The organism is Lysobacter capsici (assembly GCF_018732085.1).
In the GTDB taxonomy this organism is placed as follows: domain Bacteria; phylum Pseudomonadota; class Gammaproteobacteria; order Xanthomonadales; family Xanthomonadaceae; genus Lysobacter; species Lysobacter capsici_A.
In genome coordinates this window covers 2,924,686-2,982,356 of sequence record NZ_CP076103.1, presented here as the reverse complement: position 1 = coordinate 2,982,356, position 57,671 = coordinate 2,924,686, and the positions used below count along the sequence as shown (strand labels likewise).

Below are 57,671 nucleotides of genomic sequence, written 5' to 3'. Positions count from 1 at the left end.
CTGGGTCGGCCCGGTTTCCGCGTCGATGGTCAGGTCCTGCACCGGTTGCACGTACAAGGTCACGCCGGCCACCGCCGAGGCGCGTTCGCGCAACTGCTGCATGATCTGCTGCTGCGAACCGCTGCGCTCGGGCTTGAGGTTGATCAGCATGCGCCCGGCCGACAGCAGCGTGGTGTTGGCGCCGTCCACGCCGATGTAGGCGCTCAGCGACGCGACATCGGGATCGTCCAGCAACGCGCGCGCCACGTCCTGCTGCACCTGGGCCATGCCGGCGTAGGACACCTGATGGCTGTAGCGCACTTCGGCCTGCAACTGGCCGGTGTCCTGCATCGGGAACAGGCCCTTGGGAATCACGATGTACAGCAGCACGGTCAGCGCCAAAGTCGCCAGCGCCACGATCAAGGTCGCGCCCTGACGGTCGAGCACCCAGTCCAGGGCCACGCCGTAACGGTCGATCAGGCGCTGGAAGCGGTCCGGGCGTTCGGGCTCGCTCAATTCGTCATGCGCCTTGGGCTTGAGCCAGCGCGCCGCGAGCATCGGTGTAAGCGTCAGCGACACCACCGCCGAGATCACGATGGTGATCGCCAGGGTGATCGCGAATTCGCGGAACAGACGCCCGACCACGTCGCCCATGAACAACAGCGGGATCAGCACCGCGATCAGCGACACGGTCAGCGAGATGATGGTGAAGCCGATCTGGCGCGCGCCCTTGAGCGCGGCCTCGAACGGCGGCTCGCCCTCCTCGATGTAGCGCGAGATGTTCTCGATCATCACGATCGCATCGTCGACCACGAAACCGGTGGCGATGGTCAGCGCCATCAGGCTGAGATTGTCGAGACTGAAACCCAGCAGATACATCGCGCCGAACGTGCCGATCAGCGAGATCGGCACCGCCAGGCTGGCGATCACCGTCGCCGCGACGCTGCGCAGGAACACCAGGATCACCGCCACCACCAGCGCGATCGCCAGCAGCAATTCGAATTCGACATCGCGCACCGAGGCGCGGATGCCGGTGGTGCGGTCGCTGAGCACCTCGACCTTGAGACCGGCCGGCAAGCCCGCCTGCAGCTCCGGCAGTTTGGCCTTGATCGCATCGACGGTGGCGATCACGTTGGCGCCGGGCTGGCGCTGCACGTTGACGATGATCGCCGGGGTCAACCCGGACCAGGCGCCCAGGCGGACGTTCTCGGCGCTTTCGATCACGTTGGCGACATCGCGCAGGCGGATCGGCGCGCCGTCGCGATAGGCGACGATCAGTTGCTTGTATTGCTCGGCATCGGTGAGCTGGTCGTTGGCGTCGATGGTGTACGACCGGCTCGGCCCGTCGAAACTGCCCTTGGCGCCGCTGGCGTTGCCGTTGGCGATCACCGTGCGCAGGCTGTCGATGCCCAGTCCATACGACGCGAGCAACTGCGGATCGGCCTGGATGCGCACCGCCGGCCGGTTGCCGCCGCTGAGCGACACCAGGCCCACGCCGCCGACCTGGGAAATGCTTTGCGCCAGCCGCGTGTTGACCAAGTCCTGCACCTGGGTCAGCGCGATCGTGTCGGAGGTCACCGCCAGGGTCAGCACCGGCGCATCGGCCGGATTGACCTTGGCGTATACCGGCGGCGCCGGCAGATCGGCGGGCAGCAGATTGCCGCCTGCGTTGATCGCCGCCTGCACTTCCTGCTCGGCCACGTCCAGGGTTTCGTCGAGGTCGAACTGCAAGGCGATGACCGAAGCGCCAGCGGCGCTGGTCGAACTCATGCGTCGCAGCCCCGACATCTGCCCGAACTGGCGTTCCAGCGGCGCGGTCACGGTGTGCGCCATCACCTCGGGACTGGCGCCGGGGTACAGGGTCTGCACCTGGATGGTCGGGTAATCGACTTCGGGCAAGGCCGACAGCGGCAACAGCCGGAAACCGGCCAGGCCGGCCAGCACGATCGCCGCCATCAGCAGCGAGGTCGCGACCGGTCGCAGGATGAAGGGCCGCGAGGGATTCATTGCGCGCCGCTGCGGCCGCCGGCCTTGCGTTCGCCTCGCGGCTTGGCGGATGCGGCATCGCCCGCGCCGCCGCCCTTACCCGAGCCGGCCGCGGCATCCTCGGGCAAACGCACCGTGGCCCCATCGGTGAGTTGATCGCCGCCGGAAATCACCACCTTCTCGCCCGCGCGCAGACCCTGCGCGATCGACACCGAATCGCCCGAGGCCGGCCCGCGCTTGACCGTGCGCAGCGACGCCTTGCGGTCGGCGCCGACCACGTACACGAAATCGCCCTTCGGCCCGGTGCGCAGCGCCGCCGACGGCACCACGATCGCGTTGTTCAAGGTGTCGAGCAGCACGCGCACGTTGACGAACTGGCTCGGGAACAGGCGCGCGTCGGCATTGCCGAACCGCGCCTTGGCCTTGACCGTGCCGGTGGTCGGGTCGATCACATTGTCCAAGGTCAGGAACTGGCCCTGACCGAGCACCTGGGTGCGGGTGCGGTCGAGCACCGTCACCGCCGGCGCATCGCCCTGCGCGAGCCGCGCCTGGATGCGCGGTAGATCGTCCTGCGGCGCGGTGAATTCGACATCGATCGGCGTCACCGCGGCGATCACCGCGACCCCGGCCGCGTCGCCGGAGGTCACGTAATTGCCCAGGTCGACCACGCGCAGGCCCACGCGCCCGGCGATCGGCGCCTTGACCTGGCTGTAGTCGAGATTGAGTTTGGCGGTGCCGACCGCCGCCTCGTCGGTGGCAACCACGCCAGCCAGCTGGCGCACGGTGGCCGCCTGCGTATCGACATCCTGTCGCGCGATCGAGTCTTGCTTCAACAAGGTCTGATAACGCTGCAAAGTCAACTGCGCCACGCGCAACTGCGCCTGGTCGCGGACCAGGCTGCCCTGCGCCTGCTGCAGGGCCAGTTGGAACGGCCGCGGGTCGATGCTCAGCAGCACCTGTCCCTTGGCCACCGTCTGGCCTTCCTTGAACGCGATATCGACGATGTTGCCCGAGACCTGCGGCCGCACCGTCACCGTCGCCAACGGCGTGACCGTGCCGAGCGCTTCGAGCGTGATCGGGATCGAACCGGCCTGGGCGACGGCGATGCCGACCGTCGCGGTCGGCCGTCGGTTGCCGCGCTCCTCGCTCGCGCGCCCATGCACCAGCCACCACACCAGCGCGATCAGCACCAGCACGCCGAGAAGCGTCAGCAACAGGCCTTGGTGGCGTCGCCATCCCTCGCGACGGGGCGGCGCATCGGAGGAGTGAGCTTGCGGCGTCGTGCCCATAGGCCTGCCTGCATCCGCTTGATTCGTGAGATTCGGATAAAGCTAACGCGCGAAGCCCGATTGCGTTGTCCGCATTACAGAACCGTAATGGATGACCAATGTTCGGAAGGCCGTGTGAACGTGGTGTGGTGGCAGGCTTTGCCGGTTCGGCTGCGAACGCGTGCCGACGGCGCCGCACCGAGGTCTGTTGTGGGAGGGGCCTTCAGCCCCGACGCTTTCTTTTCAGGAAGCGAGCCTCTACCAGCCCTGATCGAAAAGCGTCGGGGCAGATAGCCCCTCCCACAAAAGCGGATCGCCCGATCAAGTCCGCGGCTGATCCAGCACGACCTCGCGACTGAGCGGATCGACCCGCACCTTCACCGTCGCGCCCGGTACGATCTGCGCCATCCGGACCGGGCTCAAGGCCACGACGATCTCGGCCGGAAACCCGTCCACGCCGTCGGCGGCGGCGACCTGCAACCGCAGGCGCACCAGCAGATAGATCGCGTCGATGCGTCCACCGGTATCGGCCGCGTCGAGCACCTGCGCGGTGGTCGCCACGCCCTCGCGCTGCAGGCGTTGCTCCAATGCAACATTGGAGACCTTGTCGATGACCCGCCGTTGCAACTTCAAGATCGCGAATGCCCCGGCCGGGATCGCGATCAGCGGCACGACGACGATCAACACAATCAGCACGATCAACAACACGGTCATGGTGCGGGGCGTCAACGCGAGTGGCCAGCAGGACGCCGAGCATACGCAAGCCAGGCCGCGACCGCCAAAACCGCGGATCGCCAAGCACCGAGCACCGACCGATGACGCTCAGTCCACAGCCACCGCCCGCATCGGATAGGCCCAGCCATGCGGCAGCGAATGTGCATCGATGAAACAAATCGACCCGCGAGCATTCCCGCCACGACCGGCATCGCACTAAACAAACGAGACCATCGACATTGCGATGTCGTAGCCAACGACCGGCGCATCCACGACGCCGAAACGCATGGCCGATGAAAATACAAGCGCCGACTTGCGCGCATTTTCAGAAACGGCAAGCGCGTTTCACATCTGCCATCACACATCGCGCATTCCCCTTGAAACAAGGGACATTGCGGCCATGGCGGCAAGCGCGTAATCGACCGCATTCACGCGACAATCACAATGGCGTTTCTGTGATGCAGCACGTCGGCTAATGCGATACGCATCGCTACTTCGACCAACAGGCAACCCGGATCGTTGACCCACCTGACAACAGGACGTAACACTGTGTTGGCAACGTGCAGCAATGCATCAACACGCACCAAAGCGGCTCGCTCACTAACTAGAAAAATAGCGCGCCGTCTCGCCACACCCGTCCGCACCGTCCGAATCCAGTGCGCGACAACCCTTCTCGTGACACGGAGCAAGTCGATTGAAGAACTCCAACGTACGACGCGTGGAATCCCGCTCAGGTCCGATTCCACCTGGTCTGATCCAGCCCGATCCGATCCCGCCGCGCTCTCCGCTCGCAGCGCCGGTTTCGCGGCCGCTGGCATGCATCGACGCACGCACTATCCGCACCGCGTCGCAACGCTGTCCAGGATGAGCCGCGGGCCACGGCGCGGCGCCGGCCGGATTCGCATCTAGGTCCCACGCTCCGCCCCACGCCCTGGATCCAACCAGTTGGCCAACGGTTTGCGCATGCGCACGCCGCGCGCGTCTTCGCGCCGATTCCATCATCGGCGCGTCGTGCCTGCGCGTCGATCGCGTCATAAGCGAGCGATCGCGAGAACCCGTGCAGCCGCGGGCCAATCCATGGTGTCGCGGCGACCGGGTTTTCCGGATGACGCGGATCGATGTCGCGCCCGAACCGCCGACGAGCCTGGCGACGCCCTTTCACCGATCGTGATCCCGACGCGTGTTGCAGACCTTGCACTCCACGTATTCGACCCGAACCGAGACAGCGCACCATGACTTCGCTCAATTTTCACGGTCGCAAGACCCTGCCCGTCCGGGGCCAGCCCTGGACCGAATTGCAGGTCGCCATGTCGGACCTGCGCGGCGGCGATCCCGACTGGCGCTATGGCCCGCCGTTGAACGTGTATTACGCCGGCGAGGACGTGCTCGACGTCGCCCGCCGCGCCTACGCCATGTTCATCTGCGAGGACGCGATGGCGCCGGCGGCGTTTCCCAGCCTGCGCAGGATGCAGGACGACATCGTCGCGATCTCGCTGTCGCTGCTCGGCGGCGGCAGCGACGCGGTCGGCACGATGACCTGCGGCGGCACCGAGAGCATCCTGCTCGCGGTGCGCAGCGCGCATCGCGCATTCCGCGCGTGCCATCCCGGGGTGCGGCGCCCGCACCTGCTGTTGCCGTCCAGCGCGCATCCGGCCTACGACAAGGCCGCCGACCTGATGGGCCTGGACGTGCTGCGGGTATCGATCGGCGGCGACTACCGCGCCTGCGTCGATGTGCTGGCGCAATGCGTGTGTCAGGAAACGATGATGATCGTCGCCTCGGCGCCGTCGCTGCCGTTCGGCACCATCGACCCGGTCGAGGACATCGCCAGGCTCGCGCGCGAACACGAGGTGTGGCTGCACGTGGACGCCTGCATCGGCGGCTTTCTCGCTCCCCACGTCGCCCAGCTCATGCCCGGCCTGCCGCGCTTCGACCTGAGCATTCCCGGCGTGCGCTCACTGTCGGCCGACCTGCACAAGTTCGGCTACGCGGCCAAGGGCGCGTCGGTGCTGTTGTATGCCGACGCGGAGGATCAGGAGTACCAGCACTTCGAATACTTCGACTGGCCCAAGGGCGTCTACCGCACCGACACCCTGGCCGGCACGCGCCCCGGTGGCGCGGTCGCCGCGGCCTGGGCGGTGCTGCATTACCTGGGCGAATCGGGCTATCGCGCGCTGGCCCAGCGGGTGATGCACATCCGCGATCGCTACATCGAAGGGATCGAACGTATCCCCGGACTGCATCTGCTCGGCGCCCCGCACCTGAGCGTGATCGCGTTCGGCTCCGACGAATACGACATCCACCTCATCGGCGACGCGATGCAGGCGCGCGGCTGGCATATCGGCCGCCTGTCCAATCCGGCCGCCTTGCACATGACCGTGACCCCGGGCCACGACCAAAGCGTGGAGGCTTACCTGGGCGACCTCGAACGCGCCGTCCACCAACGCGAACGCGGCGCGCTGCGGTCGCAATCGCGGACCATGGTCGCGTACTGAAACCTTGTCCATGGCGGATCATGCGATCCGGCCCGTCGGGCAGCAGCGCCTCTTTTCACGACAACCCGCAGGAACAGCACATGAGCAATCCCTTCGAAGACCCCAACGGCACTTTCCTGGTCCTGGTCAACGACGAAAACCAGCATTCGCTGTGGCCCGAATTCGCCGAGATCCCGGCCGGCTGGCGCAGCGTCCACGGCCCGGCCGTACGCCAGACTTGCCTGGAGTACATCGAGAAAAACTGGACGGATATGCGTCCTTTGAGCCTGATCAAGGCGATGGAGCAGCATGGCGGTTGATAAGCGGCGCGGTGAATGAACCCGCAGTGCGGCTGCGCAACGCGTGATCACTCACGATTGCTCGGGCTCGTCATTCCCGCGAACGCGGGCTCCGCTTTACTTCGGCGGAGTCGAACATCGAGCGACTTCACAGTCATGTCGTGGGGGAGCGAAGTTACGGCGAGGCTGCGTAATTCTTGATCGCGACGACCGCTGTGGCTCGTCATTCCCGCGCAGGCGGGAATCCAGAGACTTCAGAGCGACACCTCGGTGAAGCCCTGGATCCCCGCCTTCGCGGGGATGACGGCTTGGGAGTTCACCAATATAAAGTCAGACGGTAACGCGCCAATCAGCGCTCCCACCTACTCGTCATTCCCGCGAACGCGGGAATGACGGTGACTATTGACGATGCCATTTGATCCAGACGTCTAGCACCCTGGCAAAGGCAACAGCGTCCAACAACCGAATCGATGCGCCTTGTCGAAGATCGTGGCCGGAGCAATCGCGCACCCAACCTCAACTACGAATATTCAAAGCCCGATTGACCCCAAGCGCCGCCATCGTGCAAACCGCACCCGACAACAAGTACACGCCGACAAACCCCAGCCCGAAGTGTGCGCACAACCCCAGCGCCACCAGCGGCGCGAACGCGGCGCCGATCAACCAGGCCAGATCCGAGGTCAAGGCCGCGCCGGTGTAGCGGTACTTCGAACCGAAGTTCGCGGTCACCGAACCGGCGGCCTGGCCGTAGGACAGGCCCAGCAGCACGAAGCCGATCAGGATGAACACGTCCTGGCCCAGTTCGCCCGAGCCCAGCAGGGTCGGCGCGAAACCGCTGAACATCGCGATCGCCGCGGCCAGCGCGGCCAGCGTGCGCGGACGGCCGAAGCGGTCGGCGATCCAGCCCGACGCCACCACCGCGCCCGCGGCCAGGCAGGCACCGACGATCTGCACGACCAGGAACTGGCTCACCGACTGGTCCGAGTACAGCAGGATCCACGACAACGGAAAGATCGTCACGATGTGGAACAGCGCATAGCTGGCCAACGCGGCGAACGCGCCGATCACCACATGCCGGCCCTTGGCCTGGAACAGCTCCAGCACCGGCGTGGGTTCGAGTTCGTGCTCGCCCAGCTCGCGGGCGTACTCGTGAGTGACGACCAGGCGCAGGCGCGCGAACAGCGCGACCACGTTGATCGCGAACGCGGCGAAGAACGGATAACGCCAGCCCCAGTCGAGAAAGTCGGCGCGCGGCAGGCTGGTGTTGAGATAGGCGAACAGCGCGGCGGCGATGATGAAGCCGACCGGCGCACCGAGCTGGCCGAGCATCGCGTACCAGCCCCGGCGTTCCTTCGGCGCGTTGAGCGCGAGCAGCGACGGCAGGCCGTCCCAGGAGCCGCCGAGCGCGATGCCCTGGCCGATCCGGAACAGCGACAGCAGCACGATCGACAACGAACCGACCGTACCGAAACTCGGCAGGAACGCGATGCCCGCGGTGCAGGTGCCGAGCAGGAACAAGGCGATAGTGAGCTTGGTGCTGCGATCCCAGCGGCGCTGGATCCACATGAAGGTGACCGTGCCGATCGGCCGCGCGACGAACGCCAGCGAGAAGATCGCGAACGACCACAGCGTGCCTTCGAGCTTGCCCAGGAACGGGAAGAAGATCGACGGGAACACCAGCACCGAGGCGATGCCGTAGACGAAGAAGTCGAAGTACTCCGAGGCGCGGCCGATCACCACCCCGACCGCGATGTCGCCCGGCGCCACTTCGGCATGCGAACCGGTGTCGTGGACCGACACGGTCTGGGAGGAATCCGGGTTTGCGAGATTTGGCGTTTGCATCGTCGAGTCGGCTTGCGGTGCGTGGAGCGATTGGGCCTGACCGGTTTGCTGATGCAGGCGGATACGTTCAGCTATGACGGGAATCGGGAATCGGGAATCGGGAATCGGGAATCGGGAATCGGGAATCGGGAATCGGGAATCGGGAATCGGGAATCGGGAAGAGCGTAGCGCGCTATGTCTGCAAAGTACGTAAACAATCCGAAGCAATGCAGCTCTCAGACCCCCGCGACTCCTACCTACCGTCATTCCCGCGAACGCGGGAATCCAGGGCCTTTCGTACGAGAACACCTGAAGTCACTGGATTCCCGCCTTCGCGGGAATGACGTTCTGGAGATGACGCTTAAGTCTCTGGATGTTCGGCTCCGCCGAGGTAAAGCGGAGCCCGCGTTCGCGGGAATAACGTTCTGGAAGGCAATGCAGCATCGGGCGAATCATTCACCCACCCACCACACCACCCAACACCATCACGCCCATTCCCAGGAACGCCGCTAGCTTCCCACCACCCGCCCGGCGCTGCCATAGGACAAAACGTCCAATCGTCGTCACAGTCGCGCGGCACTACAGTGCGCCCATCGCCGCCCTGCCGCGGCTTCGCTCGTGCGATGCGCTGCCCGATGACCATGGTCAAATCCCTGTTAAGCCGCCTGCTTTCGCGTCGCCCGCCCTGTGCCGGCGTGCTCGGCGATGGCGCGACCTCCCGCGGCCTACGCTCAAGCGACACGCCGGCCGACAGGACGTTTCTAAACACGACGTTCCGTTCGCTGCTCGCCGTAGCTGCCCTCGCGCTCCTGGCCGGCTGCAACACCCTCGTGCTGAATCCGCCCGGCGACGTCGCGGCCCAGCAAGGCGACCTCATCGTGGTGTCGACCGTGCTGATGCTGCTGATCATCGTGCCGGTGATCGGGTTGACGCTGTTCTTCGCCTGGCGCTATCGCGCGTCCAACAAGAGCGCCACCTACAAGCCCGACTGGGACCACTCGACCCAGCTCGAGCTGCTGATCTGGGCCGCGCCGCTGCTGATCATCATCGTGCTCGGCGCGATCACCTGGGTCAGCACCCACACGCTCGATCCGTATCGCCCGCTGCACCGCGTCGCCGCCGGTCGCCCGGTTCCGGCCGACGTCAAGCCGCTGGTGGTTGAAGTGGTCGCGCTGGATTGGAAGTGGCTGTTCCTGTACCCGGAACAGAACATCGCCACGGTCAACGAACTGGCCGCGCCGATCGATCGGCCGATCCACTTCAAGATCACCGCCTCGACCGTGATGAACTCGTTCTACATCCCCGCCCTGGCCGGCCAGATCTACGCCATGCCGGGCATGGAAACCCAGTTGCACGCGGTGATGAATTCGCCGGGCAACTACGAAGGCTTCTCGGCGAACTACAGCGGCGCCGGCTTCTCCGGCATGCGCTTTCGTTTCCACGGCATGGACCAGGCCGGCTTCGACCAGTGGGTCGCGCAGAACCGCGCCAGCGGCAACACCCTGCAGCGCGCGGACTACCTCAAGCTCGAGATGCCCAGCGAAAAAGAACCGGTGCGCCGCTACGGCGCGGTCGCGCCGGGCCTGTACAAGGCGATCCTCAACCGCTGCGTCGACTCGTCGAAGATGTGCATGGACGAGATGATGATGATCGACGCCAGCGGCGGCCTGGGTCTGAACACCAACGCGCTGGCGCCACGACGCAAGGGCGACCTGCGCGGCGGCCCGGTGGTGACCTCGGCGATGTGCGTGACCGAACCGACCGCCACGCCGAACTGGGGCGTCGCTTCGCTGGCGCCGTGATCGCGGCGCATCGCATAGCCGAATTGATCGCAACGAATCGAATTCAAGCAAGGCGCGCAAACCGCGCGCCGAGTCCGCGAGCGGACTTCCGGAGTTGAAGATGTCTGACCAAGCCAACCTCACCCAGTCGATCTTCGGCCGGCTCAGCTGGGACGCGGTCCCGCTGCACGAGCCGATCCTGATCGCCACCTTCGCCATGGTCGTGCTCGGCGGTCTGGCCGTGCTCGCGCTGATCACCCGCTACAAGCTGTGGGGGTATCTGTGGAAGGAATGGTTCACCAGCATCGATCACAAGAAGATCGGCATCATGTACATGGTGCTGGGCTTGGTGATGCTGCTGCGCGGCTTCGCCGACGCGTTGATGATGCGCCTGCAGCAGGCGATGGCCTTCGGCGACAACGCCGGCTATCTGCCTCCGGAACACTACGATCAGATCTTCACCGCGCACGGCGTGATCATGATCTTTTTCGTCGCGATGCCCTTGGTCACCGGCTTCATGAATTACCTGGTGCCGCTGCAGATCGGCGCGCGCGACGTCGCCTTCCCCTTCCTCAACAACTTCAGCTTCTGGATGACCGCCTGCGGCGCCGGGCTGGTGATGCTGTCGCTGTTCGTCGGCGAGTTCGCCAAGACCGGCTGGCTGGCGTATCCGCCGCTGTCGGGCATCGCCTACAGTCCCGGGGTCGGGGTCGACTACTACATATGGGCGCTGCAGATAGCCGGCGTCGGCACCTTGCTATCGGGCATCAACCTGATCGCGACCATCGTCAAGATGCGCGCGCCCGGCATGACCATGATGCGCATGCCGGTGTTCACCTGGACCTCGCTGTGCACCAACGTGCTGATCGTCGCCGCGTTCCCGGTGCTGACCGCGGTGCTGCTGCTGTTGTCGCTGGACCGCTACGCCGGCACCAACTTCTTCACGAACGATCTCGGCGGCAACCCGATGATGTACGTGAACCTGATCTGGATCTGGGGCCACCCGGAGGTCTACATCCTGATCCTGCCGTGCTTCGGCATCTTCTCCGAGATCGTCTCGACCTTCAGCGGCAAGCGCCTGTTCGGCTACGCCTCGATGGTCTACGCGACCGTGGTCATCACCATCCTGTCGTACCTGGTGTGGCTGCACCACTTCTTCACCATGGGCTCGGGCGCCAGCGTCAACTCGTTCTTCGGCATCACCACGATGATCATCTCGATCCCGACCGGCGCGAAGATCTTCAACTGGCTGTTCACCATGTACCGCGGCCGCATCCGCTTCGAAGTGCCGATGCTGTGGACGATCGGCTTCATGGTCACCTTCACCATCGGCGGCATGACCGGCGTGCTGCTGGCGGTGCCGCCGGCCGACTTCGTCCTGCACAACAGCCTGTTCCTGATCGCCCACTTCCATAACGTGATCATCGGCGGCGTGCTGTTCGGCCTGTTCGCCGGCATCAACTTCTGGTGGCCCAAGGCCTTCGGCTTCAAGCTCGATGCGTTCTGGGGCAAGTGCTCGTTCTGGTTCTGGATCACCGGCTTCTTCTTTGCCTTCATGCCGCTGTACGTGCTCGGCCTGATGGGCGTGACCCGCCGCGTCAACCACTTCGAAGACCCGTCCTTGCAGATCTGGTTCATCATCGCCGCGTTCGGCGCGGTGCTGATCGCGCTGGGCATCGCCAGCATGCTGATCCAGTTCTATGTGAGCATCCGCCGCCGCCACGAGCTGCGCGACGAAACCGGCGATCCCTGGCAGGGCCGCACCCTGGAGTGGTCGACCTCTTCGCCGCCGCCGGACTACAACTTCGCCTTCACCCCGGTGGTCCACGACAACGACGCCTGGCACGACATGAAGCAACGCGGCTACCAGCGTCCGCAGTCGGGCTTCCTCGACGTGCACATGCCCAAGAACACCGCCGCCGGCCTGGTGATCGCATTGCTCAACACGGTCTGCGCGTTCGGCCTGATCTGGCAGATGTGGCTGTTCGCGGGCGTGGCCTTCGCCGCGATGCTGATCGCCGCGATCGTGCATACCTTCAACTACAAGCGCGACTACCACATCCCCGCGGCCGAAGTGACGGCCACCGAGGACAAGTACACGCAGCAACTGGCCGCCGCCCATGTCTGACGCACACGCCATCGCCACCCACACCGCCGACGGACGTCCGGTCTTCTTCGACGCCCAGGGCAAGCATCATCCGCACAACGGCACCCTGCTGGGGTTCTGGCTGTACCTGATGAGCGACTGCCTGGTGTTCGCCTGCCTGTTCGCGGTCTACGGCGTGCTCGGCCGCAGCTACGCGGCCGGCCCGTCGGGCGCGGATCTGTTCGATCTGCAACTGGTCGCTATCAACACCTCGATGCTGCTGTTGTCGTCGATCACCTATGGCTTCGCCATGATCTCGATGAAGCGGCGCAAGCTCGCCGCGGTGCAGGGCTGGCTGGCGATCACCGGCGTGTTCGGCCTGGCCTTCATCGGCCTGGAACTGTACGAATTCCACCATCTGATCGCCGAAGGCGCCGGCCCGCAGCGCAGCGCGTTCCTGTCCTCGTTCTTCGCCCTGGTCGGTACCCACGGCCTGCACGTGACCTTCGGCATCGTCTGGCTGGTCACCTTGATGGCGCAACTCGGAAAGCACGGCCTGACCGTGGAAAACCGCCGCCGCCTGATGTGCCTGTCGATGTTCTGGCATTTCCTCGACGTCGTGTGGATCGGCGTCTTCACCTTCGTCTACCTGATGGGAGTGCTGCCGTGAGCCACCCGGTCGCCCCGCAACACCACGACAACGATCACGCGCACGGCCACGACGGCGCGCACGACGACGGCGACGATTACCACGGCACCGTCGGCGGCTACGCGATCGGTTTCGTGCTCTCGTTGATCCTCACCGCGATCCCGTTCTGGCTGGTGATGGCCAAGGTGATCCCGAGTTCGGGCACGACCGCGTTCGTGGTCCTGGCCTTCGCGGTCGTGCAGATCGTCGTGCACATGATCTACTTCCTGCACATGAACACGAAGTCGGAAGGCGGCTGGAACATGCTCGCGCTGATCTTCACCCTGGTGCTGGTGGTGATCATGCTGGCCGGCTCGTTGTGGGTCATGCATCACCTCAACACCAACATGATGCCGATGCCGCACGATATGCGGAATATGCCCTGATTCGGGATTCGGGATTCGGGATTCGGGATTCGGGATTTGGGATTTGGGATTTGGGATTTGGGATTTGGGATTTGGGATTTGGGATTCGGGAATCGGGAATCGGGAATCGGGAATCGGGAATCGGAATTTTGCTCGTCATTCCCGCTCACGCGGGAATCCAGCGACTTTCGTGCGAGTACCGTCAAAGTCACTAGATTCCCGCGTTCGCGGGAATGACGAGCAAAGACGGCACGACAACGAAACCCTCGCCACCGCCCTTCACGAAACGACGAACAAGTCGGCATCACCCTGAAGTCGAGCAGCACCGAACGCCCTACCGGCGATTCCTGAAGAGGTCCCGAGCATGACCGCGACCACCAAGCCCCCGCGCAGCCCCTTCGCCCTGGCCGCCCTATTGTTGCTCTTCCTCGCCGCCTTCCTCGGCCTAATCGCCCTGGGCGTGTGGCAGATCCAGCGCCGCGCCTGGAAACTCGACCTGATCCAGCGCGTCGACGCGCGCGTCCACGCCCCGCCCGGCGCCGCGCCCGCTCCATCCGACTGGCCCACCGTCAGCGCCGATCGCGACGAATACAAGCACGTCCAGCTCGAAGGCCAGTACCTGCCGGTCGCGGCCACCCGCGTGCAGGCCGTCACCGAACTCGGCCCGGGCTTCTGGCTGCTGCAACCGTTCCAGACCGCCGGCGGCGAGATCGTCCTGATCAACCGCGGCTTCGCCCCGAACGAACGCAAGGCCGCCGAAGCCGACGAAGCGCCCGCCGACACCCGCGTTACCGGCCTGCTGCGCCTGAGCGAGCCCGGCGGCGGTTTCCTGCGCAAGAACGCGCCGGAGCAGAACCGCTGGTACTCGCGCGACGTGCAGGCGATCGCGGCCAGACTCGGCCTGAAACAGGTCGCGCCCTACTTCATCGACGCCGATCGCAGCGCGCCGCTGCCGAGCGACCCCACGGCCGAGCCGACTTGGCCGGTCGGCGGGCTGACGGTGATAAAGTTTCCCAACAGCCATTTGTCCTACGCATTGACCTGGTTCGCGCTGGCGCTGATGGTCGTGTTCGCGGCCTGGCGCGTGTATCTGGAAGAGCGCCGCCGGCGACGTAGCCACGGCGCCTAGAGTCGAACCGGAGCCGAAGCCCGAAACGATTCGATCCGATCGCCGTTACCGTCGTCGCCAACACCGCTGCGAATTACCTCGCCCCGCACCACCCCGCTACCGCTACCGGCCCACACACCATGCAGGACAGCCCCATCATCGGCCCCGCTCCTGGCGTGGCTCCGTTGACCGCCTCGCAGGACGGCACCGGGGTCAAGAACATGCACCAGCTGATCCAGTTGCGCTGGATCGCGGTGATCGGCCAGGTCGCGACCATCGTGTTCGTGCATTTCGGTTTCGGCATCCGCCTGCCGTTGATGCCGATGGCGGTCGTGCTGGCCTGCCTGGCCGCGTTCAACCTGGTCAGCATGCTGCGCTGGCGGCATCGCGAGGAAGTCACCAACGGCGCGTTGTTCCTGGCGCTGCTGGTCGACGTGCTGACCCTGACCGCGCAGTTGTACCTCAGCGGCGGCGCGGCCAATCCGTTCGTGTTCCTGTACCTGCTGCAGGTGGTGCTGGCGGCGGTGCTGCTGCGCTCGTGGGCGAGCTGGGCGGTGGTGTTCGTGACCAGCGCCTGCTTCATCGCCCTGACCACCTTCGCCGGCCCGGTGGTGATCCCGGCCGACCCGACCCGCGGCCTCGCCGATCCCTACGTGCAGGGCATGCTGCTGTGCTTCGTGCTCAACGCGACTTTGCTGGTGGTGTTCATCACCCGCATCGGCCGGATCCTGCGCGCGCGCGATGCGCGCCTGGCCGACCTGCGCCAACGCGCGGCCGAGGAAGAACACATCGTGCGCATGGGCCTGCTGGCGTCGGGCGCGGCCCATGAGCTGGGCACGCCGCTGGCGACCTTGTCGGTGATCCTCGGCGACTGGCGCCACATGCCGCCGTTCACCCAGCAGCCCGAGCTGCTGCAGGAACTCGACGAGATGCAGACCCAGCTGCACCGCTGCAAGAGCATCGTCACCGGCATCCTGCTGTCGGCCGGCGAGACCCGCGGCGAGGCGCCGGAAGAAACTACCGTGGCAGCCTTCCTGGACGACTTGGTCGAGGAATGGCGCAGCACCCGCCCGGTGCGCGGATTCGACTACCAGAACAGCTTCGGCGAGGATGCGGTCATCATTTCCGACTCCGGCCTCAAGCAGATGATCTGCAACGTGCTCGACAACGCGCTGGAAGCCTCGCCCGGCTGGGTCGGGCTGGAAGCCTGGCGCGACGAGGACAAGCTGGTGCTGCGGGTCAGCGACGCCGGCCCGGGCTTCGCCCCGGCGATGCTGTCGCATTTCGGCAAACCGTACCAGTCGAGCAAGGGCCGCCCGGGCGGCGGCCTGGGCCTGTTCCTGTCGCTCAACGTGGTCCGCCAGCTCGGCGGCAGCATCGCCGCGCGCAATCGCGAACCCAGCGGCGCGGTGGTGACCATGAGCCTGCCGCTGTCGTCGTTGAGCGTAAGCGAGAGCGAGCATGAATGAGCACGACACCGACCCGCCCCTCGACGACGACGCGCTCGACGGCGACGACGCGCGCCGCCTGCTGATCGTCGAGGACGACGCCGCGTTCGCGCGCACCCTGACCCGCTCGTTCGAACGCCGCGGCTACCTCGTGCACAACGCCAGCCATCTGGCCGACGTGGAGAAGCTGCTGGAAACCCACAGCCCCGGCTACGCGGTGGTCGACCTGAAACTGGCCGGCGGCGACTCCGGCCTGGCCTGCGTGCAGGCGCTGCACGAACACGATCCGGACATGCTGATCGTGGTGCTGACCGGTTACGCCAGCATCGCCACCGCGGTCGAGGCGATCAAGCTCGGCGCCTGCCATTACCTGGCCAAGCCGTCCAACACCGACGACATCGAAGCCGCGTTCGGCCGCGCCGCCGGCGACGCCACGGTCGAACTGACCGAGCGCCAGACCTCGATCAAGACCCTGGAATGGGAACGCATCCACGAGATGCTGGCCGCCACCGACTTCAACATCTCCGAGACCGCGCGCCGGCTCGGCATGCACCGGCGCACCCTGGCGCGCAAGCTCGGCAAGCATCGGGTCAAGTAGGCGCGCGGCGGATCGCTGCGCGCTCGTCGGACTGGATCGAAAAGCGCCGCGGCCGCGGCGAGGTTTCTTTCAGGCGGCGGACTGAGCCCCGGACGACCGAAGCACCGCATCTCGACGACCGAGCGCGGCAACCCGGGCCTCAGACGAACCCATGCTCCCGCGCCAGCCGCGTCAGTCCGATGTGGCTGCGCGCATCGAGTTTCTCCATCGCTCTCGCCCGCATCGCACTCACCATCGACCTGGGCATTTTCAACACCTTGGCGATGCCGCGCACATCGGTGCCGCGCAGGCGCATGTGGATCACCATCAGCTCGCGCGCGCTCAGGCGATCGAACGGCGAGCGCGCTACCAGGCTCGTCGACCCCGGCACCGCTTCGTCCAGATAGCGCCGCCCCCGCGCCACCTCGCGCACCGCCTCCAGCACCCGGCCCGGCGGCGACGACTTCGACACGAAACCCAGCGCGCCGGCCGCCAGCAACATCCGCGACACCGGCCCGCGCTCGCGCATCGACACCACCAGGACGCGGAAGGTCGGATCGATATCCAGCAACTTGCGCGTGACCGTCAATCCATCGCTGCTGCCCAGATCGAAATCGCTGACGACCACGTCCGGCGCCGAGAACGGAATCATCCGCAACGCCATGTCGACGTCGCTCGCCTCGCCGATCACCTTGACGTCGCCATCGCCTTCGATCATCAGGCGCAGCGCCATGCGCGCGAGCGAATGATCATCGACCATGAACACATGAATCATGCCGGCCAACCTTCCTTGTGATGTCGAGCATTAATCCGATTCGCGCCAGGCCGGTCAAGCGCAACTTCGCGCCCGGGTCGTCCGCTGCCCAGCTTGCAGCTGACTCATTCATTTTCACGGGCGGACCGGCGCCGAGAACCCACGGTGAGAATACGCCGCCAACTCGCCCAATTAAACCGGGGCGGTGGCGCCGGTTCCACTGTATGGACGGGCGCCCTGACGGGCGACGCGTCCCAGCTCGACGACCTCCTCCAACCCCCGCCCCGACGGCGACGCCGTCGACACGAAACCGCCGCAACCGCCGCAACCGCCGCCAGCAGCATCCGCGACCCGACCGGCGCCGGCGCATCGAGACGATCAGGACACGAAAGGCCGGATCGACCTCGAGCCACCTGCGCGTCGGCTCAGTGCTCGTGCCCGGGTCGAAATCGATGATCGCGATGTCCGCGTCGACAACACAATGATCCGCAGCGCCATGTTCGCGCCGCTCGCCTCGCCATGCACCTCGGCGTCACTGTCGCGCTCGATCATCGGGCGCAGCGCCACGCACGCGGGCGCGTCCTGTTCATGAGTTCGCCTCATCGTTACTACGAGCCGATGCACGCTCGCCATTGAAAGAAAAACGCGCGATTCGATCGCAACTCTCGGTTTCCAATCTCGACGAAAATTCAACATTTCACCGCGCACTCACCTTCGACAAAAACGCGACACGTGTACTGAATACGCATTCAACACACATTAATTGCATTCACTTGTGAGGGTTTGTCTACAACACCCACCAATTATCGAAAAAAATCAATACGGTGTTGATTTCGCTGATTCCATCTGGTTTCTATTGAGCAAAGCAGGAAGCCACACTCGCACGCACGAACCCGCAGGACCGCGGGTTTACTACCGAGGGGAACAGCATGAATGTCCAGCGACAACGCGCCGCATGTGGCGTCGATCGGCAACCCAATCACAAGATCAGGGGAGCGCGCCACATCCGGAGCATGGCGCCCTTGACGCTCGCAATGATCGGGATGTTTGCCGCCACCCGGGCTTGCGCCGGGCTGCCCGTCATAGACCCGGCCGCGATAGCGCAGCACTTTCAGAAAATCCTTGAAGATCGTGCCCAGTTCATCGAACAGGGAAAGCGCTGGATAGAGACCAAGAACCATATCGAACGCCAAATGATCAAACTGCAGCAGTTGCAGTTCGGTCGCTCGGTAATGGCCGACGACTTCCCGGACCGCCCCGTCGACTACGGCATGGAAGACCGCTGTCCAGGTCCCTCCGGCGGACTGCAGGCGCTCAAGGGCCGTTTCATTCCGCAAATGGACGGCAACATCGTCGAACAGCAGCTCAACCTGTGCCAACGAGCCGTACTTGCTGAAAACGCCAAGTACAACGACTCGGTGAAGATGCTCAGGACGCTGATCAAGCGCAATGAAGAGTTCGCCAAGATCGACGAGCAACGTAAGAACGAGGTCGGCGAAAACCCGGGCGCCCTGGAAGCCAACTCCAACGAAGCGCAACGCTTCGTGATCCGCACCAAGATGGACCTGGACTACTGGCAGGCCCGCATGCGCGCCTACGACGACTACATCCTGGCGCTGCAGAACGATCAGTCCCGGCTGGCCCGTCGGGCACTGGAAGGAAAGAAGAGTGGCAGCGGCATCGGCCGGGTGATCGGCACCGACTCGATCAAGAGCGCGTTTTCGTTCTGATCCCGGCGATCGCCAACTTCCAAGCTCGAAGGAACGACTCATGGATGCGCTGCTTTGCCTGCACGACTGGCTCACCCCGCATATCCAGGGCGTGGGCGACTTCGCCTTCTTCAAACTGATCAGCGAGTACTTCGACCACAAGATCGACCAGTTCGGCCTGCGCCTGATGGCGCGGATGATGAAATGGGTCGGCGCGATCTCGCTGACGCTGGTGACGCTGTGGGTGATGATCGCGGGCTACCGCATGGCCACCGGCCAATCGCGCGATTCGATGATGGCACTCGTCGTCAGCATGGCCAAGATCGCGGTCATCATCACCGTCGCCACCAGCATGTCCTGGGCCGGCACCAACCTGCACCGCTTCGTCACCGTCGATCTTGACCGCGAAATCCACTCGCTGTTTGTTGGCACAGCGCAGAGCAGCAGCGACGCGATCGACAAGAACCTCGCTTTCATGCAGGTCGCGCTGAGCGCGATCGACGCGGTGCAGGTGCCCGACAGGGACCCCGCCCTGCAGCGCAAGAAAGAGCAGGCCCTGCTGTTCGCCGGCATCGGCACCGCCAGCCCGCCGATGGCCGCCGGCGCGATGCAACTGCTGTTCAAATTCTCCATCGCCTTGTCGATCGGCCTGGCGCCGTTGTTCATCCTGTGCCTGGTCTTCGAACAGACCAAGGACCTGTTCCGACGATGGCTGCTGTACACCATCGGCACGCTGTTCTCGATGTCGCTGTTGAGCGTGGTCACCGGTTGGGTGATGGAGTTGATGGCGAAGATCGCGGTGTTGCTGTGGGTCAACAAGGCCTTGAACGGGATCCTGGGCAGCGCCGCCGAGGGAATGACCACGCAGGCGATGTTCCAGGGCGGCATCGGCCTGCTGATGACGGTGCTGATCGTGACCGCCCCGCCTCTGGCGGCAGCCTATTTTCAGGGGACGCTGGGGAACTTCATGTCGTATTCGGCGTTTGCTGGGAAGGACAAGGAATACGTTTGCTGGGAAGGACAAGAATACGGACCGGCGGCACTATACATACTACGCAAGAGTCGTGAATGGGCGGACAGCGGCTCACAATCGGGCTACAGCGGCCTCACAGCAACACCACACGCACTGTAGATGTGCGTCCCGGCGCCCCCCTGCGCGAGCAACACCACACGCACTGGAGATGTGCGGTCCGGCGCCCCGAGCCAACCCAACATGCATACCGACAGTGTCAAGGACAAGCCCCAAAAAGACAGAGAGAAATGACTCATGAAGCCATGTCACGCAACGGGACTGTTGCTTCTATTAACGGCCAATCTCGCCTCAGCGGAGGGCGCCTGCCCCCCTGGCCAATACCAAACGACGCCACCGGGTGTAGCGGGCCCAGTCGGCTGCGCACCAATTCCAGAACGAGAAAAAACAAGACAACAGTGGACCAATCAATGGGGCGCACTTGCCAACGACGGGCAGAAAACCTGGGGTATATCCGAGAGCATGCCAAGCAAGAAAATGGCAATTTCCGAAGCCATGGACGACTGTCTGACCAGAGGCGGAAAAAGCTGCAAGCTCAAGCTCGTATATTCTAATCAATGCGCAGCGATTGTAGGAACACAGAAAAATTCCGTCGTATCGCGCGCCGCAACTAAAGACAAAGCGATCAATTTCGCTGCCGATGACTGCCGCAGAAAGGCCGGCAATAATGTGTGCTGGACCTATTACTCAGGCTGCAGCCTACCGATAAAAACTGGCGAGTGAGAAGCCTGAAGCAACATAACGCCATCACCGCGTACTCGATGAAATAAAAAGGTCTACCACTGATGAAGAAACCCTCATGCGACTGTTGAGCGTAAAAACCACCCTCTGCTTGATCCTTGTCACGGGCTGCTCGGCACCCAGCCGCGCCGACAAGGCCGTATCCACCACAACCAATGCCGAATCCGTGCAGCAAAAATCAAGGGGCGCTAACGATTCGCGCGGACAGGAAAAACCGATCGCTGAGTCCATTACCGCTCCGCAAAACAAAGGAGATCAAAACGTGCTTCGTCCTTCCTACGACAAGTGTCTCGATGCAACCGGCGGCGTCACACCCGAAATTCAGGACTGCATCGCCGAAGAGTACGACTTCCAAGACGACCGCCTTAACAAGGTCTATCAATCGCTTCTTGCCAAGCTGCCCAAGGAAGATCAGGAAGCGCTCCGCGTCGAACAACGTAAATGGGTGTCCAAGCGCGACGCGGAATGCGAGATCGATAGCGGCGCGGGTCAAGGCCAACGATTGGAAGCCAATGACTGCCTGCTGGAGATGACCGCCAAGCGCGCCTCGGAGCTGGAACAACGATAGACCGCAACAATCGTGTCAGTGCTTTTGCAAGCCAATCAAATGATCTAGCCAGTGAATTGAAGGAACAAGGATATGGCCGACAACAACCAATGGACCCTGGGTGAAACCTCACGACGTTACGAAACCGGGGGCCGTGGAGCCGGTACGATTTCAACCGGCAGGGGCGACAACGGCGGTGTTTCCTACGGCTCTTACCAACTGTCCAGCCGAGCCGGAACGCTGCGCGAATACCTGAACCAGTCCGAGTACCGCGACCAGTTCGCGGGAATGGCCCCCAACAGCCCCGAGTTCAACGAAAAATGGCGTGAGTTGGCCAGAACGGAACCACAGTTCGCGCAGGATCAACATGACTTCATAAAGCGCTCGCACTACGATCCGCAAGTAGATCGCCTGAAAGATCGCGGCATCGACCTGAGCGATCGCGGTCCCGCGGTACACGATGCGCTATGGAGCACTTCCGTCCAGTTCAGGGCGCTGACACCGCGCATTTTCGAAAAGGGACTGCAGGAAAAATTCGGCGAGAACTATGACCTGACCAAGCTATCCGACAAAGACATCGTCGAGGCTGTCCAGGATTACAAGATCAATCACAACGAGCAGCTTTTCAGCAAATCACCAAGGCTATGGGATGCATTGGAAAATCGAGCACAGAACGAAAAGACCGATCTGGTTCGATTGGCGGAGCAAGACCGCACCCAGCAGCAAGGGCAGCCGGGCCAGAATGCTCCAGACAATACCGGACAGCAGCCTGCGAGAGCGCCGCACGGCACGGATAACGGCGCGAGCAGTGTCGAAATACGGCAACTGCAAGAACGCCTTAGTCATTTGGGCTATACCGACGCCCAAGGCCAGCCGTTGGAAGCAGACGGCAAACTCGGCCAGAAAACCGAAGAGGCCATCAAAGCCTTCCAACGCGACCATGATCTGAAAGTGGATGGCATCGCTGGCCCGCGCACGCTTGAGGCACTGAAAACGGCCGAGCCGTCCAAGCCCCATCAAGACGGAGCGGCGCCGCCCAGTACCGCTCAAGACCCCCTTCTGTCCGACCCCGGTCATCCCGATCATGCGATGTACAAGCAAGCGCTCAACGGTATTGAAAAGCTCGGCGCTGCGGCTGGCTTCAAGGATCAGGCCGAGCGCGAGCGCGCCGCAGCGGCGTTGACCTTCGAAGCGAAGGCCAGCGGCTTGAAGCAGATCGACAGCGTGGCGCAAAACACCACCGGCACGGGACTGTTCGCAGTCGAGGGCGCGCTGGACGATCCCGCCAACAAACGGGCTTACGTGGAAAAGGGCGTGGCGGTTCAACAACCTGTCGAAAAATCCAGCGAATTGCTGCGCCAAGGGCAGGAATTGCCGCAGCAGCCCGGTCCCGAACCGGTACCCGCCACACCGTCGCCCAGACCGCTGTCGGCTTGAAGCTGCCTGATCCGCATCTATGCGCGAATATGCGGCTGCATATCCAGAGCGAGGCAACTCAAAGCCCCGCGATGGCGAGCCGTGACGGCACCGCATGACGGACCTGGTGTCGAACCTGTCGAATCGAGCGGGTCGACCAAGCTGTCGATCCGTTCGACCAACGCTGCCCTACGGCTTGGCCACGCAGGTGGTGTTCCAGTACAGCTGCGGACGTTCAGCGCCTGAACTGATCGATGAATACGCTGGAAGTATCAGGGTCAGGCAGCCAATGGACCGCGAACCCCACGACACCTTCTGATGCCCTGCCGCCTGACAACCACCGTCAGCCCCAGAACTTGGCTAAGCTCGGCCTGTACCTGGAAGGGACACCCCATGAAACGCGTGACGCTGCTGCTGTGCCTGTTGCTGCCCACCGTCGCCCTGGCCGCCTGGAAGGGTCCCGACGGCCAGCCAATCGCGGACGGCGAGAGCCGCCGCAGTGTCGGCGACTTCGGTGCCAGCCTGGTGATCACGCCGGACGAGAAGAAGTTCCAGCGCGAGTGGGACACGCAGCCGGAGCCGCCGTCGTTGCGTACGACCGACAAGGTGCGCGTCGGTCAGTCGGTGTCGGCGATGGTGTTGTTCCATGGTTGCCGGGCCGACCAGGCCGGTCACTGCAACGTGGTGGCACGCTATTTTCTGCTGCGGCCCGGTGGTCAACGGGAGGCCGCCGGCGACGGCCCGGTGTGGACGCAGGCGCCGCTGCCCGAGGGGCGGATTCAACTGGGTCAAAGCAACCCGACGATGGCGTTCGACGGCAACGACGCCCCGGGCGAGTACACGCTGATCGCCGAGGTCGAGGACAAGGTCGCCGGGTACACGCTGAAACTGGCGCAAACGCTACACTTGTCCAAAGACGCGGGTCGCTAGCCGGATCGGCCCGCGCGTGCTGGATGGCCGCTGGCTGCCATCGCACCGATGTCGCAACGGCCGCATCTTCGGGGAATCCATCGTCAACGCCATCCATTACCGCGCCCGCCGTGGCCTCGTTCGGTCGCCTGCGATGCGGACCGCATGCTGAGCATCGTCGCCCGCCTCCTGCTGCTCGCCGGCGCCGCACTGCTGGCCGCCGGCTTCTACTACGACGGCGAACGGCCGGCGCCCGCCGCCTTGTCGCCGTCGGTGTTGCAGGACCCGCTGCAGACTCCGACCGCCCTGCCCGCCTTCCCGGCCCGTGCGGGCGGCGTCGACTACGAGATCACCCCGGTCGCCGAGTACGACATTTCCGGGCTGATCGTCAGCTGGCACGATTCGGAAACCTGGTGGGATCGCGAGCACGAGCAGAGCCGCGATTATCTGAACGTCGCCGACCTGTGCATGGTCTGGGGCGCCAACGCCGCCGACGGCGCTTATGAGTTGATGAGTTTTTCCAACGGCCAGTGGGTCTGCTACATCAGTTATACCGACACGACCAAGGTCGGTGCGCCGCATGTGCGCGCGATCTCCAACAACCACATCCTGACCGACAACGAGGACGTCGCCCGGCAGATCCGCAAGCTGCGGGTCGGCGATCAGGTGCGCCTGCGCGGGCAACTCGCCAGTTACACCCACCATTCGGGCTTCGATTTCCAGCGCGGCACCTCGACCAACCGCGAGGACCAGGGCAACGGCGCCTGCGAGACGCTGTATGTGCGCGAAGTGCAGTTGTTGCAGGCGGCGCCCGGATGGCCGCGTGGCCTGCGCTGGTTCGGCGCGCTGTTGCTGCTCGCCGGCCTGATCGGCTGGTACCGCGCTCCGTTCGGCGAACGTCAGCGCTAGCCAGGGCCGCTCTGAGTCTCACGATTACTCACCGTGTGCCCGCTTCGGCACCGATGGTGCGCCATCGACCCGCCGATGTTGCAAATCCGAACACCCGGCGGTGACCGCCCGGCCACGGTCACCGCGTTGATCGTGCTGCAACACCCCGAAAAGCATCGAACCGGCCCATCGCCGGCCGGCCGTCACGGCTGCGCGGCGATGGTTCGGCGACGCCGCGCGGGGCGGACTGACACGCACAGGGAGGCTGGCAATGGAAGTGCCGTGTTGGGCGGTGGTGCCGCTGGCGAACGCATCGGCCGAACGACGCGCGGTGCTGGCCGCGCTCGCCGATTGCCCGCATCTGCGGCTGCTGCCCGATGGCTATCTGCAGACCGCGATACGCAGCGCCGACGGCATCGTGCTGGTGTCGGGCGCCGACGCGCTGGACGCGGTGCTCGAATGCATCGCCACGATCCGCCGCGAACGCCCGCGCATGGCGATCGTGGTGAGCATGCGCGATGCCGACGAATTCGGACTCGACGCGGTGATCCGTGCCGGCGTCAGCGATTTCGTATCGCTGCCGGCGACCTGCGCCGAATGGGGCGCGCGATTGCAGCGCGCCGGCGCCGACAAGATATCGGCGCTCGATGCCGTTGCCATTTCGTCGGCGCCGATCGAATCCGGCGAACCCTCCGCACCCGAGCCCACGCCCGCGATCCGCGGCTTCGTCCACGCCAGCCCCGCCTGCGCGGCCATCGCCGCGCGCCTGCCGGTGCTGGCCGGCTGCGACGCCAGCGTGTTGATCGTCGGCGAGACCGGCACCGGCAAGGAAGTCTGCGCGCAGGCCATCCATTACTTGTCGAAACGCGCCGACCGGCCGTGGGTGGCGGTCAACTGCGGCGCGATCCCGGTCGACCTGGTCGAGAACGAATTGTTCGGCCATGTCAAAGGCGCCTACACCCACGCCCACAGCGCCTGCACCGGACTGGTCCGCGAGGCCGAGGGCGGCACCTTGTTCCTCGACGACGTCGACTGCCTGCCGCTGTCGGCGCAGGCCAAGCTGCTGCGTTTCCTGCAGGAGCGCGAGTACCGCCCGGTCGGCTCCAACACCGTGCATCGCGCCGACCTGCGGGTGATCGCGGCCAGCAACTGCAACCTGTGCGTGCTCGCGCAGAACGGCGGCTTCCGCCAGGACCTGTATTACCGGCTCAACGTGCTCAACCTGACCTTGCCGCCGCTGCGCCAGCGACGCGAGGACATCGCCCTGCTGGCGCGGCATTTCTCCGCGCATTTCTCGCGCGAGTTCGGCCGTCCCTACGGCCGCTGCGGCCCCGCGTTCACGCCCGGCGCGATGGACCTGCTACTCGCTCACGATTGGCCGGGCAATGTGCGCGAACTGCGCCACGTGATCGAACGCGCGGTGTTGCTGGCGCGCGGGTCGATGTTGGTCCGCGAGGACATCCAGATCGACGGCGCGCAGGGCGGCGAGCCGGACGCCAACGAATTGGCGTCGATCGCCGATGCCGAACGCGCTTCGTTCCGCAGCGCCAAGCAGCGCGTGGTCGACGACTTCGAACGTGGCTATGTCGAACGTCTGCTCGCCGTGCATGGCGGCAACGTCACCCACGCCGCGATGGCGGCGAAGAAGGACCGCCGCGCGTTCTTCGAATTGATGCGCAAGCACCGGATTGAGCCGAGCCGGTTTCGGTCGTTCGAGCATGAGCCGGGGTAAAAGCCCAGCTTGGGGTCAGTTACTCAAGCAAGTTTGATTCTCCCTCATCCGCCTTGCGGGCACCTTCTCCCGCATGCGGGAGAAGGAAGGGCGGTTGCATCGTCATGGATGCGTAGACATGCGCGCATCCTTGATCAAAGCCCCTCTCCCGCGTGCGCGAGAGATGTTTGGGTGAGCGGCGCGCGCTACCGCAATCACAGCGCCACCCATCGCCCAGACACCCTCATCCGCCCTGCGGGCACCTTCTCCCGCATGCGGGAGAAGGAAAGCGGCTGCGTCATCTCCGTGAAAATTGGAAGCCCCTCTCCCGCTTGCGGGAGAGGGGTTGGGGTGAGGGCGCGCGCCACCGAAACCACGACGCAACCTCTCGCGCGAGCGCCCTCATCCGCCCTGCCAGCGCCTTCTCCCGCACACGGGAGAAGGGATGCCGGCGCATCGTCGCCCGAAGTTCCGCCGCCCGGCGGCATCGCACCTTCATCGGCGCGCATCGCGAAGGGCCAACGCAGGTCCGACCCAGGACAAAACCGCCCCGATGCCAGGACAAAGAAATCCTGCCTCCAAACGCTTGCACATCAGTCGCCACGCCCATCACGCCTGATCGATTGCCGATTTCAGCCAGGACGAAAACATCCCACCCAGGGTGTCACGCAAAACATCCACGCGAACGATTTCAAGCATTTACCCACCGCCCGAACGTTGGCATCGCTCTTGCAATGAACTACTCGCACAGAGGCAAGTTCGCGATGGATGACAACAACGCGGCATCAGCATGTGTCAGCAGCTTGGCCGGGTATCTACGCGCCAATCCGCTCGCATGCGATACCGCCGAGGGCATCCGCCGCTGGTGGTTGCGAACCGAACACGAGGTCGCCATGAACGAGTTGCACGACGCACTGGAGTGGATGAAGCGATGCGGCGCGATCGAGGAGATCGTCGCCGTCGACGGTCGCCGTCGCTATCGACGGCTCGGCGACGACGCCCAATTGGCCGCGCTGTCGCAGCCGCCCCAGGCGCGCGAGGACTGAGTGGCCAACTATCGCGCCATCGCCGCCACCAGCACCGCCCTCGCCGGCCTGCTGCGCGATCGCTATCCGCGCGAGGAATTCGGCGCCGGCCTGGACGTGAGCCTGTACCAGACCCGCGACTTCGAAAACCCGATGCAGGACGGCTTCTCGGTCTACCTGTTCCGCACCGCGATCAACGGCGCGGTGCGCAATCTCACCCTGCGCCGCTCGCCCGACGGCAAACGCTTCCGCCCGTCGCTGCCGATCGACCTGTACTACATGATCACGCCGTGGGCGCAGGACACCGAACGCCAGTTGCGCATGCTCGGCTGGGCGATGCGGCTGATGGAAGACACCGGTGTGCTCAGCGCCGGCCATCTCAACCACTACATGCCCGAGACCGACACCTTCGCGCCGCACGAAGCCGTCGAACTGATCTGCGATCCGTTGTCGCTGGCCGACTACCTGACCTTGTGGGATCGCCTGCGCCGGCTGCCGCCGTCGGCGACCTATGCCCTGCGCATGGTCTTGATCGATTCGGACGTGACCATCGAAGACGGCCCCGCGGTGCAGACCCGGCGCTTCCAGATGGAGACCGCGACGTGAGCGCGGTCCTGCGCGAAGGCGAAGTCGTGCAGCGCAACGCCGCGCTCGGTCTGCGCTTCTGGGACGTGGCCGCGGCGACCTCGTTGATCGACGGGCTGAAAGTCGAGGTGTATCCCGTCACCCGCCCGAATGCGCGCAAGCCGGCGCTGCCCAACCCCAGCGGCGTATATGTCGCCCATCGCGTGGATGGCCTGGCCTCGTTCGAATTCGACGCGTCCTCGGACCCGATGCAAGCATGGAACGACGCCGCCGCAGCCTCGCCGCCGCTGGGCGGCCGTTACCGCGTCGAAGTCAGCGATCCGCAGGGCCGCTACCTGCCGATCGCGTTCGATGCCGACCTGCCCGCGCGCGGCGTTTTGTCCTGGCTCGCGCCGTGGATGTCGCCGCCGCAGCCGATCGTCTGGCCGGGCGATGCCGGCTCGCCGCCGTTGCTGCTGATCGAACGCATCCCGCTGTTCTCCTCGCCCTCGCGTCCGCCGCCGCAACCGCTGGCGGTGGTCTATGCGCAGCTGCGCGAAGCCGGCAGCGGGCGCATTCCGGCCTGGTGCCTGCTCGCGGTCGACATCGACGGCGTGCGCTGCGGCCTGGGCATGGCCGATCGCGAGGGCCGCGTCGCGGTGATGTTCCCCTACCCCGAACCGCCGCGCGCGGTGCTGGCTTCGCCGCCGCAGGCGCGCAGCGATTTTCGCTGGACCCTCGAACTGAGCGCGTACTGGTCGACGAACTCGCCGCCGCTCGAACCGATTCCTTCGATCCCCGATCTGGCACACGTGCTCGGCCAACTGGCCGCGCCGTGCAGCGTGATCGATTCGCTGTCCTCGCCCGCGCCGCCGCGGCGACTGGATTACCGCCGGCCGACCACGGCCAAGACCGAAGGCCAGAACGCGGCGGACGCGTCCTGGCTGTTGCTGTCCACCTGATGACTGCACGCCCGACCGCGCCGCGCCCGCGTGCGGCTTCGCATGCCGCTCTTGGCAAGGAGAATTGCTATGTCTGAGTACCTGGCTCCCGGTGTCTTCGTCGAGGAAGTGTCGTTCCGCGCGAAATCGATCGAGGGCGTGAGCACCACCACCACCGGCTTCGTCGGTCCGACCCGCTACGGGCCGCTCAACATCGATCCGGAAATCGTCACCAGCCTGGTCGAGTTCGAACGCACCTACGGCGGCCGCGACAAGCTGGTATTCGATTCCTCGGTCGAAATCGACAACTACATGTGGCACGGCGTGCGCGCGTTCTTCGAGGAAGGCGGCAAGCGCATCTACATCAGCCGCGTGTTCACCCCGCTCGACGCCACCGACACGCGCCCGGGCTGCGCCCGCGGCGGCCTGTCCGGCAGTCCTTCCTCGATGATGGTGTTCGCGCGTTTCCCCGGCCGCGCCGGCGATGCGCGGATCAGCTTCGTGTTCAACGTCGGCCAGAGCCTGCTGTCGGATGTCGGCGGCGTGACCTTGGCCAATTCGCTGCAGCCGCGCGACGTGGTGTGGATCCGTCCGCGCGCCAGCGCGCCGTCGCCGGCGATCGAGGACGGGTATTACCTGGCGTTGTGGGACGCGGCCAGCGAAAGCTGGGCGTTCGTCTCCAGCGGCGAGGACATCAGCGCCGCCGAGGCGCGCCTGACCGACCTGAGCGCGGCCGATTACGAACTGCGGGTGATCACCGTCACCGTGGTGGTGCAGCCGCTCAACGGCGGCGACAGCTTCGTCGCCCCGGACCTGCCGCTGGACCCGAAACACCAGCGCGCCGGCAGTCCCGATTCGCTGTTCGCCTATTTCGCCGAAAACCCCGCCAGCCAGAGCCGCGCGCGCACCTTGCCGATCGTGATCCGCGCCGACGACGTCGCCGCGATCGGCACCGGCACCGAACTGCTCAACGCCTTCTTCGACGCCGACCCGAACGCCTCGACCTCGCCGCCGCTGGGCCTGCGCGCCGCCTTGCAGGTCAGCGACAGCACCGCGGCCGAGCGCAGCCTGGCGATCCTGCTCAGCGAGGGCAACGACGGTTCGCGTCCGACCGCCGACGCCTACGAAGGCGAGGTCGACAACGCCGACCGCAAGACCGGCCTGCGCCAGTTCGAAGACCTCGAAGACATCTCGATCGTCGCCGCGCCCGGCTCGACCTTCGGCTACGCCGACAGCTACGCGCTGCAGGCGCCGTCGATCGTGCGCGCGCTGATCCGCCACGCCGAACGCATGAAGTACTGCATCGCCGTGCTCGACAGCGGCGACAACATGGCGATCAGCGAAGTGCGGGCGATGCGCGCGCAGCTCGATTCCAAGTACGCCGCGCTGTACTACCCGTGGGTGCGGGTGCTCGATCCGCTGACCCAGCGCGAGACGCACATGCCGCCGTCGGGGTTCGTCGCCGGCATCTACGCGCGCAACGACGTCAATCGCGCGGTGTACAAGGCGCCCGCCAATGAAGTCGTCAACCTGGCCCTGGGCTTCGAACGCTTCCTCAACAAGGCCCAGCAGGAAGTGCTCAACCCCGAGGGCATCAACTGCTTCCGCTATTTCGAAGGCCGCGGCATGCGCCTGTGGGGCGCGCGCACGATCAGCTCGGACCCGGAATGGAAGTACGTCAACCTGCGCCGCTACTTCGCCTATCTCGAACGCTCGATCGACAAGGGCACCCAGTGGGCGGTGTTCGAGCCCAACGGCGAGCAGCTGTGGGCCAACGTGCGCCGCACCATCGAGGACTTCCTGCTCAACGAGTGGCAGAACGGCGCCTTGCTCGGCGACAAGCCGGAGAAGTCGTTCTTCGTCAAGTGCGACCGCTCGACGATGTCGCAGAACGACCTCGACAACGGCCGCCTGATCTGCCTGATCGGGGTCGCGCCGCTGCGCCCGGCCGAGTTCGTCATCTTCCGCATCGGCCAGTGGACGGCCGACCGCAAAGTCTGATCGGAGAGCAAGCACATGGCCACCCTTCGCGATCGCCCGTACGTGCAATTCAACTTCCTCGTCGACCTGGGCGACGGGGTCACCGACGGGCCGCAGGCCGGGTTCCAGGAACTCAGCGGCATCGGCATGGAAGTCACCGTGGCCGAATACCGCACCGGCAACGCCAAAGAAAACAGCGTGATGAAGATCACCGGCATGAACAAATCCACCGACGTGACGATGAAGCGCGGCGTGATCGGTTCGCTCAACCTCTACCAATGGCTCGACCAGATCCGCAACGGCGACCAAAAAGCCATGCGCACGGTCACCATCCATCTGCAGAACGAGGATCACACCCAGATCGTGCAGACCTGGAAGCTGTTGCGCGCGCGGATCATCAAGCACACCAGCGGCCCGTTCAACGCCAAGGGCACCGACGTGGCGATGGAAGAGCTGGTGCTCGCCTACGAACGGCTGGAGATGGAGTAAGACCGTGGCCAACGCGCGCCGGCTGCCGGGCATCCAGGTCGACGTGGCGCCGCCGCCCGCGGCGGACGCGTTGCCGCGCCTGGACGTGGCGGTGTTCGTCGGCTTCGCCGCGACCGGCCCGCTGCATCTGCCGGTGGCGGTGGAAAGCGTCGCGCAGTACGCGGCCGTGTTCGGCGCCGATGCGCCCTTGGCCTGGGACAGCGAACGCGGCGAACGCGTGTTCGCCCATCTCGGCCCGAGCGTGCGCGCGTTCTTCGCCAACGGCGGGCGTCGCTGCTGGGTGCTGCGGGTCGCGCGCAGCGTCGCCATGGAACGGGTGCGACTGGGCGAGGACGCGCCGCTGCCGTCCGCGATCGCGACCGCCAACCGCTATGCCCTGCCCGGCATGCTCGCGATCGATGGCACCGGTGCGGTCGCTCCGGCGATCGTCGCGGCGCGCTGCGAGGGTTCGTGGTCGGACGGGTTGCGGGTCGATGCCGCGACACAGCAGCGCGGTTTCGCGCTCGATTCGTGGTCGGTGATCGATTCGCCCGCCGCCCATCGTTTCGCCTTTCTGACCCGCCAGCCGTTGAGCGTCGGCGACTTGCTGCAGTTCGACCAGGACCCGTCGATCACGGTGTACGCACGGGTCGAACAGATCGCGGCGGGCAGCACGCCGGCCGCGCCGTATCGGGTCGAAGTGCGGGTGCTGGCGGCGTTCGAAGCGCTGATCGGCGACGGCTCGCCGGATGAGATCAGCGGCGATGCGAGCATCGCCGGACTCGACGACGAATTGCCGGCTACGTTGCATTTACCGAAGCCGCTTGCCGCGAGCTGGGGACCGGCCACGGTACAGTTGCAAGCGCCGCTCGCTTCCGAACAACTGAGCGTTGGCGCATGGCTGCGCTTCGCCGCGGGTTCGCAGACCGTCTGGCTGCGCGTGGACGAGATCGATCGCGTCGCCGATGCGTCGATCAGCCCGATCGCCGACGACGCCATCGCGGTGTTGATCAAGGCGCAAGGTCCGGCCTGGCGCGAGATCGATCCGGCCTCGGCCTGGACCGACCCGGTCGAGTCGGCGCATTGGCTGCAACTGGAACTGCGCGCGGTCGGCGCCGACGGCGCGCAATCGCGACTGCGTTCGCTCGCGCTCACGCCGCTGGGTTCCGGCCATTTCTGGCAACAGCAGCGCGATGAGGACTACTACCGTCAACGCGACGATCTGACCGCGGTGCCGCCGGCCGAACTGCAACGCTTCGCGCTGGCGCCCGACGATGCGCCACGGCCGTTGGCGTGGCTGCCGCTGGGCGTGCATGCGAACTTCGGCGCCTCGGTCGGGCCGCTGCTACAAACCGCCACCGCGCTCGAACGCGACGGCCTGGCCCGGTTCGATCGCGATCTGTTTCTCGATCCCGCGCTCGCGGCCGACAGCGTGCAGACCCTGATCGCGCACGCCGACGACATCCGCCTGATCCGTCCGTCGCCGCGCCCCTTGTACGGCCTGCACGCGGTGTTCGGGATCGGTGCCGGCGGCCTGTTCAACGAGGCCAGCCTGTTGTCCTTGCCCGATGCGATCCATCCGGGTTGGCAGCGTCGGGCCGATCCGCCGGACGAACCCGCACCCGCAGTGATGCCGACGACACCACCGCATTGGCGCGACCATCGTGGCGCCTGCCTGATCGAGTCCGCGGCGCAAGACGCCTTGTCGACGCCGGATTTCGGCCGCTTTCTCGATTGCGGCACGCGCCTGATCGCCGCGCCGGTGCTCGACGGCCCGGACGCGCCAGTGTCGCCGGGCCGCTATCGACTCAGCTGGACCCAGAGCGAAGCCGGCGCGCGCTATGCCCTGTACGAAGCCGGCCAGGCCGATTTCAGCGACCAGCGCGAAATCTACAGCGGCGAGTTGAGTGAATACGTCGCGATCAGCGAACGCGAAGGCCGCTATCACTATCGCGTCGTCGCCCAGGTCGGCGGCGAATACAGCCTGCCCTCCAATCCGGTCGCGGTGCGGGTGCGGGCCGACGAGTGGGTGCTGCCGGCCGCGGCCGCGGTCGAAGCGGGCATGGAAGCGCAATGGCTGGCCGTGCATCGCGCCGCGCTGCGCCTGGGCGCGGCCTGCGGCGATCTGTTCGTGGTGCTGTCGATGCCGCGGCATTTCCGCACCGCGCAGGCACTGCGCTACAGCCAGCGCCTGCGCGCGGTGCGCGGCGCCAGCGCGGCGATCGATCCGTTGGCGCTGGCCTTCGACGAAGCGCGCGCGCTCAGTTACGGCGCGCTGTATTTCCCCTGGTTGCAATCCGACGCCCGCAGCGGCGCGCTCGCGGCCGGCTCGCTCGGCGCACTCTCGCCCGGAGCGGGCGCACAAGCCGGCGCCGATCGCGATCCACAGCGCCGCCTGCGCGTGATCCCGCCCGACGGCGTCGCCATCGGCGTGTTCGCCGCGCGCGCCTCGCAGCGCGGCGCCTGGATCGCCGCGGCCAACGAGCCGATGCGCGACGTGGTCGCGCTGGCCCCGCGCATCGCCGACGGCGACCGCGCCGCCTTGCAGGACGCGCAGATCAATCTGCTGCGCGACGATCCGCGCGGCTTCTTCGCCCTGTCCGCCGACACCCTGGCGCTGGACGAAGAGCTGCGCCCGATTAACGTGCGCCGCCTGCTGATCCTGCTGCGGCGCATGGCGCTGCGGCGCGGCAGCAGCTACGTGTTCGAACCCAACGGGCCGGTGCTGTGGCGCTCGGTGCAGCGCGGCTTCGACCTGCTGCTCGGCGATCTGTTCGAGCGCGGCGCGTTCGCCGGCGCCACCGCCGAGCAATCGTTCCGGGTGGTGACCGACGAAGGCGTCAACCCGCCGCAATCGGTCGAGTCCGGGCGGTTCGTGGTCGAGTTGCGGGTGGCGCCGTCGTTGCCGATGCGCTTCATCGCCGTGCGCCTGGCGCAAAGCGGCGAGCGCCTCACGGTCAAGGAGGAACTGTGACATGAGCGCGCAGCCCTACCCGTTCACCAATTTCAATTTCTCCGTCGAGATCAACCGCGGCAGCGACGCCAAGCCCTTGGCCAATGCCGCGTTTGCCGAATGCGACGGGCTGGAGATGAGCATGGAGGTCAAGACCATCCGCCAGGGCGGCGACAACGGCCGCCAGATCCGCCTCAACGGCGCGGTCAGCTACGGCCAGCTCACCCTCAAGCGCGGCATGAGCGAGAACTTCGATTTGTGGGACTGGTTCCGCGACTCCATCGCCGATCCGCGCCTGCGCGCCAACGCCGAGGTCGTGCTGCTCGCGCCCGACGGCAATACGGTGCGCGCGCGCTTCGTGTTGTCGCGCTGCGTGCCGGTCAAGCTCAAAGCGCCGGCGATGAACGCGCGCGACGGCCAGATCGCCATCGAGGAATTCCAGATGGCCTACGAAACCCTAGCGCTCAAGCGTCCGGGCGATCACTGAGCCAAGGAGAACGCGCATGGCCCTGGAAAAAGCCCATCTGTACGAACTCGATCAGAGCTTCGCCAAGGAGAAGGACGGCGGGCGCAAGGTCGAGGTGCAGTTCAATCCCGAAACGCTCAAGGTCACCTTCGCCAACCAGATCGTGCAGCCGCAGGGCGGCGACCAGGCCGCGGGCAACGCCGGCCGCCAGTTCGTCGGCGCCGGCACCACCAAGCTCGCGCTGCAGCTGTGGTTCGACGTGACCGCGATGGAAAAGGACGCGGTCGACGATGTGCGCCGGCTGACCCAGCACGTCGTCTACTTCATGACCCCGCAACCGTCCGAGCAGGACCCGAAGAAACTCGCGCCGCCCGGCGTGCGTTTTCACTGGGGCAGTTTCCTGTTCGACGGCATGGTCGAGGGCATGGAGGAAACGTTGGAGTTCTTCTCCTCCGACGGCAAGCCGCTGCGCTCGAGCATCACCATGACCTTGTCGCAGCAGAAGATCCTCGCCGCCGAATTCAAGGGCGAAGGCAAGGTGCCCAACCAGCCCGGGCAGGCGCCTCTCAAGAGCGCCAAGCAGGGCGATTCGCTGCAGTCGATGGCGGGCAAGAACGGCAAGGGCGATTGGCAGGGCATTGCCTCGGCGAACGGGATCGAGGATCCGCTGCGGATGCCCGCGGGGCAGTTGGTCGATCTGAATCTTTCCGCCGGCGCGTCGATCGGCGGTGGCTTGAGTGGCGGTATCGGCGCCGGGCCGGATGTGGGGATTTCAGGTGGGGTTTCGGTCGGGGGTGGCGCGGGCTTCGGTACGGGCGCGTCGATCGATGCTTCGGTTGGACTCAACGCCTCGCTGGGCGGCGGCGCCAGCGGCTCGATCTCGTTCGGATGAGTCCACGCGAGATGACACGACTTTCAAAGAGGACACGGCGATGGGCGTAGTGATCAACGAATTCGAAGTGCTGAGCGATCCGCGCAGCAGCGACAAGAACGATGCGGGCGGCGCCGGCAAGAGCCAGGACGACGCGGCGCAGAAGCTCGACCCGCACGACCTCGAGGCCGCGCAGCGGCAGTTGCAGCGACGCGCGCTGCGGATCTGGGCGCACTAGCCACAAGGACAGGCACGCTCCATGGCCGATAGCGGAACATCGCCGATCAAACCTTCGCGCCCCTCGGTGGAAATCGACGGCCGGCGCCAGGACACGCTGACCAGTTCGCTGATGTCGTTGGACATCAGCGAATCGGAAGCGGGACTGGCGTGCTGCGAGCTGGTATTCGGCAACTGGGGCGGAGCGGACACGCCCGGTTTCCAGCATTTCGGCCGCGACCTGCTGGAATTCGGCAAGCCGCTGACGATCAAGCTCGGCGACGCGAAACTGTTCGAAGGCCGGATCTCGGCGATCTCGGCCAGCTACCCCGATGGCGGCACGCCGCAGATCGGCGTGTGCGCCGAAGACCGCCTGCAGGACCTGCGCATGACCCGGCGCACCCGCGGCTTCGCCGATGCCAGCCTGGCCGACGTGGCGCGCAGCATCGCCGGCGATCACGGCCTGCAGGCGCAGGTCGATCTCAGCGGCGACAGCCACAAGCTGCTGGCGCAGGTCAATCAGAGCGACCTCGCCTTCCTGCGCGACCTCGCCCGCCACGAAGACGCGCAGATCTGGGTCGAAGGCACCCAGCTCAAGGCGGTGCAGCGCGCGCGTCGCAACGGGCCGTCGCTGGAATTGTCGTGGGCCGGCCCGCTGCGCGAATTCGAAGTGCGCGCCGACCTCGCCAACCAACGCACCCAGTTGACCGGCGCCGGCTGGAGCGTGACCGACAAACGCGCGGCCAAGCACGAGGCCGACGACGCGGCGATCCGCGCCGAACTCGGCGGCAAGGACAGCGGCGCGCAGACCTTGCAGCGCGCGTTCGGCAAACGCGCCGACAGCCTGGTCCACGCCTGTCCGCTGTCCGACGGCGAAGCGCGGGTGCTGGCCGAATCGAGTTTTCGTCATATGGCGCGGCGTTTCGTCGTCGGCCATGGCGTGGCCGAGACCCGCGATAGCTTGCGGGTCGGCACGCGCTTGACGATCAAGGGCATCGGCCCGCTGTTCGAAGGCGACTACACGGTGACGCAGGTGCAGATCCGCTTCGACCCCAAACTGGGCATGCGCACCGAGTTCTGGTGCGACCGTCCGATGATCGGACGGGGAGGCTGAGCGATGCGCATCGTCGACCTGCCCGCCTACGAACAACTGCTCGACGAACGCCTGCCGATGGGCTGGAGCGGACGCTGGTACGGCGTGTTCGTGGCGCTGGTCGTCGACATCAAGGACCCGGACAACCAGGGCCGGGTCAAGGTCGCGTTGCCGTGGTCGCCCGATGCCGGCGGGCAGCGTTTCGAGGCGTGGGCGCGGCTGGCGACCATGTTCGGCGGCAATAACCGCGGCAGCTGGTTCGTGCCGGATGTGGACGACGAAGTGCTGGTCGGTTTCGAACACGGCGACCCACGCCGGCCGTGCGTGCTCGGCGGCCTGTGGAACGGCCGCGACAAACCGCCGGCCTCGATGGACGGCGCCGGCAAGAACTACAAGAAGGTGCTGCGTTCGCGCAACGGCGTGCAGATCACCCTCGACGATCAGGACGGCCGCGAACAACTGCTGCTGGAAACCCCGGGCGGGCAGACCTTCACCCTCAAGGACGGCCCCGGCGCGGTCGAGATCGCCGACAGCAACGGCAATTCGGTCAAGCTCGAAACCGCCGGCATCACCATCACCGCCGCGGTCAAGGTCACCGTCAACGCCAGCCAGGTCGCGGTCAGCGCCGGCATGGTCACGGTGGATGCGGCGATGTCGAGTTTCTCCGGCGTGGTCAAGGCCGACACGGTCATCTGCAACAGCATCGTCAGCGCGTCGTATACGCCGGGCGCGGGGAACATCTGGTGAACGCCGATACCCGCACTCACTGTTTGTTTCACTGCCGCATCGACGGCAGGAGGCCGCGATGAACCATCATCCGCTGCGCTGGCAAAGTCCGCAGCCGCTGTGGTCGCGTTTCGGCGACGACAGCGCGACGCCGTCGCCACAGCATCGGCAAGAACAGGCGCGGCCGGCGATCCTGCGCTTCGCCAGCGACGAATTCATGGAACAGTTGCTCGGCACCCTCGCCCACGATCCGGCCCGGATCGATCGCCTGCTCGCGCGCGGCGAAACCTGGCGCAAGCCGATGGTCGACCCGCCCGATCTGGTCGAACGCACACCGCTGCCGCAACTGGTGCGCAGTGCGCGCCGCAGCGCGACGGCGAAAGCCGCGCAGCCGCGGATCGCGTCCGAACCCGCCGACGCGCTGCCGTTGAAGCTGTATCAACCCGCGCACCAACGCCATTACCTCGCCACCGCCAGCCTGGTCTGCGGCATCCACGGCCTGCCCGAACACGCGCTGGTGCGCGGCGGCGCCGAAGAGGTCGGCATGGTGCTGCGGCGGCTGTTGCCGCTGCCCGGTGGCGCGGCCGATGCGCTGCACGAATTCGCCTACATCAAGGACGCGAACGGCGCGCGCTGGCAGCGTTGCGACGAGGCCGGCTTCGTTCCCGGCGAAGAACGCCTGCCCACGTTTTCGTTGAACTTCCTCGACCAGAACCGGCATCGGCGCAGCCTGTGGGCCGGCACGGTGCCGGTCGGCCGGCGCGAGGAATACCTCGGCGTGCGGGTCGATCCGAGCCCGGTCGAGAATTTCGCCACCGCGCAACGACAACAACTCGACGCGGCCACGACCACGGCCGCGCCGGCCTTGTCCAAGCTCGCGCGCATGTCGCAATTCCAGATCGACGTCAGCGAGCCGTGGAAGACCCTGATCCGTTCGGCCTACAAGCTGTCGACCGCGCCCGAATCCACGCCGCAGATCGGCGACGAGAGCGAGCCGTCGGGCGACCGCGTCACGCGCGCGCTCAACTTCAACCTGCAGCAGCAGAGCGCGTCGTGGCTGGTGCTGCTCGATTGCGCCGAGCATCTCAAGACTTACCTGCCCGACCTGTGGCAGGTCGTCGTCGACAACGGCAGCGGTTACGCCGCGCTGTCGGATGCGCGCAAGAAGCTGTACGACTGGCTCGGCAAACCGACGATGAGCCCGGCGCTGATCGCCGCGCTCGGCAGCGGCGGCGATTATCCGGCGATGGCCTCGATGCGCGCCGCGCTCAAGGCGATCAGCGCCGACGGCGTGGGCGCGCGCCTGGAAGCGAGCACCGCGACCTACGCCACCGGGACCAAGCCCGGCCAGGACACCCGCGGCCTGCCCGACTGGCCGCGTTTCCACTTCTGCCTGGCCGGCGTCGACACCGCGCTCGCCGCGACCGGGCCGTATCTCGCGCTCGACGAACTCAACGGCCCGACGCCGGAAGTCGATCCCGATCCATCGGCCGGCACCGTGCCGGGCCAGGACGTCGCGCGCAAGGTCGATCGCTTCACCGCGCTGTTCGCGCGCGCACTCGACGCCACCACCGAAACCGACGCGCCGCCGGTGCCGTTCGCGTTGCAGGTCAAGAACGCGCTGGGCAACAACCTCGGCGCCAATCTCGGCGACGGCGGCTGGTTCGTGCTGCGCTTCGTGCATGCGCGCCGCGACTGCGGGCCGCTGCATCCGCCGCTGCTGTCGGCGCCGACGCAGCGCTTCCGCCTGGCCGGTTTCTTCGATTCCGATGCGCCGGCGCGGCCGATCCGCATTTCGCTGCCGACCGACACCAGCCCGGCCGGGCTGCGCAAGCATCAACGCAATACCGCGTTCGTGCTGTCGGACATGCTGTGCGGCCAGGTGCAGCGCGCCAAGGGCATGGGCCTGGTCGACCTGGTGCTGTCGGTACTGCCCTGGCCGTTCCACAAGGACCTGCCGGCCGGCGACGGCGGGCCGTGCCAGAGCGGCGGCATCAACATCGGCATGATCTGCTCGATATCGATCCCGATCATCACCATCTGCGCGCTGATCTTGCTGATCATCATCGTCACCTTGTTCGATCTGATCTTCCGCTGGCTGCCGTACTTCGTCATCTGCTTCCCGGTGCCGGGCCTGAAAGGCAAGAAGGAGGCGTCATGAACGACAGCGTGTTCGGACGCGGGTTCTCGTTCCCGCCGCGGGTCGGGCCGGACGGCGGCTTCGTGTGGTCGTCGGGCGAAGCCAACATCCGCGAGTCGATCGCGATCATCCTCAAGACCGAGCCGGGCGAACGCGTCGGCGTACCCGACTACGGCGCCGGGCTCGCGCGGTTCCTGTTCGAACCCAACAACGCCGGCACCCACGCGCGCATGCGCGAGGCGATGCAGCGTGCGCTGGCGCGCTGGGAACGGCGCATCCAGGTCGAAGACGTCGAGGTCGTCGCGCATCCGAGCGAGGCCGAGACCGCGTTGGCGACGATCACCTACCGGCTGGTCGCCACCGCGTCGCGCGAGCGCATCAGCCTCGCCATTCCGCTGGCCGTGAACTGAGGCCGCCCCGATGCCGCTCGCACCCCCGCCCATCGACGATCGCCGCTACGCCCAACTGGTGGAGGACACGCTGGCGCGCGCGAGCGTGCATACGCCGGAGTGGACCAACTTCAACCAGAGCGACCCCGGCGTCACCCTGGTGCAGTTGTTCTCGTTCCTGACCGAGAACCTGCTGTACCGCGCCAACCTCACCCCCGAGCGCAACCGGCTCAAGTTCCTGCAGATGCTGCGCATCCCGCTGGCCAGCGCCTCGGCCGCGCAGGGCCTGATCGCGATCGACAACGCGCGCGGCGAAGCGCGGGTGCAAACCCTGCCGGCGGATCTGGAAGTGCGCGCCGGCGCGGTGCCGTTTCGCACTCAACTCGGCCTGGACGTGCTGCCGGTCGAAGCGCGGGTGTACTTCAAGCGCCGGATCGAAGACCCCTCGCAGGAACTGCTCGACTACTACCGACTGCTGTACGCGTCCTATCAACTGCCGTTCCCCGGCGAAGGCAACGTGCAGCTGTACAAGACCCTGGCGCTGGACCGCAAGGTCGTCGACAGCGTCGATCTCAACGCCGACACCGTCGACCGTTCGCTGTGGATCGCGCTGCTCGCGCGCAGCACCGACGTGCCCGGCGATCCCGACGATCCGTGGAAGCACCTGCGCGATCAACTCGGCGGCCGCACCCTGACCCTCGGTCTGGTGCCGGCGCTGGATGCGACCAGCGCGCAGCTGCTGCCGGCCGGCAATGCGCAAAGCCGCAACCTGCTGCGTTTCGAATTGCCGAACGTACCGGCCGACCGACGCGTGCCGCGCGACAGCGACGACCGCCCCGCGCCGGCGTATCGGCAACTCGAACCGCGCACCGACGTGGATCTGTTGTCGGTGCCCGGCGTCGTCCAGCTGAGCCTGCCCGCGGCCGACCAATTGCGGGTGTGGGACGACATCGATCCGCTCGAAGGCGGCGTCGGCGCGATGCCGCCGAGCCTGGACGATCCGGCCCTGGCCGCGCGCGCGATCACCTGGCTGCGCATCTCCGCCGACGGCGCCGCCCAGGCGCGCCTGCGCTGGGCCGGCATCAACGCGACTCCGATCCGGCAGATCCAGCGCATCGCCGCCGAACCGCTGGCCGACGGCGACGGCCGCCCCGATCAGCTGCGGCGCTTGTCGCGACGACCGGTGCTGCGCGGCTCGGTCAATGTGGTCACTCGGCTCGGCGACGGCAGCGCGCAACGCTGGAACGAGATCGACGATCTCGCCGCCGCCGCGCCGGAAGTGCCGATCGCCGATCCGCGCAGCAGCGCGCGCGACACGGCGTGCGACACACCCGGCCCGACCGAGGTGTTCGAACTCGATCCGGAAGCCGGCGAGCTGCGTTTCGGCGACGGCCTGCGCGGACGGCGCCTGCCGCTGGGCGCGCGGGTGTTCGCCTCCTACGAATTCTGTCTTGGCGCGCAAGGCAACGTCGCCGAAGCGGCGATCGACAACGCGCCGCAACTGCCGTCGGGCTTCGCCGTCGCCAACCCGGTGCGGACCTGGGGCGGCGCCGATGCCGAGAGCACCGACAGCGGCGAGAAACAGGTGCGCCGTTATCTGCAGCACCGCGACCGCATGGTCAGCGTCGACGATTTCGAATCGATCGCCTGCCGCGCGCCCGGCGTGCAGATCGGCCGGATCGAAGTGCTGCCCGCGTTCCATCCCGACCTCGCCCCGAACGAACCCGGCTCGGCGCCGGGCGTGGTCACCGTGCTGGCGATTCCGCGCCACGATCCGGGCCAGCCCGATGCGCCGCGTGCCGATCGCCCATTCCTCAATGCGCTGTGCCGGCACCTGGACCCACGCCGTCTGGTCACCACCGAACTGGTCGTGCGCGGCGCCGACTACAAGGGGCTGTGGATTTCGGTCGGCATCGAAGCCGCCGCCGGTTACGCGATCGCGCAAGTGGTCGACGACGTGAAGCGTCGGTTGCGCGACGCGCTCGCGCCGATCGGTCCGGCCGGCGCGATGCCGCGCGAGGCCGCGTTGTTCGCGCCGCGCACCGCCGACCCCGCGCGCGGATGGCCGCTGCGCACCGCGGTCGCGAGCCGGGTGCTGCTGGCCGAAGTCGCGCGCGTGTCGGGAGTGACCTCGGTCGCCGACGTGCTGCTGGCCGAAGGCGAACGCAGCGCCAGCGACGTGATCGAAATGGGCGGCCTGCAACTGCCGCGCATTCTCGGCATCTCGGTGGTGGTCGGCGATCCGTTGCCGATCGACGCGTTGCGCGGCGGCGGCAACAGCGGCGGCGCTTCCGGCGGCGGCGCGAAGCCGGTGCTGCCGGTGCCGATCGTGCCGGAGACCTGCTGATGAACGTCAACGGCGCGCGCTTCCAGATGCTGTTCGGCCGCGACGACTGGTCGCGCTGCCGCGGCAGCGACGCGCAGCCGTTGGCGCTGTGGTGGGATGCGTTCGTCAGTCCCATGCCGATGCCGCCGATCGACCTGCCGGGTTGGGACGAGACCCGCTCGGAGATTTCGCTGCAGCCGCAATTGATCGAACTGCCCGCCACCTCCGGCGAACTGCGCCTGACCCTGGACGCGCGCCGTAGCGCCAGCGCCGACCGCAACGGCAACGTCTACCGCGTCGCCGACGATGCGCGTTCGTTGCTCGTGACCTCCTCGGGCAGCGGCAACGAAAGCGCGTTCTGGCCGGCGCAACCGACCGATTGCGGCACCCAGCGCGACGGACAGCGCCTGGCGTTCGAAACCGCCGTCGCGCCGAGCGAACCGATCGCCGAACGTTACCTCGCCTTGACCACGACCCAGGACGACTACCTCGTAGTCGCCTTCGCCCGCGGCACGCTGCGCGGATTGATGAGTTTCGACTTGATCTCCGGCGGCCCGCCGCTGCAGACCCAATGGCCGGACGCGATCGCGTTCGAGCCGTTCGCGATGTGCATGCGCCACGGCGGCGGCGCGTGGGTGCTCGACCGCGTGCATCGGCAGTTGTGGGAACTCGATTGCACCCTGGCCGTGGTCAACGCCGGTCACGCGATGATCGAAGTCGCGCCTGCGCAGATCGACGATTTCCAGCCGCTGTCCGGATCGCCGCGCGAACAGGCGGCGCAGCGTTTCCCCGGCGGCCTCGACCTGGCCAAGACCGCGGTCGCCCTGCTCGATCCGATCGCGATCCAGTCGCACGGCGAGGGCCGGGTGATGGTGCTCAATCGCGATCTCGCCGGACAGCGCTCGCAGGTCGTGCGCCTGCAGCGCGACGGCGACGGCTGGAGTGTGGATGCCTCGCAATGGCTCGACGCCCTGCCCGCGCTCGCTCACGACATGGTCCATGCCGCGGGTCTGGGGCAAGGCGGCGCGGGCTTTGAAGCGCGCTTGTTCATCGCCAGCGAGATCGGCAACCAGGTGCATGCCTTCGAAGTGATCGATCACGACGGCCGCTTCAGCCTGCGCGCGCCGGCCGAACTGTACCCGCTGCGCCGCTACGGCGGCCGCGCGCTGGTCGCGGTGTCCGGCAAGGCGCACTACGACTGCGGCCTGGCGCAACCGCGCTGGACCCCGGTGGTGCAACAGCATCGCCAGCGCTATGCCGCGCAGGCGGTGCTGGTCACGCCGGTGTTCGACAGCGACGAACTCGGCACGGTCTGGGACAAGCTGCTGTTCGACGGCAGCGTGCCGCCCGATTGCGAGGTCGAGATCGAAAGCCGCGCGGGCGACGAGCTCAGCGGCTGGTTCGACGGTCAATCGCAACCGGCCGACGACGCGCAGGTGATCGGCGGCTGGCAGCGCGAACCGCAGCCGCGGCTGCGCAGCGACGGCCCGGAACTGCCGTGGTTGCGGCGCGAGGCCGCGCGCGCGACCCGTCGCGAAGCCGGCACCGGCACCTGGGAACTGCTGCTGCAACACGCGCGCGGCCGCTACCTGCAACTGCGGCTGACCCTGCGCAGCCGCAACGGCACCACCGCGCCGCGCTTGCGCGCACTGCGGCTGTGGGCGCCGCGTTTCTCCTACCCGCAACGTTTCCTGCCGGCGGTGTACCGCGAAGACGTCGACAACGGCGACTTCCTCGAACGCTGGCTGGCCAATTGCGAAAGCAACCTGACCCAGATCGAGGACCGCATCGTCAATGTCGAATCGCTGTTCGACGCGCGCAGCGTCCCGCAGGACGCGCTGCCGTGGCTGGCCGGCTGGTTCGACCTGGCGCTCGATCCGTCCTGGGACGAACGCCGGCATCGCCTGCTGGTCCAGCACGCGATGGATTTCTTCCGTTGGCGCGGCACCGTGCATGGCTTGCGCATCGCCTTGTCGCTCGCGTTCGAAAGCGACTTCGATCCGATCGTGTTCGACGGCCCGCGCGCGCAGGACGAAGGCGCCGGACGCATCCGCATCGTCGAGTCGTACCAGACGCGGCTGGTCCAGACCTTGGTCGCGCAGGCGCTGCCGCCCGCGCAGGTCGGCTTCGATCAAGACAACGGTCCGCGCAGCGTGCAGCGCGGTCGCCTGTGGACGCCGGCCGAAGGCAACGCCGGGCTCGCCGATCGCTATGCGGCCTGGCAGCAACGCACGGCCACCGCGCTGCAACAGATCACGCCGTTCTCGCTGGTACCGCCAGGCGACGCCGATGCGGCGCAGGACTGGCGCGCGTTCGCCGCCGCCGAACTGGGCTTCGTACCCGGCGTCGGCGCGGCCGAGCGCGCGCGCTGGCAATCGTTCCTGCAGGCGCGCTACGGCCAGGTCGATGGGTTGAACCACGCCCACGCCAGCGCTTACACCGGCTTCAGCGACGTGTCGCTGCCGGCCGCGCCGCCGGCCGCGCAGGCCGCGGCCGACGACTGGCGCGATTACTGCGAACGCAGCGCCGGATCGCGCGAACGCAAGCTGTGGCAGGACTTCCTCGCCCGCCGCTATCGCCGGATCGAACGCCTGCGCGGCGCGCACGCCAACGCCTGGGTCGATTTCGAACAAGTGCCCCTGCCCGAGCGCCTGCCGGCGAGTTTCGCCGCGCAGACCGACTGGCTGCAGTTCGAACGCCAGCTGCTGGCGATGCATCGCACCGCGCATCGCTTCTCGGTATTGCTGCCGGTCGCCAGCGTGATCGCCGATCCGTATGCGCTGGAGCAGCGTCTGGGCCTGGCGCGGCGCATCGTCGAACTGGAAAAACCCGCGCACACCGTGTTCGACGTGCGCTTCTACTGGGCCTTCAACCGCGTCGGCGAAGCGCGGCTGGGGCTCGATACACAGTTGGGTGCCGGCAGCCGCGCGAGCGAGCTGATCCCCGATGCCGTGGTGGGCCGTGCCTACCTCGGCGCCAGTTTCGTCGGCGGTCGCGAGCGCCTGTTCGGCCGCGACCGGCTGTCGCTCGAATGCTGAGCGCTAAAGATCCAGGAGTTGAACCATGGGCTGCTGCAACGAACCGGTGACCACTCTGACGGGCCTGCCCGCGGACCCCGCACAGCACGTCAACTACGAGCGCGGTATGGTGCTCGGCGTGGACGACTTCAAGCAGGAGTTCGCCTACCTGGCCGGACGCGACCAATGGCTGGCGCGCGACGCGCTCGGCTACGGCACGCTCAGCGGCCTGCGCGTGTACATGGAGGACGACGGCAGCGACGGCCCGCGCCTGCATGTGAGCGCCGGTTCCGCGCTGACCCCGGGCGGACGTTTGATCTGCGTGCCGGCCGACCAGTGCGCGCTGATCAACCGCTGGCTGGCCAAGACCGACAACGCGGCGATGGTCGCGCGCATGCTCGATCCGACCCTGCCGCCGAACTCGCCGCCGGTGGTGACGTCCGGCGCGGTCTCGCTGTACCTGGGCCTGTGCTACGCCGATTGCCAGACCCGGCCGGTGCCGATTCCCGGCGAACCGTGCCGCTCCGAGGACGAGCTGATGAAGCCCTCGCGCGTGGCCGACGATTTCCGCCTGGAACTGCGCGAACACCCGCCGGCGCAGGTCGAGGAAGACGCGCTGCGCGATTTCGTCCAGTGGCTGCGCGTCAACATCAACGTGATCGACACCAGCCCGCCGCTGTCGCCCGATCCGAACGGATGGCGCAGCGCGTTGCGCAGCGCGGTGCAGCCATGGCTCGACGCGCAGACCGCGTCGCCGCCGCTGTCGCCGCCGGCCAGCGCGCAGAGCCTGGGCGATTACCTGTTCGACCTGGGTTCGCCCGGCCTGGACATCGCCCGCGAGCAGCAATGCGAATTCCTGCGCGTCGCCTTCGGTTTCTGGATCAGCGAACTGCGTCCGCTGTGGATGGCGATGCGCTGCCATCGCTCGCAGTATCCCGACAGCGACTGCGTATTCCTCGCCTCGCTGACGATGCAGGTCAGCTGGATCGGCGGCTCGCCGAGCGGTGTGTGGCAGATCGACGGCAGCCCGGCCGGCGTGCAACTCGACGAAAGCGCGCGTCCGTATCTGATCCATCAGCGCCTGCTGCAGGAATGGGCCTTGTGTGGCTGCGATTGCGCCGGCAGCGACGCCGCGTTCGGCGGACCGATGGCGCTGATGCAGGCGTCCTCGGAAGGTTCGTTCGAAAGCCTCGCGCTGGACCCGCCGCCGCTGCCGCCGCCGGTGCAGTTCCTTGAGCACGACGGCGTGCTCGAAGGCCAGCCGCGGATCGTGATCGGACGCGGCGGCGGCAAGGCCGCGCTGACCTTGCCGCCGTCGACGCCGGCCAACGCCGGCCGCCAGGTGGTGGTCAAGAACGCCGATCTGAGCAGTCTGGTCCTGCAACCCGACGCGCAGTCCGGCGACGGCATCGACGGGCTGGCCGAATTGTCGGTCAAGAAGAAGAAAGCCATCACCCTGATCGCCGACGGCGCCGGGCAGTGGCATTCGATCGCGACAGCGTGAGGCGGCCATGAGCACTCTCGACAATGTCCTGCAATTGCAGCAGCCCTTGAAGGAAGGCGGCATCCGCCAGGTCAATTTCTTCAACGGCCGGCTGCTGACCGGCAAGGACCTCGCGCGCGATCAGCTCGCCCATCGCCAGGCCGATGCGCGGCTGGGCCTGGCGATCGGCGACGGCGTCGCGTTCGGCCTGGAAGCCGCGCGCGATCCCGATCTGGATCAAGCCAGCGCACCGGTGCTGCGCGTGCGCGCCGGGCTGGCGATCAACCGCCTCGGCCAGACCCTGCGCCTGGGCGCCGACACCAGCGTCGCCCTGACCCGCCGCTACGACGCCGACGACGGCGGCGACGGCTGCCAGTGCGTGTTCGCGCAATGCAATCCGCTCGCCGACGGCACCTACGTCGCCGGCGCCGGCGTGTACGTGCTGACGATCGCGCCGGCGCAGTCGAGCGAAGGGCGCGCGCCGAGCAACGGCCTGGACCCGTCCAACGTGCGTTGCAACACCGACGCCACCGTCGACGCGGTGCAGTTCCGGCTGCTCGCGATCAATCCGCTGCGCTTCGCCGATCTCGACCCGTCCTCGCCGCTGTTCCGCAATCGCCTGGCCTACCGCTGCTTCGGCGTCGAAGCGCGCGACACCGCCAGCTTCGATCCCTGGCGGGTCGACCCGCCGAGCTACGGCCTGGTCGACGAACTACGCAGCGGCGCACTGAGCGACTGCGAGGTGCCGATCGCGCTGGTGTACTGGACCGCGGCCGGCCTCAACTTCGTCGACACCTGGGCGGTGCGGCGCGGCTTGCTCGCACCCGACGCGCTGTCGGGATTCTCGTTCCAGCGCAATCCGCTGGTGCCGGGCGAGCTGTCCTCGTTCGCGTTCGTCGCGCGCGCGCGGCGGCTGGTCGAAGCGCATGCGATGTGCGCGCAGTTCCAGCAGCAACTGGGCGATGTGCTGGCGGCGAGCGGCGCGCCTGCAACGTTGAACGCCAGTCAGTACTTCCGTTATCTGCCGCCGTTCGGGATCGTGCCGCTGCAACGGCTTCCGCTGCGCGGGTTCGACGATTCGGCGTTTTTCAACGGTATCGCGCGACGGCCGTCGCCTGCCTCGGGACAGAGCACGCCTTTCATCGACATGCGTCAACTCGGCGCGCTGCAACAGCAGGCGTTGACTCACGCACCGACTGATATCGATCAGAAGGAACTGCTGTGGGTGTGGCGTCCGTGGCAGAACGTCAAGGCGATGTTCGACGGCCGCCCCGTGCAACCGGTGCTGGCATTCGCCAGCGGACAGATTTCCGATCCCGCCGTGGCGCGCCTGGACTTGGCGCGCGCGGACTTCAGCAACTACGCGGACAGCTGCGTCGTTTCGTAGCACAACGCCTACAGGAGGCCTTATGGCAGCGATACAGGACAAGGTGCGCCCCGGCGACGTGATTTCGTCGGACCTGCTCAACCGCATCATCGGCTTGCTCAACGAACACGACACGCTGCTGGCCGGCAGCGGGCCGTCGGGCAATCTGATCACCGGTTTCGATCCGGCCAGCGAACAGAACGTGGGCAAGAACCTCATCGTACTGGGCGACTTCGATTTCCCCATCGGCAGCAACAATCTCAGCATCGACGGCATCCCGATCGCGCCGGCTTCGTTCCTGCTCGGCAGCAGCGCAAGCCAGTTGGTATTCAACATCCCGATCTCGATCGTGGTGCCGCCATCGGGCAGCAAGTCGGTGGTGGTGCGGGTGGTCAACAGCAAGGGCACCGGCGAGCGGAATTTCCTGCTCAAGCCGCAGATCGCCGCGCCGCCGGACCCGACCGTCAGCGCGATCACCGATCACGGCACCAACACCACGCCGCTGCGTTCGGGCCAGAACGCACGCATCGTCGGACGCAATTTCGCCTCGCCGGCGACCAGCAATCGGGTCCGACTGATCTTCAACGTCGGCCAGACCCAGGTCGCGTTCCCGGCCAATGCCGGCGAGTCGCTGGTGATCGATCCGGTCGCCTCGGTGATCCTGCCGGCATCGCAGGATTCGACCCTGGTGGTGATGTTGCCGCCGATCGGCGCGTCGTTGATTCCCATCGTCGGTCAATCGGCTCCCGGCTTCGTCGAGATCACAGCGCCCGGCGCCAATAACCCGGTCACTCAGGGCGTTCAGGTGCGACGCATGAGCTGAGCGCGCGCAGCCGTATCGATTGTCTTTTCCGATCGTCCGCCACCGAACCGTCCATCCGGGGCCGTTCCACTTCCAGTATCGAGGTCACCATGTCCACATCCACATCCTCCCGTCATGCGAGATGCGAACGGCCCGGTGGCCGCTGGCGTACTTTGCTCAGGCTCGTCGCCGCCAGCGCGCTGCTGAGCGCCTGCGCCGTTGCCAGCGCGGCGGTGTCCGAGGTCAAGATCAAGGTGCCGCAACGGGTCGGCGCGGGCCAACTGCAACTCAGCGCGATGAAGCTGACCTTGCAACTGGACAACTCCTCGCCAGTCGTTGTGACCATCAAAAGCCCCAACGGCACCCGCACTTCTTTGCCAATCAATCTGACAACGAATGCCTTCGACTGCTTCGCGGGCTTGACCTGCACCGCCGATTTCGACGCACCTCCCGGTTTGACTGTTGCAGACGCGGTGACCGTAATCAAACCGCAACAGACTGGCGCCGACCCGGCCTCGGCCGACAATCGCAAAGTGGTGCTGCTAATCCAACTGCTCACCAACGTCGACGAAAGCGCGCCTACCTGCGCCAGCACGATGACCGGGGACGAGGAATGGACCGTCAGCGTTCCGAGCCCACGGATCCAAGGCGTCGCCTTGCAGAGCCTCGACCGCGAGGTTGGCGGCCCGTGCCCGCAGACGCTGTACCGACCGGTGCCGGCCAACGACGGCCCCTTCGCCACCGTGACCGAACCCGCGCCCGAGTTCACCAGCGGACGCACGGGACTGGATGCGGTGCTGGTGCTAGACCGTTCCGGCAGCATGTCCTCGACTGACGGCGGTGCCACCTCGCGGCTGGACAAGCTCAAGACCGCCACCAACCAGTTCGTGGCCATGTGGAACACGCTGCGCAACACCGAATCGATCACCGGCGCGATCCAATCGCCCGAAGACCATATCGGCGTGGTGTTCTTCGATGATTCGCTGCAATGGCTGACCTCCGGTGTCGGCAGCAAGCTGGTGCCGTTTACCGGCTCGACGCCGGCCACATTGTCGGCGGCGCTCAATCCGGTGACCTTGGGAGGCGCGACCTCGATCGGCGATGGCTTGGAAGCGGCCACCGGCGCCGATGCATTGCCGGCCTCCGGCGGTCCCAACCGTCGCGTGGTGCTGTTGATGACCGACGGTGCGCAGAACACGCCGCGCTTCGCCTTCGCCGACGGCGGCCAGATCAAGACCTCGGACGATGCGGGCAACATCACCAATCCCACGCCGCTGCCGAAGCAACCGTTCCAACTGTATTCGGTCACCGTCGGCAACGAGTTCGGTCCCGATGCGCCGATCAACCAGGCCCTGGCCAACATCACCGGCGGCTATTCGCTCAACACCACCCACCCAGCGGCCGAGCTGGACGCGTTCTTCCTTCAGGCACTGCAGAACTTCCATAAGTTCAGCACCGTCGAGACCATGCGGGTCATTCAGGACAAAACCCTCTATACCGCGCCGTTCCAGACTACTTTCCCGGTCACCAGTTCGACCACCCGCCTGGCCTTCAACCTCACCCCGCAACCCGGCCAGCAAGGTGGTGTGCGGCTGGAGCTGACCCCGCCCGGCGGCGGCGCGCCGATGATCTTCGTTGCACCGACTTGGAACACCTCCGGTGCGATCAGCGACGGTTTCCGCCTACCCCTGCCTGGCGGCAACAACGGCTTCGGCGAATGGAAGATGCGGGTGTTGAGCAACAACGACGGCAAGAATCCGGTGCCGTTCAATTTCGTTCTGCTGGGTGACGACGTCACCCTCAACTCCTCGTTGGGCGCGGCCAACGCCGAATACGCGGTTGGCGGCAAGATCAAGCTGACCGCGCAGATCAACGATTTCGGCAAGACGCTCAAGGGCCTCAACAGCCAGGCCGGCGCCATCGTCAAGGCGATCGTGGTCAGTCCGGGCAACAACGTCGGCGACGTTCTGTCGGATTCGGCCGCGCAACCGTCGCCCTCGCCCGCCGGCGACAACGGAACTGCGGCGCAGAATAAACTCGCCGCGATCCTCAGCGCCGACGCCGGGGCACTCAAGCAGAATCAGAACGAAGTGATCCTTCGCGACGACGGCTCGCCGGCCAGCGGCGACGACAAGGCCAACGACGGCATTTACACCGCATCGGTTCCGGCCGAATTCGAAGGTCACTACAACTTCGTGTTCCTGGTGCAAGGCAAATCCGATTCCGGCGGCCAATTCGTGCGCCAGCAGATCCGCACCGTGCATGTCCGCTCGCTGCCCGATCCGGCCAAGACCCAATACACCAGCAACATCGTGACGATCGACGGCGGCAAGGCCGTGGTCATCGTCGCCACCCCGAAGAACGTGCTCGGCGGCAAGATGGGGCCTGGCTGGGCGAACTACTTCTGGTTCAACGTGCAAGGCCAGGCGCCGGTCAAGCCCAAGGACAATCTGGACGGCACCTACACCGTGCAGATTCCTTTTACTGGCGATCCGCCGAAGGTCTCGCTGCACTTCCTGCCCGAACCCATCTATCGCCCGGACGGTTTCGTTCCGCCGGCCGGCACGCTGACGTCCGGCAACAGCATCGGCGACGACATCATCGGCAATGGTCCTGCGGGGCCCGGCCAGCCGTGGTGGAAGCGCTGGTGGTGGTTGATCCTGATCGTGTTGCTGCTGTTGTTCCTGCTGCGGCGCAAGTGAGCACGGCATGCGGCCGGACGCGCATCGCGATCTGAAACAGCTGCGCAGCGTCACGCTGCGCGGCACTGAGCACGATCGCCTGCTCGCCCGGCTGCGGCTGGAACGCGCACTCGATGCGGTCGACTGGACGCCGCGCGGCTTGCCCGCTGGCGCCCTGCTGCTGGTGCGCCGGTTGGTCGCAAGGCGCGGCGCACGCGCAACGCTGGCGCAGACGGTGACCCAGGCGTTGCACGCACATAGCCGCAACGCGCGCCGACCGTGGCTGGACGAACGTGCCGCCGAAGCCGAGGCGGTGTGGTTCGATCGCGGCGAACTCGCTGCTTGCCTGGCCCGCGATGCACTGCGCGGCCGGGTGTCGCAGCGATGGTGGTGGCCCGGCGTGCTCGACGGGCGCGATCCCGATCAATGGCTGCGCGAGCAGGTGCTCGATCATGGCGGGCGCGTGGTGTCGTTGCTGGCGATGCTGTGCGGCCGCGGCGATGCGGTCGCCTGGTTGAGGCGATTGCCGGACCCGGATGCGGTACGTGGTTTGGACGCGCTGGTTCGCGATTATGCGGTGCCCCTGGTGGAGCGCCCGATGCGGCATCCGCGTTTGCCCGACCTCGACGATCGCAACATCGGTGTCGCCCCGGGGACGCGTGAGGCGAGCATCACCGCGGCTGCGTCAACAGCGAAGGCATCGACGAATGCCGCGGCGCACTCCGCGCAGGCTTCCGATTCGACCTTGGCGCCATCGCGCGCCGTCGCGCGCCTGCTTGCCGCCGCTCCCGAGTTGCTTACCGCCCGCTTGCGTTCACCGGCGCAACGGCTGCTCGCCCATGCGCGCATGGCGATGCACGATCCGAACTGGCTGCGCAGCCAAGAGTTCGTCGGCACCTTGCACCGTTGGATCGATTCCCAGGCTGCCATCGACGACGAGCCCGTTGAAGCCGACCGGATCGAACCTGAGACCGACACCGTTCGTCGCACGCGCTCAAGCGCCGCACCGCCGGTGCGCATCGCCGATTCGAACGAAGTGCTCGTATCCGGCCCATCCCATAAGCGTCAAGCAGCCGCGCAGGATCAAAAACAACCCCCGTCGTCGTTCGATGTTTCGTCCGGCGCGCTTGCAACCGCAACCGAACCAAGCCGCTCGGCGATACCTGCAAAGGTCGATCCCCCCGTCACCGCGAAAGACCATAACGCGCAAGCCAGCATCGAACCGAACGCCGCCGACTACGCCGCGAACACGGACGCTGCCCAGGCCGAGAACCTCCCCTCGCCCATCGTCGACCCGGCCGCGGAACCGGACACGGAACTCGACGAGTCACCAGCGCCCTCGTCCGACGCCGCCGGCAACGAATACACCGCACGCAGCGTCGACACCGACTTCGGCGGATTGTTGTATCTGCTCAACGTCGCCCTGGCACTGGACCTGTACGGCGACTTCACCTCACCACGCACACCGGGAATTCCGCTCTCGCCTTGGGACTGGCTGGCGATGATCGGACGCGCCTGGTTCGGCGCTTCGTTCCGGAGCGATCCGTTGGACGTCGTGTTGGCGGAATTGGCTGGCCGCAGTGCAAATCGACGACCCGGTTCCGATTTCGATCCCGGCGGCGACTGGTCCATGCCGGACGCGTGGCTGCGCCCGTGGGGTGGGATCGATCGCCTCGGCCATCACGCCGACACGGCCCGCCTACGCATCTGGCACCCGCGCGGTTTCGTCGTATTCGACCAGCCGCGCGATCGCGACCTGTCCCCCGCCATTCAAGCCGCGACCCTGTGCGCCACACGCGAGCACCTGCGCGGCGCCACGCTGCAACGCATCGCCCGTTTGCCATCGCGAACCCGTTCGCGCCAGACGGCCCAAGCCTGGCTCGATCGCCTGCTGCCTTACCTGCGTGTACGCATCGCGCTCGCACTCGGCCTGGAGGCACGCGACGCCGATCTTCCCGCGCAGGTCTGTCGCCACCGCGCGCGGGTGCGGTGCGATCTCACCCACGTCGACGTGCATCTGTCGCTGGCGAACCTGCCGCTGTCGCTGCGCATCGCTGGGCTGGATCGCGATCCGGGCTGGATTCCCGCGGCCGGACGCAGCGTCCGCTTCCATTTCGACGCCGCCGGTTTCGACAGCATCGGTCCCGGCCACATCGACCGCGCCGGAGACCGCGCATGAACGCCCTGCCCGCCGCATCCGCCGATGTCTTCGCCGACCGTCCCTGTCGCGCCGAGCAACATCTCAAACTCGCCCTGTACGCGGTGATCGCGACCTTGATCGAAGCCTGCGCCGAGGATGTCGACGCGGCGATACAACTGCATCCATTCCTGGCCGACTACGTCGAGGAAATCGAAAGCACCCTGGGCCATCTCGATGCACCCGCGCTGCACTGGCGCGCGGCGCTGAGCGCCTGGGAGCAAACCGCGCGCGACCGACAAGCGCCCCTGCCGCTGCTCGCCCTGCAACGCGCCGGCCTGGGCGCGCTGGACCTGGAACTGCTGCTCGCGGTCGGCCTGATCGAGGAAGACCCGCGCTTCGGCGCGCTGTTCGAACACGCCCATCGCGAACAGGCGCAGGACCGGCACGGCGGATTCGACACCGGCCTGCGCCGCGACGGCCGCCCCAGCTTCGGCCTGTTGATGGCGTGGTGGCGCGATCACGATGGCGGCGACAGCGTCGATCCGGTGCGGCGTTCGCTGCACCGACTGATCGAACTGGGCCTGCTGCAACTGCTCAACCACGACGCGCCGCGACCGGACTGGACGCCGACGGTGCATCTCGCCGTCTGGGACGGATTGCGCGGCGAACTCACCGCCACGCGCTGGCTGCGGCATTGTCCGCACGCGCAATTGCCGCGACTGCACGACTACATCGCTCCCAACGAAGAACTGCACTGCGAAATGCTTTTGCAGGCGCTGCGCAACGAGGCGGCGGCGCCGACCCTGCTGATCCGCGGCGCGGTCCGCAACGGCCGCAAGACCCTGGCCGGCGTGCTCGCGCAGGCGCTCGGCAAGGACCTGCTGTGGGCCGACGCGAGCGTGTTCGAAGACGAAACCCGCTGGCGTCTGTTCGGCGTGCTGGCGGCGATGCTCGACGCAGTGCCGGCGATCGAAGCCGATTCGGTACCGGGCGAAACCCGGCAACTGGCGGCCTTGCCCTTGGTCGATGCGCCCTTGCTGGTGGTCACCAATCGTCAAGGCGCCTGGTCCTGCGCCGGCAACCGGCCGGTGCTGGATGTCGAGCTGCCGTTGCCCGGCCCGAGCCAGCGTCTGGCGCATTGGCGCGTCTGCCTGCCGCAGGCGTCGGCGCAAAGCCTGAGCGAACTGGCCGGATGGCGGCGCCTGTCGAGCGGCCATCTGCGCCAGGTCGCGGCCAGCGCGAATGCGTTCGCGCAACTCGCGCAGCGCGAGCAACCGCTGCGCGAGGACTTGCGTCGCGCTTGTCGCGGCTTGCCGACCGCGCGTCTGGACACGCTGGCGACGCGATTGCCGGCCGAGGGCTCGCTGAGCGAACTGATCGTCGACGACATCACCCGCGACGAGATCGACGCTTTGGTCACCCGCTGCCAATGGCGCGAACCGCTGGCCGGCGCCTCGGCCACGGTCGCACTGGGCGGGGTCGGCGTGCGCGCCTTGTTCGCCGGACCCAGCGGCACCGGCAAGACCCTGGCCGCGCGCATGCTCGCGGTCGAACTGGGCAAGGACGTGTATCGCATCGACCTGGCCTCGGCGGTCAACAAATACCTGGGCGAAACCGAGAAGAACCTCGATCGCGCGCTCAGCGCCGCCGAGGAACTCGACGTGGTGCTGCTGCTCGACGAAGGCGACGCGCTGATGGCCAACCGCACCGACGTCGGCTCCTCGCACGACCGCTACGCCAATCTGGAAACCAATTTCCTGCTGCAGCGGATCGAATCGTTCGAAGGCATCCTGGTGGTCACCAGCAACGCCGCCGACCGCATCGACCGCGCCTTCGCCCGGCGCATGGACGTGGTGATCAACTTCCGCGCGCCCGATGCGTGGCGGCGCTACGAGATCGTGCGCCTGCACCTGGGCGACAGCGACTGCGACGAAGCCTGGCTGCAGGACGCGGCCAGCCGCTGCGCGCTCAGCGGCGGCCAGTGGCGCAACGTGGTCGTGCATGCGCGCTTGCTGGCCCTGCGCAGCGGCGGGCAAGTCGGCACATCGCACCTCCAGGCGGCGCTCACACGCGAGTACCGCAAGATCGGCGGCAACTGCCCGATGCGCGTGGCCGAACGCGAGCCGCGTCCGGTCGCATCCTCGCTCACACGCTCGACAACACCTTCGACTTCGGGCGCCTGACCCATGGCCGTCGCGCGCATCGCCAGGCGGGCCGATCCGCGTTCCGATCCGCGCTATCAACGCGTGGTGTCCAAGCTCGACGCCGACAGCCGCCGGCTCAAGCAGCATCCGCCGCCGTCGCGCAAGTCCGACGAATCGGCCAAGGCCGCCAAGGGCCCGGCCAACGAAAAGGCCGCCGGCGCGCGCGCCAAGCAGGTCGACAAGCTCGAACAAAGCGACACGCCCAAGCCGCAGACCGCCAGTTTCCTGTCGATGCTGCGCGCGGAAATCGAAAAGGTGATGCCCAAGACCCTGGGCGACACCGAGAAATTCATGAAGGGCGGCTCGGGCAACGAGATCAAGGGCTCGCTCAAGGGCGAAGTCGGCAATCAGAAACAGGCCGCGACCGGCGACCTCAAGCAGAACTCCAACGCGGCGCCATCGGAAGCCGGCGTCGCCGCCAAACCGGTCACCCCGATTCCGCCCGAGCCCGGCGCACCCGCGCCGCAGGTCGACGCCGCCGCGGCGATGCCCGCGCCCAAACCGGCCGCGGAGGTCTCGCTGGAAGACAGCAAGACCGAAGTCGCCGACGCCAAGAAAGCGACCAAGCAGACCGAAACCCGTCTGACCAACGCCAACGACCCGCGGTTCTCGGCAGTGATGAGCGCGGAAAAGGCCGTGCACAAACAAGCCGACGCCGGCCCTGCGCAATACCGCGGCAGCGAAGCGGCGACGCTCGGCAAGGCCGGCGCGCAGGCCAAGGGCGTCGCCGGCAAGGGCGTGAGCAGCCTGCTCGCGACCAAGGGCGGCAGCAAGGCCAAGGTCGCATCCAAGCAGGAACAACAAAAGGCGCGCGAAGAGCTGGAACTGAGCAAGTTCACCAACTTCGTCGTCGCCACCTTCAACACCGCCAAGGCGACGGTCGACAAACGCCTGGAGACCCTGGACACCACCGTCAACGCGATGTTCGATCAGGGCACCGACGCGGCCTTGAACAGCATGAAGAGCTATGTCGAGGACGCGCTGTTCAAGTACAAGCTCGAGCGCTACCTGCTGATGCCCGGCGGCTCGCTGCTGTGGATCAAGGACCAGATCCTCGACCTGCCGCCGGAGGTCAACCGCTTCTACGAGACCGGACGCAAGCTGTTCACCTCGGCGATGGACGCGCTGGCGGTCAAGGTCGCCAACCTGGTCGAACGCGAACTGGCCGCGGCCAAGAACGATGTCGCCCAGGCCCAGGGCAAGATCGCCGCCGCCCAGGCCGCGCTGTCGCCGGCGGTGCGCGCGCGCGGCGCCCAGCTCACCGCGGAGTACGCCGACAAGTTCGGCGAACTCAAGTCCGGGATCGACGACAAGAAACAACAGCTCGCCGAAGGCCTCGCGCAGAAATACAAGGAAGCCTTCGACAAGGCCGACGAAGCGCTCAAGGCGATCCAGGACGCCAACAAGGGACTGGTCACCCAGGCCAAGGAAAAGATCGCCGAAGTCGCCAAGGCCTTGATGGAATTCAAGGACCGGCTGATGGGCATCCTGCGCAAGGGCCAGGAGACCATCGATCTCATC

General features: G+C 66.5%; 45 protein-coding genes (2 of these 45 only partly in view). 39 read left to right on the top strand and 6 right to left on the bottom strand.

The genetic code is table 11. The features are described 5' to 3' along the window. The 3 genes from KME82_RS12640 to KME82_RS12630 form a co-directional block, all read right to left on the bottom strand. Positions 1-1,986 carry the 5' portion of an efflux RND transporter permease subunit gene (locus KME82_RS12640; RefSeq protein WP_215498820.1) on the bottom strand. It extends 1,137 nt beyond the left edge of the window, so the window shows 1,986 of its 3,123 coding nt (coding positions 1-1,986); the start codon lies at positions 1,984-1,986; the stop codon falls past the left edge of the window. Then, positions 1,983-3,179, bottom strand: a complete 1,197-nt coding sequence (locus KME82_RS12635; protein ID WP_215498819.1) for an efflux RND transporter periplasmic adaptor subunit — start codon at positions 3,177-3,179, stop codon at positions 1,983-1,985. The genes KME82_RS12640 and KME82_RS12635 overlap by 4 nt, the downstream gene beginning before the upstream one ends. Before the next feature lie 375 nt (positions 3,180-3,554). After that, positions 3,555-3,947 carry a hypothetical protein gene (locus KME82_RS12630; RefSeq protein WP_215498818.1) on the bottom strand — a complete coding sequence of 131 codons (393 nt, stop codon included), beginning with the start codon at positions 3,945-3,947 and terminating at the stop codon, positions 3,555-3,557. A 1,232-nt stretch (positions 3,948-5,179) separates the two neighbouring features. Between KME82_RS12630 and KME82_RS12625 the strand changes: the two genes are divergently transcribed. Both KME82_RS12625 and KME82_RS12620 read left to right on the top strand, forming a co-directional pair. Further along, the gene (locus tag KME82_RS12625; protein ID WP_215498817.1) at positions 5,180-6,442 is read left to right on the top strand and encodes a pyridoxal phosphate-dependent decarboxylase family protein; all 1,263 of its coding nucleotides are present in this window, start codon (positions 5,180-5,182) and stop codon (positions 6,440-6,442) included. Positions 6,443-6,522: 80 nt separating this feature from the next. Next, entirely contained in the window at positions 6,523-6,741 is a 219-nt protein-coding gene (locus tag KME82_RS12620) for an MbtH family protein (RefSeq protein ID WP_215498816.1), read from the top strand. 495 nt (positions 6,742-7,236) lie between these two features. Here the strand turns inward: KME82_RS12620 and KME82_RS12615 are convergent, their stop codons facing one another. Continuing rightward, on the bottom strand, positions 7,237-8,520 hold the full coding sequence (locus tag KME82_RS12615; RefSeq protein ID WP_252255728.1) for an MFS transporter: 1,284 nt from the start codon (positions 8,518-8,520) through the stop codon (positions 7,237-7,239). Positions 8,521-9,323: 803 nt separating this feature from the next. On the opposite strand from KME82_RS12615, the gene cyoA reads away from it, so the two are divergent. The 7 genes from cyoA (at position 9,324) to KME82_RS12580 (ending at position 16,615) form a co-directional block, all read left to right on the top strand. After that, positions 9,324-10,343, top strand: coding sequence for a ubiquinol oxidase subunit II (gene cyoA / locus KME82_RS12610; protein ID WP_286673219.1), 1,020 nt, complete (start codon positions 9,324-9,326; stop codon positions 10,341-10,343). A gap of 100 nt (positions 10,344-10,443) precedes the next feature. Continuing rightward, positions 10,444-12,450 carry a cytochrome o ubiquinol oxidase subunit I gene (gene cyoB, locus KME82_RS12605; RefSeq protein ID WP_252255725.1) on the top strand — a complete coding sequence of 669 codons (2,007 nt, stop codon included), beginning with the start codon at positions 10,444-10,446 and terminating at the stop codon, positions 12,448-12,450. After that, entirely contained in the window at positions 12,443-13,078 is a 636-nt protein-coding gene (gene cyoC, locus KME82_RS12600; protein WP_215498813.1) for a cytochrome o ubiquinol oxidase subunit III, read from the top strand. Before cyoB ends, cyoC begins: the two co-directional genes overlap by 8 nt. Next, positions 13,075-13,482: a cytochrome o ubiquinol oxidase subunit IV gene (cyoD, locus tag KME82_RS12595; RefSeq protein ID WP_215498812.1), complete on the top strand. Its 408-nt coding sequence runs from the start codon at positions 13,075-13,077 to the stop codon at positions 13,480-13,482. Before cyoC ends, cyoD begins: the two co-directional genes overlap by 4 nt. Positions 13,483-13,825: 343 nt before the next feature. Next, complete coding sequence (locus KME82_RS12590) at positions 13,826-14,590, top strand: SURF1 family protein (RefSeq protein ID WP_215498811.1); 765 nt, start codon at positions 13,826-13,828, stop codon at positions 14,588-14,590. A gap of 119 nt (positions 14,591-14,709) precedes the next feature. Further along, on the top strand, positions 14,710-16,038 hold the full coding sequence (locus KME82_RS12585) for an ATP-binding protein (protein WP_215498810.1): 1,329 nt from the start codon (positions 14,710-14,712) through the stop codon (positions 16,036-16,038). Beyond that, positions 16,031-16,615 (top strand): response regulator transcription factor, encoded by a 585-nt coding sequence (locus KME82_RS12580; protein WP_215498809.1) that lies wholly within the window; start codon positions 16,031-16,033, stop codon positions 16,613-16,615. Before KME82_RS12585 ends, KME82_RS12580 begins: the two co-directional genes overlap by 8 nt. A 139-nt stretch (positions 16,616-16,754) precedes the next feature. On the opposite strand, the gene KME82_RS12575 is transcribed toward KME82_RS12580, so the two are convergent. Further along, positions 16,755-17,369: a response regulator gene (locus KME82_RS12575; protein ID WP_215498808.1), complete on the bottom strand. Its 615-nt coding sequence runs from the start codon at positions 17,367-17,369 to the stop codon at positions 16,755-16,757. A gap of 908 nt (positions 17,370-18,277) precedes the next feature. Between KME82_RS12575 and KME82_RS26585 the strand changes: the two genes are divergently transcribed. From KME82_RS26585 to KME82_RS12445, 26 genes are all read left to right on the top strand, one after another. After that, complete coding sequence (locus tag KME82_RS26585; protein WP_252255723.1) at positions 18,278-19,078, top strand: hypothetical protein; 801 nt, start codon at positions 18,278-18,280, stop codon at positions 19,076-19,078. Between the two features lie 40 nt (positions 19,079-19,118). Next, positions 19,119-20,189 (top strand): type IV secretion system protein, encoded by a 1,071-nt coding sequence (locus tag KME82_RS12565; RefSeq protein WP_215498807.1) that lies wholly within the window; start codon positions 19,119-19,121, stop codon positions 20,187-20,189. Positions 20,190-20,324: 135 nt separating this feature from the next. Further along, positions 20,325-20,810 (top strand): DUF4189 domain-containing protein, encoded by a 486-nt coding sequence (locus KME82_RS12560; RefSeq protein WP_215498806.1) that lies wholly within the window; start codon positions 20,325-20,327, stop codon positions 20,808-20,810. A 76-nt stretch (positions 20,811-20,886) separates the two neighbouring features. After that, positions 20,887-21,396, top strand: a complete 510-nt coding sequence (locus KME82_RS26580; protein ID WP_252255721.1) for a lysozyme inhibitor LprI family protein — start codon at positions 20,887-20,889, stop codon at positions 21,394-21,396. A 72-nt stretch (positions 21,397-21,468) separates the two neighbouring features. Next, positions 21,469-22,812 (top strand): peptidoglycan-binding domain-containing protein, encoded by a 1,344-nt coding sequence (locus KME82_RS12550; RefSeq protein WP_215498805.1) that lies wholly within the window; start codon positions 21,469-21,471, stop codon positions 22,810-22,812. 372 nt (positions 22,813-23,184) lie between these two features. Continuing rightward, a complete protein-coding gene (locus tag KME82_RS12545; RefSeq protein WP_215498804.1) occupies positions 23,185-23,721 on the top strand; it encodes a hypothetical protein in 537 nt (178 codons plus the stop codon). Positions 23,722-23,865: 144 nt separating this feature from the next. Continuing rightward, complete coding sequence (locus KME82_RS12540; RefSeq protein ID WP_215498803.1) at positions 23,866-24,609, top strand: hypothetical protein; 744 nt, start codon at positions 23,866-23,868, stop codon at positions 24,607-24,609. Between the two features lie 250 nt (positions 24,610-24,859). After that, the gene (locus KME82_RS12535; RefSeq protein ID WP_215498802.1) at positions 24,860-26,320 is read left to right on the top strand and encodes a sigma-54 interaction domain-containing protein; all 1,461 of its coding nucleotides are present in this window, start codon (positions 24,860-24,862) and stop codon (positions 26,318-26,320) included. A 713-nt stretch (positions 26,321-27,033) separates the two neighbouring features. Next, entirely contained in the window at positions 27,034-27,345 is a 312-nt protein-coding gene (locus KME82_RS12530) for a hypothetical protein (RefSeq protein ID WP_215498801.1), read from the top strand. Further along, positions 27,346-27,930 carry a DUF4255 domain-containing protein gene (locus tag KME82_RS12525; protein ID WP_036107360.1) on the top strand — a complete coding sequence of 195 codons (585 nt, stop codon included), beginning with the start codon at positions 27,346-27,348 and terminating at the stop codon, positions 27,928-27,930. Then, a complete protein-coding gene (locus tag KME82_RS12520) occupies positions 27,927-28,850 on the top strand; it encodes a hypothetical protein (RefSeq protein WP_215498800.1) in 924 nt (307 codons plus the stop codon). Before KME82_RS12525 ends, KME82_RS12520 begins: the two co-directional genes overlap by 4 nt. Before the next feature lie 69 nt (positions 28,851-28,919). After that, complete coding sequence (locus tag KME82_RS12515; RefSeq protein ID WP_215498799.1) at positions 28,920-30,830, top strand: phage tail sheath subtilisin-like domain-containing protein; 1,911 nt, start codon at positions 28,920-28,922, stop codon at positions 30,828-30,830. A gap of 15 nt (positions 30,831-30,845) precedes the next feature. Then, on the top strand, positions 30,846-31,298 hold the full coding sequence (locus KME82_RS12510) for a phage tail protein (protein ID WP_215498798.1): 453 nt from the start codon (positions 30,846-30,848) through the stop codon (positions 31,296-31,298). A gap of 4 nt (positions 31,299-31,302) precedes the next feature. Beyond that, positions 31,303-34,251 carry a hypothetical protein gene (locus KME82_RS12505; RefSeq protein WP_215498797.1) on the top strand — a complete coding sequence of 983 codons (2,949 nt, stop codon included), beginning with the start codon at positions 31,303-31,305 and terminating at the stop codon, positions 34,249-34,251. 1 nt (position 34,252) lies between these two features. Further along, a complete protein-coding gene (locus tag KME82_RS12500) occupies positions 34,253-34,717 on the top strand; it encodes a phage tail protein (protein ID WP_215498796.1) in 465 nt (154 codons plus the stop codon). A gap of 16 nt (positions 34,718-34,733) precedes the next feature. Further along, positions 34,734-35,588, top strand: a complete 855-nt coding sequence (locus KME82_RS12495) for a LysM peptidoglycan-binding domain-containing protein (protein WP_215498795.1) — start codon at positions 34,734-34,736, stop codon at positions 35,586-35,588. A gap of 40 nt (positions 35,589-35,628) precedes the next feature. After that, positions 35,629-35,805, top strand: a complete 177-nt coding sequence (locus tag KME82_RS12490; protein ID WP_215498794.1) for a hypothetical protein — start codon at positions 35,629-35,631, stop codon at positions 35,803-35,805. Positions 35,806-35,826: 21 nt separating this feature from the next. Continuing rightward, the gene (locus tag KME82_RS12485) at positions 35,827-36,897 is read left to right on the top strand and encodes a phage late control D family protein (RefSeq protein WP_215498793.1); all 1,071 of its coding nucleotides are present in this window, start codon (positions 35,827-35,829) and stop codon (positions 36,895-36,897) included. A 3-nt stretch (positions 36,898-36,900) separates the two neighbouring features. After that, positions 36,901-37,623, top strand: a complete 723-nt coding sequence (locus KME82_RS12480; protein WP_215498792.1) for a phage baseplate assembly protein V — start codon at positions 36,901-36,903, stop codon at positions 37,621-37,623. Between the two features lie 58 nt (positions 37,624-37,681). Further along, the gene (locus tag KME82_RS12475) at positions 37,682-39,763 is read left to right on the top strand and encodes a hypothetical protein (protein WP_215498791.1); all 2,082 of its coding nucleotides are present in this window, start codon (positions 37,682-37,684) and stop codon (positions 39,761-39,763) included. Next, complete coding sequence (locus KME82_RS12470) at positions 39,760-40,152, top strand: GPW/gp25 family protein (protein ID WP_215498790.1); 393 nt, start codon at positions 39,760-39,762, stop codon at positions 40,150-40,152. Before KME82_RS12475 ends, KME82_RS12470 begins: the two co-directional genes overlap by 4 nt. 10 nt (positions 40,153-40,162) lie before the next feature. Further along, positions 40,163-42,478, top strand: a complete 2,316-nt coding sequence (locus KME82_RS12465) for a baseplate J/gp47 family protein (protein WP_215498789.1) — start codon at positions 40,163-40,165, stop codon at positions 42,476-42,478. Then, positions 42,478-45,495: a phage tail protein gene (locus tag KME82_RS12460; protein ID WP_215498788.1), complete on the top strand. Its 3,018-nt coding sequence runs from the start codon at positions 42,478-42,480 to the stop codon at positions 45,493-45,495. The genes KME82_RS12465 and KME82_RS12460 overlap by 1 nt, the downstream gene beginning before the upstream one ends. Positions 45,496-45,520: 25 nt before the next feature. Further along, the gene (locus tag KME82_RS12455; protein ID WP_215498787.1) at positions 45,521-46,978 is read left to right on the top strand and encodes a hypothetical protein; all 1,458 of its coding nucleotides are present in this window, start codon (positions 45,521-45,523) and stop codon (positions 46,976-46,978) included. A gap of 7 nt (positions 46,979-46,985) precedes the next feature. Beyond that, a complete protein-coding gene (locus tag KME82_RS12450) occupies positions 46,986-48,344 on the top strand; it encodes a hypothetical protein (protein WP_215498786.1) in 1,359 nt (452 codons plus the stop codon). A 22-nt stretch (positions 48,345-48,366) separates the two neighbouring features. Next, complete coding sequence (locus KME82_RS12445; protein WP_215498785.1) at positions 48,367-49,146, top strand: hypothetical protein; 780 nt, start codon at positions 48,367-48,369, stop codon at positions 49,144-49,146. 112 nt (positions 49,147-49,258) lie between these two features. Here the strand turns inward: KME82_RS12445 and KME82_RS12440 are convergent, their stop codons facing one another. Next, complete coding sequence (locus KME82_RS12440) at positions 49,259-49,555, bottom strand: hypothetical protein (protein ID WP_215498784.1); 297 nt, start codon at positions 49,553-49,555, stop codon at positions 49,259-49,261. A gap of 43 nt (positions 49,556-49,598) precedes the next feature. Between KME82_RS12440 and KME82_RS12435 the strand changes: the two genes are divergently transcribed. The 4 genes in view from KME82_RS12435 to KME82_RS12420 are tightly spaced (at most 7 nt apart) and all read left to right on the top strand, a layout consistent with a single transcriptional unit that may run on beyond the window. Next, positions 49,599-51,827, top strand: coding sequence for a vWA domain-containing protein (locus KME82_RS12435; RefSeq protein ID WP_215498783.1), 2,229 nt, complete (start codon positions 49,599-49,601; stop codon positions 51,825-51,827). 7 nt (positions 51,828-51,834) lie between these two features. Further along, entirely contained in the window at positions 51,835-53,985 is a 2,151-nt protein-coding gene (locus KME82_RS12430) for a hypothetical protein (RefSeq protein ID WP_215498782.1), read from the top strand. Further along, a complete protein-coding gene (locus KME82_RS12425; RefSeq protein WP_215498781.1) occupies positions 53,982-56,129 on the top strand; it encodes an ATP-binding protein in 2,148 nt (715 codons plus the stop codon). Before KME82_RS12430 ends, KME82_RS12425 begins: the two co-directional genes overlap by 4 nt. A gap of 3 nt (positions 56,130-56,132) precedes the next feature. Next, positions 56,133-57,671, top strand: partial view of a phage tail protein gene (locus KME82_RS12420; RefSeq protein ID WP_215498780.1) — the beginning only. 1,638 nt of this gene lie beyond the right edge of the window; only the first 1,539 of its 3,177 coding nucleotides appear in the window; its start codon is at positions 56,133-56,135; its stop codon lies off the right edge, out of view.

Bases quoted from the DNA above. Each gene is read 5' to 3' on its own strand.
- KME82_RS12460 (WP_215498788.1), top strand. From the start codon at position 42,478: ATGAACGTCAACGGCGCGCGCTTCCAGATGCTGTTCGGCCGCGACGAC.
- KME82_RS12540 (WP_215498803.1), top strand. From the start codon at position 23,866: ATGCTGAGCATCGTCGCCCGCCTCCTGCTGCTCGCCGGCGCCGCACTG.
- KME82_RS12480 (WP_215498792.1), top strand. From the start codon at position 36,901: ATGCGCATCGTCGACCTGCCCGCCTACGAACAACTGCTCGACGAACGC.
- KME82_RS12560 (WP_215498806.1), top strand. From the start codon at position 20,325: ATGAAGCCATGTCACGCAACGGGACTGTTGCTTCTATTAACGGCCAAT.
- KME82_RS12585 (WP_215498810.1), top strand. From the start codon at position 14,710: ATGCAGGACAGCCCCATCATCGGCCCCGCTCCTGGCGTGGCTCCGTTG.
- KME82_RS12580 (WP_215498809.1), top strand. From the start codon at position 16,031: ATGAATGAGCACGACACCGACCCGCCCCTCGACGACGACGCGCTCGAC.
- cyoB (WP_252255725.1), top strand. From the start codon at position 10,444: ATGTCTGACCAAGCCAACCTCACCCAGTCGATCTTCGGCCGGCTCAGC.
- KME82_RS12490 (WP_215498794.1), top strand. From the start codon at position 35,629: ATGGGCGTAGTGATCAACGAATTCGAAGTGCTGAGCGATCCGCGCAGC.
- KME82_RS12450 (WP_215498786.1), top strand. From the start codon at position 46,986: ATGAGCACTCTCGACAATGTCCTGCAATTGCAGCAGCCCTTGAAGGAA.
- KME82_RS12475 (WP_215498791.1), top strand. From the start codon at position 37,682: ATGAACCATCATCCGCTGCGCTGGCAAAGTCCGCAGCCGCTGTGGTCG.
- KME82_RS12630 (WP_215498818.1), bottom strand. From the start codon at position 3,947: ATGACCGTGTTGTTGATCGTGCTGATTGTGTTGATCGTCGTCGTGCCG.
- KME82_RS12620 (WP_215498816.1), top strand. From the start codon at position 6,523: ATGAGCAATCCCTTCGAAGACCCCAACGGCACTTTCCTGGTCCTGGTC.
- KME82_RS12495 (WP_215498795.1), top strand. From the start codon at position 34,734: ATGGCCCTGGAAAAAGCCCATCTGTACGAACTCGATCAGAGCTTCGCC.
- KME82_RS12470 (WP_215498790.1), top strand. From the start codon at position 39,760: ATGAACGACAGCGTGTTCGGACGCGGGTTCTCGTTCCCGCCGCGGGTC.
- KME82_RS12500 (WP_215498796.1), top strand. From the start codon at position 34,253: ATGAGCGCGCAGCCCTACCCGTTCACCAATTTCAATTTCTCCGTCGAG.
- KME82_RS26580 (WP_252255721.1), top strand. From the start codon at position 20,887: ATGCGACTGTTGAGCGTAAAAACCACCCTCTGCTTGATCCTTGTCACG.
- KME82_RS26585 (WP_252255723.1), top strand. From the start codon at position 18,278: ATGAATGTCCAGCGACAACGCGCCGCATGTGGCGTCGATCGGCAACCC.
- KME82_RS12530 (WP_215498801.1), top strand. From the start codon at position 27,034: ATGAACTACTCGCACAGAGGCAAGTTCGCGATGGATGACAACAACGCG.
- KME82_RS12425 (WP_215498781.1), top strand. From the start codon at position 53,982: ATGAACGCCCTGCCCGCCGCATCCGCCGATGTCTTCGCCGACCGTCCC.
- KME82_RS12515 (WP_215498799.1), top strand. From the start codon at position 28,920: ATGTCTGAGTACCTGGCTCCCGGTGTCTTCGTCGAGGAAGTGTCGTTC.
- KME82_RS12465 (WP_215498789.1), top strand. From the start codon at position 40,163: ATGCCGCTCGCACCCCCGCCCATCGACGATCGCCGCTACGCCCAACTG.
- KME82_RS12550 (WP_215498805.1), top strand. From the start codon at position 21,469: ATGGCCGACAACAACCAATGGACCCTGGGTGAAACCTCACGACGTTAC.
- KME82_RS12535 (WP_215498802.1), top strand. From the start codon at position 24,860: ATGGAAGTGCCGTGTTGGGCGGTGGTGCCGCTGGCGAACGCATCGGCC.
- KME82_RS12485 (WP_215498793.1), top strand. From the start codon at position 35,827: ATGGCCGATAGCGGAACATCGCCGATCAAACCTTCGCGCCCCTCGGTG.
- KME82_RS12430 (WP_215498782.1), top strand. From the start codon at position 51,835: ATGCGGCCGGACGCGCATCGCGATCTGAAACAGCTGCGCAGCGTCACG.
- KME82_RS12445 (WP_215498785.1), top strand. From the start codon at position 48,367: ATGGCAGCGATACAGGACAAGGTGCGCCCCGGCGACGTGATTTCGTCG.
- KME82_RS12545 (WP_215498804.1), top strand. From the start codon at position 23,185: ATGAAACGCGTGACGCTGCTGCTGTGCCTGTTGCTGCCCACCGTCGCC.
- KME82_RS12590 (WP_215498811.1), top strand. From the start codon at position 13,826: ATGACCGCGACCACCAAGCCCCCGCGCAGCCCCTTCGCCCTGGCCGCC.
- cyoC (WP_215498813.1), top strand. From the start codon at position 12,443: ATGTCTGACGCACACGCCATCGCCACCCACACCGCCGACGGACGTCCG.
- KME82_RS12565 (WP_215498807.1), top strand. From the start codon at position 19,119: ATGGATGCGCTGCTTTGCCTGCACGACTGGCTCACCCCGCATATCCAG.
- KME82_RS12625 (WP_215498817.1), top strand. From the start codon at position 5,180: ATGACTTCGCTCAATTTTCACGGTCGCAAGACCCTGCCCGTCCGGGGC.
- KME82_RS12510 (WP_215498798.1), top strand. From the start codon at position 30,846: ATGGCCACCCTTCGCGATCGCCCGTACGTGCAATTCAACTTCCTCGTC.
- KME82_RS12455 (WP_215498787.1), top strand. From the start codon at position 45,521: ATGGGCTGCTGCAACGAACCGGTGACCACTCTGACGGGCCTGCCCGCG.
- KME82_RS12575 (WP_215498808.1), bottom strand. From the start codon at position 17,369: ATGATTCATGTGTTCATGGTCGATGATCATTCGCTCGCGCGCATGGCG.